A 57,671-nucleotide genomic window follows, 5' to 3' on the forward strand; every position below is an offset into this window, starting at 1 on the left:
GGCCAAGGCCAAACCAATTGGATGACAGCCACCGTGTCCTGATGTCATAAAGATAGTGGTGGCCTGTCGCCAAATATCCAGCTCCAATGATTGTGACATCTTGATATCACTATTCAAACCAGCCATGGCCATCATCAAAGACGAGGGTCCACAAGTAAACTCCGTAGTCTGCTGATACCAGGGATAAGGCGGCAGCAAACGTAAGGACAAGCTCTGACGGATAGGCTTTTGCATGCGCAGGGCATCAATAGTGCCCTGATAATAATTCGCATAGGTACCAAACGTGCGATACCCCAGGGATTCATAGAGATGTACAGCCGCCTGGTTAGTGCTGGCCACTTCCAAACGAATAAATAATTTACCTTGCACCAAAGTCTGCTGTTCAAGAGCAACCAGCAATTTTCGACCTATGCCCAATCCACGTGTTTCATCACTGACGGCGATGGAGTACAGCCTGGCCAAGCGCGTGCCTTTACGCATTATGACCAAACCGTAAGCCAATAGTTTTTCGTCTTGGGTCGCAACTAAAAACACCCTGTGTGACTCACTAGCTTTAAGCCAATGTTTAAATCGCCGCTGACTTAAGCGATCAGATTCAAAACTGGCATTCTCCAATACCACTAGCTGGTCCAAATCGCAGTCTTTTGCTGGCCGCAGTTGCAGGGAATCAATCTGGCTGTAGGGAATGCCCGCTTCTGGCTTGCCGTACATTTTATTTACCTCTTAACTCTAAGCGATTAGCAAACTCTTGCATGATCACCATGTATAATTCTTTGCCTAAATACAGATCTTCAACTTTGGATTCCAGGCTAGGGTTGTCATTAACTTCAATCACGTATACCTGATTGTTGACCTGTTTAATATCCACCCCATATAAACTTTTGCCCACTATGGCGCTGGCTTTAACTGCTGCGTCTAACACAGGTTTGGGAACTTCAAAGGTTGGCAACGTCTCAAAATCACCGGAAAAGTGTTTTTTCGAGCTGTGGTTATAAATCTGCCAGTGGTTACGCGCCATGAAATAACGGCACGCATATATGGCTCTGCCATTAAGTACACCTATGCGCCAGTCATATTCGGTGAAAACAAATTCCTGCACTAACACCAGGGCCGATTGTTGCAACATATCTGCCAGTTTTAGTTTCAGTTCGACCAAATTTTCGACTTTAAATACACCAATTGAAAACGAACTTTCTGGTAATTTGAGTACCATAGGGTAGTCAAATTCGGTTTCTAATCGCTCACAAGTTTGCACGCTGGCATTGGAAACAAACTGGCTTTTCGGCGAGGGTACTTTGTTGTAACTAAAAGCATCGTGCAGAAAGACTTTGTTACAACAGCGTAAAATAGAAGTGGCATCATCAATTACTTCCAAACCTTCTTGTTCTCCTTTGCGAGCAAGTTGGTAAGTGTGATGATTTATGGCTGTTGTCTCACGAATAAACAGCGCATCAAACTGACTGATCATCGGGCCTTGTTTGGCCGTAATCACTTCGGCATTAATGCCTACCTGTTCTGCTGCCTTGACAAAGTTTTGAATTGCCTTGTTATCACTGGGTGCAGTTTTTTCATCCGGGTTGACTAAAATAGCCATGTCCCAACGAAAACGCTTTTTGTTACTACGACTGCGCCAGTATTTCTGGGTAAAGTGTTCGAGACGCTCGGCAAATAGGGGCCATAATGCCGGATCAATCTCGCGCACACCCAATGCCATCGGCTGCACACTCACACCTTTTTCATCTTGGCCAAAGGTCAGTTTTAAGATAGGAGCGGGAAAACGCTCAAAAACATGTTTGGCAATGCGTTTATACTTTTCGTTTTCTGTCCAGCCAAAAAATACCAATATATCTGTCGGCAAATCATCGCCCAAATGGGTGTAGAGTTCGGCGCTCATATATTTAGGCACATGGGTGGTCACATCGTTTTGATCCGTTAACGAAGCGCTCAGATCGTTGATGGTATTTACACTGGGTAACACCTTGTGTTGGCGGGCCTCTGCCAGTAGAGAACAATAATAACCCTGACTCAAATATCTATCTGTGTCACACAGGTTAATGATACGGGTTTTTGGTTCACCGACCTTGGGGTAATCCGCTAAATATTGGTCAAAATCAATGACACTGGCCTGTAATTCAGGAAAACCATCAGTATCATCAACTACCACTATAGTTTTAAACATTTTAAATACGCTCCACTAATAAAAGAACCTGGCAATCCGGACACTTTATAGCACGCTAATATTAGCCCAAGCCAAGCAAAATAAACATGTTAATCAATCAGTTATGCTTGCTACATCGGAAAGGGCGGCCTGGGCATATCAATTAGTGCGCAATATAGGCTTAAGTCAGTTTTTTTCAACACTTTTTAACACTCGTTAGCAATTAATTTATGCCCTGAGAATTGGCAAATCCACAGTTGGTTATTCCCTTGACATGTACAAAAAAGAGGCGTAAAAAATCGCTAATTGCACATGATGTGCGGTGCAAGATAATGTTGTTACTATGTTACAAGGCCAATGTGAAATCCGCGAGGAATACATGAAATTTATACTAGGATTGTTTTTTTCACTAACATTATTTGCTGCTACTGCAGATGAGGGTGACGTTGCCGATGCCGCGTTGATAGCCGAACTTAAACAGTATTGCACAGAAGTAGCAGCTGAAGACGGAACAGGGAACAAAAGCCGCGAGCAATTTATGCTCGATTGCGTGAATGAAGAATTAGCCAGCGAAGGTTATCAGGCATTAGATAAGCTCTAAATTAACCTATCAGGTACACCCCAGCCACGCATCTTGGCGTGGCTGGGTGCCTATATTAAATTTGTCCCGAGGATAACGCCGATAACATCGTTAAAAATCCGGCCACCGAAGTCAAGGGTGCCGATTCCTGCATAGTGTGATACCCGGAAGACGGAATTTGCAAAGTGGTACCGTCCACCAGGCCATTGGAAGCCGCGATGATCCGCCCTAATTCCGTGGCACCTAAAGAATTAGCTTGTTCGCCTTTACTAATCAGAAGTGCGTTTTGTGCTTCCACATAACTATCTTTGAATTGATAGCTCAGTTCGAGTTTTTGACACAATGACACTAAACGGTCAGTTAATGGCGCATTAAATGTAGCGTTGGCATCTTTGTGGCGCAAAACTAGATGTTGTTGCCCAGCAGTGGGGAAATCGGGATAGGGGCTGGTATCCACCACCACCAGTTGGTTGGTAGAGCCGCCAAAACGTCTGAACCATTCAAGTAAATAACGCCAGCTCTTGCCCGCTTCTTCCTGGGCGGTAAAAAAGGCGGTTCCCTGAAACCCTTGTTCAAATAAGTACACCAAGGCAGCGGTGCTTAGAATATTGTCAAGCTGCCCCACCAGAGCCTTTTGCGTGACTTTAAGTTTATCGGTGAAGGCTACCGGGGTACCGGCCACGACATGTTCCAAGCCATCCACGCTAAAGATAAGGTTATTGCGATATTCGCAAACATAAGCACCTTTTATCACTCCGCGTCCTCGGTAGGCCCCAGACCAGGGTTCATAGGCATAAACCGGCTCATCGTCGAAACGGTCGACTATTTTCTGCATTAAGCTTTCACTGACCGAATTACCCAATAAATCAGACCTCGCCCCAGCAACAAAAGCTGCATATTGAAATTCATTAGGGCCGGTACAAATTAAACCGTGACGGTCAATATGCGCCGAAAACATCATACTGTCTGGCTGATTGCCCTGGGCAACAAGTAAACCTTCATACCAAGTCACCTTTGCCCCTCTTTCTTCCAGTTCCCGTTGTAAGACCCTGAAAAATGAATGTTCGGCCCCTACCACACTAGGATTGCGCATCAAGGTACTCAGCAGTTCGATAAAAGATGGGGGTAAAAGCGAGTTCGAAGCTGTGTTGTTATACATAGGGTAATAACCTGAAATAATTGATGTTTAAAAGACGACAAAGATCATAACGCCATATTCGACGTGCTGATAAACTGCTCGATAATGTTATTTATCTGTTACCCAATCCATTTGGAAACCCGCACGCCGTTTTTTATCCAGCAGTTCTTCCAATAAAGGCGTCAGGATCAATTCCATGGCTAAACCCATCTTGCCACCCGGTACCACTATAGTATTGATGCGAGACATAAAGGCACCTTCGATCATCTGCAGTAAATATGGATAATTAACCGTTTTCATTTCACGACGAAAACGCACCACGACAAAACTTTCATCCTGACTGGGAATTTCACGGGCACTAAAGGGATTGGAGGTATCCACAGTTGGTACGCGCTGGAAGTTAACATGGGTACGGGAAAATTGTGGTGTTATATACTGAAAATAATCGTCCAGGCTGCGCACTATGCTACTCATTACCGCTTCCCGGGAATGTCCCCTGTCAGTGGTATCCCGGACAATTTTCTGGATCCATTCTAGGTTGACTATGGGTACCATGCCGACTAACAAGTCTACATGTTTGGCCACGTCTGCCTCTTCGGTCGCCACGCCGCCGTGTAAACCTTCATAAAATAAAACATCGGTATTGCCCGGTAAATCCTGCCAAGGGGTAAAAGTACCTGGCATCTGGTTAAACGGCACGGCCTCGTCGAAGCTGTGCAAATATTGACGATGCTGACCTCTACCGGTTTCTGCGTATTCTCTAAATAGCTGTTCGAGCATCACAAAGTCATTGGCTTTGGGGCCAAAATAACTGATATGACGGCCCTGTTCCTGGGCCTTGCGGATTTCTACTTCCATTTCGGGTCGTGTAAAACGATGAAAACTGTCACCGGCCACCACGGCTGCATCCACCGATAAATTCCTGAAAATATGGCGAATAGCATTAGTTGTTGATGTGGTACCGGCACCGGACGAACCGGTGATAGCAATAATTGGATGTTTTACAGACATGCAGGCTTCTTTGCGGTAAAAACGAAGACTATTTATAAGCAAGCCCTCTGTCCCGGTCAAGCCCAATTCACATTTACTTATAGCTTTGCGGGATAAAACGACAAACTTTGTAACAAACCAGCAGGCATGAGCAGAATTGTAAGCTTTGGAATTACCAGGGTTTCACTTATAGTAAATTAAAAGTGACTTAGGGAGACTCTCATGGGACAAGAAACCACCAAAATCTTGGTTGTAGATGACGATATGCGTTTGCGCAGCTTGCTGGAACGTTATCTGGTTGAACAAGGTTATCAAGTGCGTGCTGCGGCCAATTCGGAACAAATGGACAGATTGCTCGAGCGTGAAAATTTTCACTTGATGGTGCTTGATCTGATGCTGCCGGGAGAAGATGGTCTGTCTATTTGTCGCCGTTTACGCCAAAAAGAAAATCAAATTCCGATCATTATGCTCACGGCTAAAGGGGACGAAGTCGATCGCATTATAGGCCTTGAAATGGGTGCGGATGATTATTTACCTAAACCCTTCAATCCCAGAGAGTTATTAGCCCGCGCCAAGGCCGTATTGCGCCGCAAGACGATTGAGGCCCCAGGCGCTCCTTCGCAGGCTGAACAAATAGTTGAATTTGGTAAATTTAAATTAAATCTGGGCACCAGGGAGATGACGGCAGATAATGTGCCTATGACGCTAACCAGCGGCGAATTCGCGGTATTAAAGTCCCTGGTTACTCATCCCCGTGCGCCCTTGTCCAGAGATAAGTTGATGAACCTGGCTCGCGGTCGAGATTACAGCGCGCTGGAACGCAGTATAGATGTGCAGGTCTCTCGCTTACGCCGCATGTTAGAAGAAGACCCCGCCAATCCGCGTTATATTCAAACGGTCTGGGGTCTGGGGTATGTATTTGTGCCAGATGGTGAAGGTGCAGGCTAGTCGCAAATTGTGAGATTCCTTCCTAAAAGCGCATTTGGCCAGACTGTACTGCTGATTGGTATGTTGTTATTGATCAATCAGGTGGTGTCCTACTTATCCGTTACCTATTATTTTATCCGTCCAAGTTATCAGCAGATCAACAGCTTGTTGGCCACCCAAATCAACCTGATGTTTCTAGATGAAATAGATCACAGAGATCCGGAATTACACCAGCGTTTTTTTCAGGCCACTGGTATAAAGGTACTTAACGCAAAACAGGCAAAACGTGAAGGGGTTGAGCAAGCCACGTTTTATCCCTATTTATCCCGGCAAATGTCCAGCAAATTGCAAGGCGAAGCCGAAGTGCGTATCACTCCAGGCAACCCCTACCTGGTCTGGGTTAAGCCCCCCCAGGACCCCAACCTCTGGATCACTATCCCCATGCTGGGGCGGGGCGAAGCTGATATTTCACCTTTAACTATTTATTTGTTGGTCATCGGCATACTCAGCGTCGCAGGGGGCTGGATATTCGTGCGGCGTTTGAATAAACCCTTGCAGGCCCTGCAACACGCGGCCATTGAAGTGGGCCGGGGTAATGTGCCGGCGCCGTTAAAAGAGCAGGGCTCCAGCGAGTTGATGGCGGTGACCCAGGCCTTTAACCAGATGTCCAAAGGCATCAAACAACTAGAGGATGACAGGGCTTTGCTAACGGCCGGCATTTCCCATGATTTACGCACCCCTTTGACCCGCATTCGTTTGGCCACAGAAATGTTACCGGATGGCCAGGACTGGATAAAAGATGGCATAGTGCATGACATCGAAGATATGAACGAAATAATCGATCAGTTCATCAATTACGTGCGCCAGGATCAGCAGGAGCCTCTGGAAAACACAGATATCAACGACCTGATTAAGGATGCGGTACAAGCCCGCAACATAGAAGAACACCACAACATCCAGCTAACTTTGCAACCCATTCCCGCCATCTGGATCCGCCGAGTCGCGTTAAAACGTGTACTGGAGAATTTGCTAGAAAACGCCTTTCGTTACGGCAGTGATGACATAGTCATTCATTCAGGTTATGACAAAGTTCACAAACAGGTATTTTTCTCAGTCCGAGACTTTGGCCCGGGCATTGATGAACAACAGGTTGAAAGCTTATTTCGCCCTTTCACCCAAGGTGATAAAGCCCGGGGTAGCCTGGGTTCTGGTTTGGGTCTGGCGATCATCAAGCGCATAGTAGACATGCATGCTGGCAAAGTGGTGTTAAAAAATCACCCGGATGGTGGTTTGATCGCCAGCGTCTATATTCCTCATAAAGATCATTGATCGAGTTTACTGGGTTCTCTTGGGCGTGCTCGCGCTGGAGAAGGTTCCTGCATGGATTGTTTCAACGTCTATGCCATCGAAACGGTATTCGCTATGGCAATACTGACAATCCATCTTGACCGCCCCTTCTTGGGCAACAATATCCAATAATTCCTGTTTATCCACGGCAGCTAAGGCATTGGCACTTCGCTCGCGACTGCAGCTACATTTAAATTCAACAGGGGTCGCTGGAAAAACCTCCACATCTTCCTGATGGTACAAACGGTATAAAATATCTTCTACCTCCAGAGTAAACAGCTCCTCATCCTGTATGGTTTCGGTCAATTGCACTAAATGCTCAAAGCTGGTATCTGCGGTGACAGTGGCGGCACTGCTGGTAGGTAGTACTTGCAATAACATGCCGCAGGCTTTGGCACCGGATGCAGGTTGCTGGGAACGTAAAATAACCTTGGTTGCCAACTGCTCCGACTGTTGAAAATAACGTTCGATACACTGGGCGAGTGAGTCCTGATCCAGCGCTACCATACCCTGGTAACGTTTACCTTCTTTGGGCGTAATAGTGATCACCAGTACGCCTTTTTCGAACAAGCTGGGGAAGTCATCGGGTAATTCCAGGCTCTCATCCCAGCGGGCCACGCCTCTGAGTTGCTGTTCATGGGTACCATTAATCACTGCATATTTTAGCGGCCCCTCACTTTGCAGTTGTAGCGCTATTTCACCTTCAAATTTTAAGGTGGCGCTGAGCAGACTGGCCGCCGCCATCAACTCCCCTAACAGACGCTGCAAGACGGGTGGATAATGATAGGAATTCAGAATAGCTTGATAGCTGTGTTCTAGACGTACTAATTCACCACGGACATGGGTTTGATTAAAAATATAACGGTGGAGTTGATCAAATGACATAATAAATTCTCGTTGAAATCACAAATACTTACTGCTGTTTTAATTGAATAATTTGTCGGCGCTGTTTTTTATCAGGGCGATGATCGGGTTTAGGATTATACAGTGCCCCAAGTTTACGGGCCTCAGTATTTTTTAGCCGTTGAGTAATACTTTGTTCACTCTCCTGATAAAGCAATTGTGCTTGTTCCGCGCCGCGCCGCTGCTGAGCTAAGGCTAGCACTATTATTTCTTTTACGTCGTAGCCTTGGGGAACTTTTAACTGTGCGCCAAGCTCTACTAGCTTACCTGGTTTACAGCGCTGTCCACTATACTGAACTTTACCGGACTGCACGGCCTCTCTGGCCAAGGCACGGGTTTTGTAAAAGCGTGCGGCCCATAACCACTTGTCCAGGCGAACACTTTTTTCTACAACAGAATTTTTAGAATTTTGCATAACATTGACCAATTTGTAATATTTTCGTAAAGAAATCTGAATAGAGTTGTGACCCCTTGACCGACTCGCTATCATTGGTGACAATTAAATTGATGCCCGACCCTGAGACCATGACAGTCACGAACTACAACTTCAATCATATATGGCCCCAATTACTTAAATATCAACAGCAAATAAACTGGCTGGTTGTTGCGGTATTGAGCTTGTTTTTATTGGCCTATGCGGCCGAGATAACCTGGCGCATCTGGCCTGATTCAGACATGTCCGTAAAAACGGACACTGTGACAACGACACGCGCCCGGCAAGACCTGGCTGCGAAGCAGCTCGACTTGGCGGCTATCAAACGCCTGAATTTATTTGGCGATTTGCTTGCCCAACCACTGGTGGAGAGCGAGGTAACAGACGCACCACAAACCAGATTGAATCTGACCCTGACCGGGGTGGTATCCAGTTCAGAACTAGCACAGGGCGCGGCGATTATCGAAAATCAAGGTAGTCAGGAAACCTATGGCTTGGGGGAGAAAATCTTGGGTACTAACGCTACCTTAAAAGAAGTTTATGCCGATCGAGTCATCATTCGAAATAATAGCATCAACGAGACCCTGATGCTGGATGGTCTGGATTACCAAAAAACCCAGTCAAAAAACCGCCCCATGCCCTCCCCTACAACAATGCGCTCCATTTCCCCGGCACAACCCATACAACGTCATGTTACTTTGTCAGACGAGGCACTAGATACTACCCGCTCATTGCAGCAGCAGCCGTCGAGTTTTACGGATTTCATCGCCGTGGCACCTCATCGCCCCGATGGCCAACTTAGAGGTTATCGTGTTAGCCCGGGCAATAAACCTGCATTATTTAACGCCGCCGGCTTGCAAACAGGTGATATAATCACTGAAATAAACGGATTGGATTTGACCGATATGCAGCAGTCAGTCGAGGCCATGGGCGAATTGCGCCAGGCTCAGTCCTTACAAATCACTGTAAATCGTGGCAATGAATTACTGACGCTTTATCTAGACTTACCCGACGCTGAACAGGAATTGTGATAATGAATTTGATTAGGCGAACGAGCCAAAACGTAGTGAAGGGCTTGTTAGTAGTCGCTGGTGCCGTTTTGTTTTGTGTATGCAATAGTGTCTTTGCGGCGGAATATTCGCCCAATTTTAAAAATACCGAAATTAGCGAATTTATCACTATAGTCGGTAAAAACCTGAAAAAAACCATCATAGTGGACCCCAACGTGCGCGGTAAAATTTCCGTGCGCAGCTATGATTTGTTGACTGAGGAGCAATATTACCAATTTTTCCTCAACGTCCTCCAGGTATACGGTTATGCAGCCGTGGAAATGCCCAGTGGCATAGTCAAAATTGTGCGTTCCAAAGACGCCAAAACCTCAAATATTCCGGTGGTCGAAGGCACTCCCTTTGACGGTGATGAAATGATCACCCGGGTCATGCCGGTTTATAATGTGCCGGTGCGCGAACTGGCTCCTATCTTACGTCAGCTAAACGACCAGGCAGGCGGCGGCAACGTTGTCAGCCATGATGCATCAAACGTGATGATGCTCACCGGACGGGCAGCAGTGGTCAATCGTTTGGTGGAAATCATCGAACGAGTCGATAAAGCCGGCGATGAAGAAGTCGAGATCATCAAACTAAAGTTTGCCTCCGCCTCTGAAATGGTGCGTATTATCGACAGCATCAACAAGTCTTCAGGCAAAGCCAATAGCGGTGGCAAAGATGCACCAAGAGCGGTGGCAGATGACAGAACCAATAGCATTATTGTCAGTGGTGATGTCAAAGCCAGAAAACGTATCATTAACTTGATCACCCGCATGGATCAGGAGCTGGAAACCAATGGCAATACCCGGGTTATCTTCCTCAATTATTCCAAGGCTGACGAACTGGTCAAAGTATTACAAGGGGTCAGTGCCAGTATTCAAGCCGAAGAACAAGGGTCGGCCAAGGGCACCAGCAAAGGTACCACCCGGGAAGTCAGTATTGATGCCCATGAAGACTCCAATGCTTTGGTGATCACTGCCCAGCCGGACATGATGCGTTCTCTGGAAGAAGTGATCCGCCAATTGGATATACGCCGTGCCCAGGTTCAGGTTGAGGCCATTATTGTTGAAGTATTTGAGGGCGACGGTACCACTTTGGGTGTGCAGTGGGGTAGCGAAAAATTTGGCTTGCAACAATTTAACAATGGCGTCGTTGGCATAGGCCAGCTAGCGGTCGCGGCAGAACAAGCCGCAGATACCACCACCACTACCACAGGTTTTGATGATAACGGCCAACCCTACTCGTTTGATGCAACAACACCCGGGGATTTTACCGCCCTGGCTTCTTTACTTGGGGGAGTGAATGGATTTCTGGTTGGTGCAGTAAAAGACGGCTGGGGCGCGGTATTACAGGCCGTCAGTACCGATACTAACTCCAACGTACTTGCCACTCCCCATTTGACCACCCTGGATAACGAAGAGGCATTTTTTATCGTCGGTCAGGAAGTTCCCATCATTACCGGCTCCACTACAGGTTCAAATAATGCTAATCCTTTCCAATCGGTAGAACGTCAAGAGGTGGGCATAAAACTCAAGGTCACCCCGCAAATCAATGAGGGGGATGCAGTACAATTATTGATTGAACAGGAAGTCTCCAGTATCAGCGGGGCCACTGCCGTGGATATACTCATTAATAAACGTCAAATTAAAACCACTGTTATTGTCGATGATGGCGGTACGATAGTGCTCGGAGGGCTTATTGATGAGGATGTTCAGGAAAGTGTATCCAAGGTGCCTTTTCTGGGGGATATTCCGTTGTTGGGTAACTTGTTCAAATCCACCACGACCAGTAAAACCAAACGTAATCTGATGGTCTTTATCCGCCCAACTATCGTGCGTGATGGGATCACTATGAATGACATCAGTAAACGCAAGTATAACTACATTCGTGCCGAGCAGCTCAAACTCCAATCAGAGGGTATCCCTCTGATGCCATTTTCAGAGACACCCGCCTTGCCCGAATGGGATGAGAGTTTAAGTTTGCCACCGTCATACGACGAATATATGCAGAAAAAAGACAAGGAACAAAAGTAATTATGACGCCCCATAGGCTCAGTACTGTTGACGCCGAAGAGCAAGCTCTGGTAGAAGCGGGCGCAGATCTCGATGCGCCTATTGATGAGCCCGAGCACAAGCAGCTGGCTTTTAGTTTTGCCAAGCGCCACAAGGTGTTACTTGATACAGGCGAAAAACCGGCGGCATTATATCACACCAGTGAAACCAATTTTTTGATCTTCGCCGAAGTCAGACGTTTTCTGGGGGAAGAATTTCAGCTCAAAGAAATCGAAATCGGTCAATTCGAAAAACTGCTGACCAATGCTTTTCAACGTGACTCATCGGCCGCCAAACAATTGATGGAAGATATCGGCAATGAAAGTGATTTGTTTGCCTTGGCGGAAGAGTTGCCCGATACCGAAGATTTACTAGAAAGTGAAGATGACGCCCCAATAATCAAATTAATCAACGCCATGCTAGGTGAAGCGATTAAAGAAGGTGCGTCGGATATTCACATTGAAACCTTCGAAACCCAGCTGATGGTGCGTTTTCGGGTCGATGGGGTATTGCGGGAAATTTTACGGCCCAATCGCAAAATGGCCTCAATGTTGGTTTCCCGGATCAAGGTTATGTCAAAAATGGACATCGCCGAAAAACGCGTTCCCCAGGATGGGCGTATTACCTTGCGCATTGCCGGGCGGGCGGTTGACGTCAGGGTGTCCACCATGCCTTCGAGTCACGGCGAGCGGGTCGTGTTGCGGCTACTGGATAAAAATAATGTACGCTTGAACTTGGAAGACTTGGGGATGACGAAGGCCAACCGCGGGCATATGTCCAGTTTGATCCGCAAACCCCACGGTATTATTTTAGTCACAGGCCCCACAGGCTCAGGTAAATCTACCACCTTATATGCCAGTCTTAGCGAAATTAACTCCAAGGATCGCAATATTTTAACGGTTGAGGATCCCATAGAGTTCGATTTGCAAGGCATAGGTCAAACCCAGGTCAATCCCAAGGTCGACATGACCTTTGCCCGTGGGTTACGGGCCATATTGCGCCAGGATCCAGACGTGGTCATGGTCGGTGAGATCCGCGATCTGGAAACCGCCCAAATTGGCGTGCAAGCCAGTTTAACCGGTCACCTGGTCATGTCTACTTTACATACCAACACCGCAGCCGGGGCGATCACCCGTTTGGAAGACATGGGCATTGAACCTTTTTTATTATCCTCCAGTTTGCTCGCGGTCCTGTCCCAGCGTCTGGTGCGCACCCTGTGCCCAAATTGTAAAATTCCCCATACCCCCAATGATCAGGAACTGGCTATTTTGGGCGCAAAACGATTACCTGACATCCCCCATACCATGTTTAGCCCAAAAGGCTGTGCCGCATGCAATCAAACCGGGTATCGTGGACGAACCGGGATCCATGAGTTGTTGATAGTAAATGAGGGCATACGCGAATTGATCCACAACGGTCATGGTGAACAGGCCATTGAAAAATACATTCGCCAGACCACGCCCAGTATTCGCGATGATGGTTGCGATAAAGTGTTAAGCGGGGTCACCTCACTGGAAGAAGTGCTGCGCGTAACACGGGAAGAATAAATGGCTGCTTTTACTTACAAAGCCATGGACCGCAACGGCAAAAATAAAAGCGGTGTATTGGAGGGCGACAACGCCAGACAAATACGCCAGCAGCTGCGCGAACAAAGCTTGATCCCACTGGAAGTGGAACAAGTGGCAGACAAAGAGCGTAAATCTGCCAACCAGTTCTCCCTGTTCAAACCTAAAATATCCGCCTCTGATTTGGCCCTGTTGACCCGTCAGCTCGCCATCCTGGTTGAATCCTCGATCCCCATTGAAGAGGCGTTACTGGCTGTGGCGGAGCAGTCCGAGAAGCCCCGGCAGAAAAACATGATGATGGCCGTACGCAGCAAGGTAGTAGAAGGTCATAATTTGGCAGATGCCATGGGCGAATTCCCCCATATATTTGATGAGTTATTTCGCGCCATGGTCGCCGCAGGTGAAAAATCTGGACATTTGGATACCGTGCTTAATCGTTTGGCCGATTACACCGAAAAGCGCCAACAAACCCGCAGCCAGATCACCCAGGCCATGGTTTACCCCACCCTGATGATGTTCTTCGCTCTTGGCATAGTTTTGTTGTTGCTCACTGTGGTGGTGCCAAAAATTGTTGGCCAATTCGAGCATATGGGCCAGGATCTGCCTACTATCACTAAGGTTTTGATTAATATTAGCGAATGGATGCAAAGTTATGGTCTGGTTTTTATCTTGGTCCTGATCGCCATCGTCATTTTTGTGCTGCAATTACTGCAACGGCCGGTGATGAAAAAACGTTATCACAAGTTTATTTTAGGTTTGCCTCTACTGGGCAAAGTATCAAAAGGTCTCAATACGGCTCGATTTGCCCGCACCTTGAGCATTTTAACCTCCAGTGCGGTGCCGTTACTGGAAAGCATGAAAATTTCCAGTGATGTATTGGAGAACTTGTATATTCGTGACGCGGTCAAAGGAGCATCCGGCAATGTAAAAGAAGGATCGAGCCTGCGCGTTGCACTGGAGAAAACCAAAATGTTTCCCCCCATGATGATGCACATGATTGCGTCAGGAGAGCGCAGTGGCGAGCTGCAGCAGATGCTTGGGCGGGCGGCAGATAACCAGGATCGGGAATTTGAATCCCTGGTCAGTGTCTCGCTCAAGGTGTTTGAACCTATGTTAATCGTCACTATGGCGGGCATAGTCCTGTTCATCGTGATGGCAATCTTGCAACCTATTTTAGCTTTAAACAATATGGTGAATATGTAATGAAACCCCTAAACCGCAAACAACAAGGCTTCAGTTTAATAGAAGTAATGGTAGTACTGCTGATAATCGGCATCATGGCTTCGATGATTGCGCCGTCCATTTTGGGCAATCAGGAGCAAGCACAATTAAAAAAAGCCGCAGTAGATATTCAACAACTGGAAAGTGCCCTTGAGATGTATAAACTGCGCAACAACGTGTTTCCTACCAGCGAACAGGGCCTGGAAGCTCTGGTCACAGTACCGACTATCGATCCCATTCCACGTAATTACCAAGAGGGTGGATTCATCAGACGTTTACCCGAAGATCCCTGGGGTAACCCCTATCAATTACTCAGTCCTGGCGAAGTGGGGGTCATCGATATCTTCTCCAATGGTCCGGATGGCGAACCGGGTACGGATGACGATATCGGCAATTGGAACCTTAACGACTACCTGGGCTAACAGTCTGATGCTCAAATCGCTCATCAAAACGCGAGCAAAAAACACGGGTTTTACGCTGCTGGAAGTCATGTTAGTGCTGGCGATTATGGGCCTGGTGGTAAGCACGGTGGTATTTAATGTCACCGGCCAAAGTGGCGAAGAGCGTCTCAAAAAACAGGTACAACGCTTTCAAGTGGTCTTTAGCATGGCGGCGGATTTTGCGGTATTAAACCAGCGCCAATTGGGTTTACGGGTGGAACAGGAAAAACAACAATATGCCTTTATGGTGCTCGATGAGGAGCAGCAATGGCAACAGCTGGATACGGACAAGGTGTTTGCCAGCTACACTTTACCGGAAGAATTCAGCTTCGAACTGCTGCTTAATGATTTACCCTGGGACACCGATGACAGTCTGTTTAATGAAGGCTCCTTTGACGCAGAATTGTCGGTCAGTGATGAAGGCGTCAGCATAGATGATGATGAAGAGAAAAAACTACCACCTCCGCAGATCTTGCTGTTATCCAGTGGCGATATCACCCCCTTTTCCATGACATTTGCCTATGAGCCTGAATTTGGCGCTGAACGGGTGTCTTATTTTCGCATCAATGCCCAGGATTCCCTGCCTTTGCTCCGAGAAGGCCCACTGGACACTTTATGAAACCCGTATCTTATCAAGGGGGAATGACCTTACTTGAGGTCATGGTTGCCTTAGTGATCTTCGCCATGACCGCCACTGCGATTATGAAAGCTGCGGGGGATCATCTGGCTAGCATCGGCCAGATAGAAGAGATTACCTTTGCCACTTGGGTTGCCAATAATCAATTGACCCAACTGAATTTAACCTCCAGCTGGCCACCAAAAAATAACCAGAAAGGTTCGCAAAAAATGGCTGATCGCACCTGGTACTGGCAGCAAAAAGTGCTAAAAACCACTGACAAAGACTTGCTCTCCGTTGAGGTCAGCGTGGCCTTAAGCGAGGATCAGTCGGCACCTATCACTTCAGTTACGAGTTTTGTAGCCAAACGGTCTACCGATGCCTAAACCTGCTCAGCCAAACTCTCCCGCCCACGGCTTTACCTTACTGGAAATACTGATTGCCATGGCCATTTTTACCCTTATCGGGTTGGCCAGTACGTCAGTGTTAACCAGCGTCATCGATAGTGACGAATTATCCACGGAGCGTTTCGAAAAATTGGAAAGTCTGCAGCGGGCTATGCTGACCCTGGAAAGAGACATATTACAAGCCACCCCCAGGGCAGTGCGACTTGAGGGCGAGATGAGCCAACAGGTCATGGTCGGCGGCGCCGATCTGTTTGAAAGCGAAGCCGACGGCCTAGGATTTGTGCACGGAGGTTGGCACAATCCGCAATTTATGCTGCCCCGCAGCACCCTGCAAGCCGTAGGTTATCGCCTGCAGGAAGGCAACTTGCAGCGATTTTATGGTAACTATCTGGATAATGTCATCGGCTATGAGCCTAAAATCAAGATATTGCTGGAAGATGTCGAAGATTTTAGGGTTTATTTTTTGGCTGCCGATGATGAAAAGGCTGGGGAAAGCGTATGGCAGGACAGTTATGCCGGATCAGTGTTACCCAAGGCAGTGGCAATTGAGCTGAGCAGCAAAGATTTCGGCTTTATTCGTCGCGAATTTTTGCTCGCCGGAGGGGGGGCATGACTGCCCATAAGCAGGGTGGTGTCGCACTTATCATCGTACTATTAATAGTAGCCATAGTCAGTGTGCTGGCCACAGAGATGGGTTCACGTTTGCAACTACAGGTAAAGCGTGCAGCGAACATCAAAGATAACAATCAGGCTTACTGGTATGCCATGGGTGCAGAGCAATACGCGCAAAAGTCGATCAAGTTTTTATTAGAAAACAGCGATGGCGTGATCCATTTGAATCAACCCTGGGCGGAAAAATTTGTGTATCCATTGGACGGAGGAGGGATTGAGGCGCAATTATCCGATATGCATGCCTGTTTTAATCTAAACGCCCTGCAGCCGCAAACTACAGCAACCGGTAATCAACCGACGACACAAGCCAGTGAGCACGAACAGGCCTTCAAACGCCTGTTGAGCAATGTTGACAGCGACATACCCACCTATGATATCGACACCTTGACCGACTCTCTTGCTGATTGGCTGGATACAGACGATCGTATGCGCAACCAGGGTGCTGAAGACAGCGAATATGAATCCCGACAATTTCCTTACCTAAGCGCCAATGCGTTGATGGTGCATAACTCAGAATTGCGCCTAGTCAATGGGGTGAAAATGTCCTGGTTCGGCGAGCTGCTACCTGTAGTTTGTGTTATTCCTGGCAACAGTGAGTTGATAATTAACGTCAATACTATTGATGAAAATAACGTTGCCGTGCTGGCCGCCGCCATAGGCGATATGTCCGCTGCGCAAAACGTGGTCGCCAATCGGGGCAAAGAAGGTTTTAAAACCAAGGCGGATTTCTTGGCGGATAGCGCCATTAGTGCGTTAAATCTGCCCCAACAACAACAAGACTGGTTCGACGTCACCACCACACATTTCGTATTGCGTACCCGAACCAAGTACAATAATGCAACTTTTGCTATGGTGACGGTATTTGCTATAGATAAAAACCAAAATGTGTCAGTGTTAAGTCGAGAATTTGGCACATTATAATGCATACATTACATCAACATTTGGTGTCAGCCTAACAGGCTAGCACCTAATTACCGAGTCATCAGGGCAGCCAGTATAATGGAACAATTAGTAGTTAGATTAGGATCAAATCCAGATGATGAGATCCACTGGATAGTGTGGTCAAGTCAGCTGGACGACGTCATCGCCAGCGGAGAACTACCTGGAGCCGAACATTTGGCGACCTTGAGTGATCGGGCCGGCCAACGTCCCATTATCGCCCTGGTTCCTACCAGCGACGTATTACTAAAATGGGTCAGTTTACCTAACAAAGCCAGTCGCAAGGCCCTAAGTGCTATTCCCTTTATACTTGAGGATGAAATCAGCGGCGATATCGCCTTGCAATTTTTTGCCCTTGGTCCTAAAAGGGACGGCGAACAAGCGGTTGCTGTTGTCAATAAAGAAAAGTTGCAAAGTTGGTTAGGGATCATGCACCAGGCTGGTCTTAAATGCGACTGCCTACTGCCGGACGTATTGGCTCTACCTCAAGCGCAAGATGGATGGGCGATACTGCAGTTAGGCCCACATTTGCTGATCCGTCAGAATCAATGGAGTGGTTTGCAAGGGGAAAAGAGTTGGCTAATCCAGGCTGTCAATCATTATGCCAAACAGCAAGGAGCTCCACTAAACATAGAAAATCATACTGATTTGTCTCTGGGTGAGCTAAATCATGTCATTATACAACAACAGCCCCTGGACATGCCAATGAAGGTGTTGGCAAAGGGTGCCACTAATGCGAGTTTTAATCTGTTGCAAGGGCAGTTCAAACCCAGCAAGAAAAGCAGCGGCTCCTTGATAAAATGGCGGTTGGCAGCCGCACTGGCAATTGTTGCCCTGTCTACCACCTTAGTCGACAAAGTTATCCAGCAGCAGCAACTTAGCGTCCAGCGCGGGGCATTGAGCGAACAGATCAGCGCCCAATTCAAACGAGCGTTTCCTAATGCTGGTCCTTATAGAGACGTGAAAGCCACCATGCGCAGCAAGTTAATTGCCTTGGAACAAGGGGGGGGGGGATCCTCCATGTTAGGCATGATGACTCAACTGGCCAATGCATTCGAACAAAGTCAGGTCAAACCCGCCACGATCAAGTTTGATGCCATGCGCAAAGAGCTACGTCTGCAAGCCATGGCCGCTGACTTCGAGGCCTTGGAGCAATTTATACGTCTTGCTCAAGCCAGTGGTTTTGTGGTTGAGCAAGGTGCCATCAACAACAGGGATAACCAGGTTATCGGTTCATTGTTGATCAGGAGCTAAGGTGAATAAAATTAAACAAAAATACAGCCAGTTAACAGAGCGTGAGCAACGCCTGGTGCTGCTTTCGCTCATAGTCGTAGTGATAGGCCTATTCTACTGGTTAGTGTGGTCACCACTGAACCAATCGATCGCATCGAACCGCAAAGCCGTTGAACAACAACAGCAATTATTAAGCTGGGTGCAAAAAAATGCGACTAGAGCGGTACAATTACGCAGCGCAAAAGGCGTGGCGGACAACTTTAGCGGCTCCCTGCCGCAAGCCGTCAATCAAACTGCTGCCCGGATAAACATCGCCATTAGCCGCATGCAACCCCAAGGAGAAGAGCTGCAAGTTTGGGTCGATCAGGCCCCGTTTAATGACGTTTTAAGCTGGTTACAGGCATTGGAAAAAATGGGGATCGTCATTTTGGATCTCGATATTGCCGAAGCGAACGTACCTGGTCATATTAAAATACGGCGCTTAAAGTTAGGGAAATCATGAAGTCAGTATTGAAATGGGGCGCATTGTGCCTGCTAGCATATGTTATGTTTCTCGTTATCAAGTTACCTGCGGTACAGGTATTGGCGCGCTTGTCCCTGCCTGAGGATATTCAACTCCATGGTGTATCAGGCACCATTTGGAACGGACAAGCCCAGCAGCTACTCATCCGCGGCTTGCCCATTGAGCAACTATCCTGGCACCTGGCGTTTTTGCCCTTGCTAACTGGTACCGTGCATGCGTCCATCGATGGCGGTAATATTCGCAATAACCAAGAAATATCCATAAAGGGAGATATTTCAGTTGCCAAGGACCACCTGCAGGCTGACGACTTACAACTTTATCTTCCCACGGATTGGGTGATTGCCAGCCTACCGTTACCCATAGCAGTGAATGCCAGCGGTCGTTTTAAACTCGTTGTGCAATCATTGGATTATAGCCAACATTGTCAAATACTAACCGGTAAGGGCCAGTGGTTAAAAGCCCAAGTCCAGGGTAACGACCAGCCGATAATTCTCGGCAATTTTGAGGCCGATTTGAGCTGTGTCAATCAGGAAATAGTACTGACCGTTAACGAGCCCAACCGATTTGGTTTAAGTGCCGTGGCCCGTGTGCCGGCGGATTTAACCTTCAATATCAGCGGCCGTTTTAAACCTGATCCTGATCTTCCGCTGGAAGTGCATCAGGCGGCTCAGTTTTTTGGTAAAAAAGATGCACAAGGCTACTATTCTCTTCAATTTTAGGCACTAAAAAGGCGCCACTGTGTGCGCCTTTTTACGATTTATTTGACCCGATAAACGTTACTGGTAATAACGCAGACAGGTCTCCACTTCTTCTTTTGAGCCTAAGATAACCGGCACCCGCTGATGTATCTCCGTTGGCATCACTTCCATTATCCGGCCCTGTCCGGTAGACGCTAAGCCGCCTGCCTGTTCCATCAAAAATGCCATCGGATTGGCTTCATACAGCAAACGTAATTTCCCGGGTTTTTCAGGATTACGTTTATCAAAGGGGTATAAAAAGATCCCGCCACGACTCAGAACTCGATGAATATCTCCCACCATAGCGGCCACCCAGCGCATATTGAAATCTTTTTCGCGAGGTCCGTCTTCACCAGCAATAAGATCTGCGACATAGTTTTGGATCGGTGTTTCCCAGTGACGTTGATTGGAGGTGTTAATGGCAAATTCAGAGGTTTGTTGAGGAACCTGGACATTTTTCTGGGTTAACAAAAAGCCACCATGGGTTTTATCCAGGGTATACAAATGCGTGCCCCGGCCCGTGGTCATGGCTAACATGGCAGAGGGCCCGTAAAGCACGTAACCCGCCGCCACAATTTGAGTACCCGGTTGCAAAAATGCCGAGGGATCATCTGCATCCATCCACTGGGGGGCGTGCGTAATGGAAAAAATAGTGCCAATCAAGCTATTGATATCGGTATTTGACGAGCCGTCCAGCGGGTCAAAACTCACCAGGTAATTGCCGTTAGGATTACAGGGCACCACTTCGTCTTCTTCTTCGGATGATATGGCTTTGACATAACCAGACTCACTGAGAATGTCTTTGAGGATTTGGTTAGAAATCACGTCCAGTTTTTTTTGCGTTTCCCCTTGCACATTTTCACTCAAAGTCGACCCTAACACACCCGCCAATGCACCTTGACTGACCCTGAATGAGATTTCTTTGCAGCCAGCTAATAATGTTCTTAACAGCAGGATCAGCTCCATAGGGGCGCCATCTTCTTGAAGTTGAGAATTGAGTCTTTTCATTTCTTGTTTGACCTTATGTCTAGATTGTAGGGACAGTGGGTGACCTAAACAGCTGCAAAATGCAGCAAGGTTAGGGTTTCAGGTGACTGGTATTTTTATTGTTGTCACTCTATTGAACGTTAATGATTGTAACCGGATTAAACATAAAACTCAGCTCCAAAATCCATGAATAAAGCATAGATAGCAAATTGTTTATCGGCTAACGACAAAATTATTAGCCTGTCAGTGGGTTAGCGGTTTTGTATCTGGTAACCTAGGGCCAATTGTCACTGCGAATTGAGTTTATGCATCTACACATTTTAGGTATCTGCGGCACCTTTATGGGCGGCATAGCGGCGATTGCCAAAGCCATGGGACATCAGGTTACCGGCTCAGACAACAACGTCTACCCCCCAATGAGTACCCAACTGCAAGAACTGGGTATCGAGCTTACCCAAGGTTACAATATCAGTCAGTTTGACCCCCAACCCGATATAGTGGTCATTGGCAACGCCCTGTCCCGGGGTAATAGCGCAGTAGAATATGTTTTGGATAGCAATATACCTTACACCAGCGGACCCCAGTGGTTATTGGAGAATGTGCTTAAAGAAAAATGGGTCTTAGCGGTGGCCGGTACACACGGCAAAACCAGTACCGCCAGTATGTTAGCCTGGATCTTGGACTATGCAGGCTTGTCTCCGGGTTTCCTGATCGGCGGTATACCGCAAAACTTTGCTATATCGGCCCGCCTGGGTGACACCCCCTTTTTTGTTATTGAGGCGGATGAGTATGACAGTGCATTTTTTGATAAACGCTCCAAGTTTGTTCATTACCGGCCGCGCACGTTAGTCTTAAATAACCTCGAATTTGACCATGCAGACATTTTTAGTAATTTAGGTGATATTCAAAAACAGTTTCATCACCTGATGCGCATGTTACCGAACAACGGTCTGGCTATCGCCCCTAAACAGGATAAAAACCTGACCAAGGTGTTAGACATGGGCTGCTGGTCACCGGTGCAGTTTGTCGGGGGTGACTGGCAAATTGGTACTCCTGTGCCAGACGGCAGTGAGTTTGACGTCGTGTTTAAAGGTGAGAGTTTTGGCCGGGTCAAGTGGCCGTTACTTGGACAACACAATATGCATAATGCCATGATGGCTGTTATCGCAGCCCGCCATGCTGGGGTATTACCCCAGGTAGCAATTGAAGCTTTAGGTCAATTTATCAACGCTAAAAGGCGTATGGAAATAATTGGCAAAGTCAGAGATATCACCATATATGACGATTTTGCTCACCACCCCACGGCTATCGCCAGCACCATTGAGGGATTACGTGCCAAAGTAGGCAATGCACGGATCCTGGCTGTGCTCGAACCCCGCTCGAACACCATGAAAATGGGTGTGCATAAAGAGACGCTCGCTGATTCCTGGTCTCTGGCGGATCAGGTATTTATTTTCCAGCCGACTAACTTGAATTGGTCAATGGAAACTTTACTGGCAAAAAGCCAGGTGACTGCATCTTTACACAAGGACATGCAAGTACTGGAAAAATCCATACTCTCTTATGTGCAACCAGGGGATCACATTCTAATCATGAGCAATGGCAGCTTCGACGGTATCCATCAGCGCTTGTTAGAGCAGCTGTCGCTTTAGTGTAATCATCATGTTTAGCTATGCGCCATACCGGCGCATCTTACCTACAATTATATAAGACAACACTATGCAAAAAATACTACTTGTTTTACTAGCCTCGACCTTCAGTCTAAACGCATTTTCCTGGGGCCAGACCGGGCATAGGGTGACAGGCGCCATCGCCGAGCGTCATTTAACACCCCAGGCCCAGGCAGCTATTGACGCATTATTGCCAGAAGAAGATCTAGCCGAAGCCTCTACTTATGCCGATGAGATGCGCTCCAGTCCAGCTGAATTTTGGCAAAAAACCGCTGAACCTTTTCACTATATAACCGTACCTGCGGGTAGAGATTATTCACAAGTAGGCGCACCTGAGGAAGGGGATGCCGTAACCGCTTTAAAGATGTTTACCGCTACCCTTAAGGATCCCGATGCATCCATTGAACAGAAACAATTGGCGCTGCGTTTTGTGATACACATTATTGGCGATTTACACCAACCGCTGCACAGTGGTAACGGCACCGATAAAGGGGGAAATGATGTCAAAATCAACTTTTTCTGGAAAGAGTCAAACCTGCATCGTGTGTGGGACAGCGAAATGCTTGACCAGCGTCAGTTGTCATATACCGAGTGGACAGCTCAGTTAAGCCGCAAAATCAGTCAACAAGACATCACTGCCTGGAGCGTGTTGGATCCGCTGATTTGGGTAGCTGAAAGCATTAAGATCCGTGAAGAACTCTATCCCCAAGAAGAGAAGATCTCATGGGATTATCTTTATCAACACCTGCCACAAATAAAACGCAGGTTGCAAATGGCCGGCATTCGTATGGCCACATATTTGAACGAGATATATCAATAGGTCTAGAAGCTAGCTTGTAGACACTGGCGTCACCACTACACGCCAGATTAGTTAAAAAGCAACGACATTGGATGCAGCGGATTAAAGAGGCAGCGGGTTAGTATTAAGCTGCCTTTTTAATAGCTACCATGCCTTGCGTTAGCCCTGATGGTAAGGCGCACTGAATTTGTGCACTGCATCGACAAATACTTTGGCATTTTCAGGTGGTACATCCAAATGTATACCATGGCCCAAATTGAAAACGTGTCCAGGACCACTGCCGAATCCGGCCAGGATAGTGCGCACTTCCTGTTCTATTCGTTCGGGCTGTGCGTATAACATGGAGGGATCCATATTGCCCTGCAAGGCGACTTTATCCCCGACACGTTTTTTGGCATCGGCAATGTCAATGGTCCAGTCCAGTCCTATGCCATCACAACCTGTTGCGGCTATAGACTCCAACCACATTCCACCATTTTTAGTGAATAAGGTAACAGGTACCCGGCGACCGTCGTTTTCACGGGTCAAACCATCGACAATTTTATGCATATATTGCAATGAAAAATCCCGGTAATCCCGTGGCGACAAGACACCGCCCCAAGTATCGAATACCATAACGGATTGGACCCCTGCCGCTATTTGTGCATTCAAATATAAAATCACCGAATCGGCTAATTTATCCAACAATAAATGCAGCGCCTGGGGGTCACTAAACGCCATTTTCTTGATTTTGGTAAAGGCCTTGCTTGAACCACCTTCCACCATATAGGTTGCCAGTGTCCAGGGGCTGCCAGAAAAACCTATTAAAGGCACCTGTCCCTGCAAGTTTTTGCTAATGGTGCGCACCGCGTTCATCACATACTGCAGTTCCTGCTCCGGATCGGGGTTAGGCAGATTTTGAATATCGGCCAGACAAGTCAGCGGTTTAGCAAATTTAGGCCCTTCACCCTGTTCGAAATACAGTTCCAGTCCCATTGCATCGGGAATAGTTAGAATATCTGAAAATAAGATGGCGGCATCCAGTTCAAAACGGCGCAGTGGCTGTAAGGTTACTTCACAGGCCAGCTCAGCATTTTTACACAGAGACATAAAATCTCCTGCTTGGGCACGTGTTGCTTTGTATTCAGGTAAGTAACGCCCTGCCTGTCTCATCATCCACACTGGCGTAACATCCACGGGTTGACACATTAGCGCCCGCAAATATCTGTCATTCTTTAGTTCTTGCATTGTTTTCCTCTGTTCGTCAAATATGCCAGCCAGCCCTAGGCCAAAAAGCCGCCATTGTATCTTTTTTGCTGTTTCAAGGAATGACAATTCCACTCAAATATTGTAAAAACTTGCAACATTCACGCAATGTCTGTTATAACAATGTTGCGAAAGCAAACTAATAATAAGAAACTCGAAAAAACGAGACTTAGACGCTAAAATATTCGAACCCCACCTAAACGTGGGGTTTTTTATGTTTAGGGATTAATTTTTACCCCTCGTTCAATTTCTGTCACGGTATGTTGGATAAGTTTACCGGCGATGGAAAATTTAGGCGGGATCTGGGGTAAGTCATCATGTTTGAACCAATAAGCCTCAAGAATTTCGTGGCCATCCACTTCAATTTCACCCCCAGCAAAGTCCGCCAGAAAACCAACCATTAAAGAATGGGGAAACGGCCAGGGCTGGCTGGAGAAATAACGCAAGTTTTTAATGCGCACTCCGACTTCTTCCATGACTTCTCTATGTACCGCTTGCTCTAAGGTTTCTCCGCTTTCGACAAAACCAGCCAGGGTAGAAAACATATTTCGCTCTTTTTGCGGCTTGCCCTGGGCAAGCAGGATTTTATCTTCATGAGCAATGGCGACTATGATGCAGGGGGAGATCCGCGGGTAGCAGCGGTGGTGACAACGGGAACATTGCACGGCCATTTCCCAGTCAATGCTTTGCATTGTGGAGCCGCACTGGCCGCAAAATCTATGAGTACGCAAAAATAGGGCTACCTGCCAGGCTCTTGCAGCCACCTCGAATAAGTTAGCTTCGCACTGCATTAACATAGTCCTGAGATTCACGGCTTGAAAAGCCGGTTCTTCTACCCACTCGTTACCCATATCGATTAGGTAGCAGGGCTTGCCCGCGTAACTGCCGATCTGCACTATTTGCTCCCGATAAGCATGGGCAAACGACAAGTTAGCCCAACTACCTATTATGGGAGTGGGTTGAGCAACATTTGCTAACAGTTTTTCAGCGACAAAGATAAGCCAAACGGCCTCTTGATCGGGTCTGATTTCAACATTCTGGTTTATCATAATGGTTTAATACAACACCTTATTAGTCTCTTGCTGTGTCCCTTAACACAAAAGTGGTAGAGCCTTGATGCCCATTTTTAAATCTTAACATGCGCTGTGGACGCTTTTATCAGTAATATGAGCGGTGTTTGACTAGGATAGTCCGTTGAAAATAACGTAAATGTGCCTGGCGGGCATATAATCAACTAGTCTTGCCACATATGTTGAGCTTCAAAGTGCATTTCGACCAGGAAATTTAATGAGCTATATCAATACACTATTGATGTAAAGCCAGACTCAGGGGTGATATACTGGCCTGTCTCAATCCGGTTATTTTATTGCACTAACTGAGATTAAATGCCAAATTTAGGGCTGATTATATTTGAAGGTAAATTACACACAAAATGAGTATTGGTCCACAAGTAGAAAAAGCACGCAGTTATTGCGAGGGTAAAGGTGCCAGATTTACGCACCTACGAGAAAAGGTGTATGCATTATTATTGGCCAAAGCTGGCGCCGTGGGCGCCTATGATTTACTCGATACCCTCAAAGAAACCGAGACCAATGCAAAACCCGCTACTGTCTATCGCACCCTGGATTTTTTACTTGAATTTGGCCTCATCCATCGGCTGGAATCGAACAATGCGTTTGTCGCCTGCCACCACTTTGGATGCAGTCATCCGGTGCAGTTCCTCATTTGCGACACCTGTGGCCTGGTCAAAGAAATTCAGTCCCAAGGCTTGCAGGAAACCTTGGATAAACAGGCTGAATCCTATGGTTTTCGTGTATCGAAACAGACCATCGAAGCCCATGGCACCTGCTCAGTCTGTCAATAATACAATTAAATTATTAATCAATTTCTCTTAAAAAAATGGAAATCATACACCAATGAATGCCGAATTTATCAATCCCTTTATTGCAGCTCTGCGCAATGTATTAAGCATGATGGCACAAATTGAGTTGACCCCGGGAAAACCGCAAAAAAAGACCACCACCCTGGCTAAAGGTGATGTTTCAGGCCTTATTGGTATGGTTGGGGATGAAGTATGTGGCTCGCTGTCTATTACCTTTGACAAACAATTGGCCCTGCATATCATGCATAACATGCTCGGCGAAACTCATGAGGACATTAATGAAGATGTGAGCGACATGGTGGGTGAAATTACCAATATGATTTGTGGAGGCGCAAAAAAAGATCTGAGCAAGCTTGGTTATGATTTTGGCATGGCTACCCCCGTGGTAGTGTCAGGAAAAGATCATACGCTGAGCCACACTGCCAGCGGTCACAAAATGATCATGCCCTTCGCCAGTGCAAATGGACATGCTTTCTTAGAGATGTGTTTTGATAAATAAAAACCCGATTTGGCACCAATCCCGTTTGTGTATTGTTGCAAAAAGTCGTGGATTTCATATAATTACCCAGGAAATAGTGAATCAATTAGCTATTATAGATAAAATAAATACCGGTGTGTTGCATCTGTTTATTCAGCATACAAGCGCCAGTTTAACAATTAATGAAAATGCCGATCCAACAGTCAGGCTAGACCTAGAGAGTCACATTAATCAGAGCGTACCTGAAAATGCGGCATACTATCTGCATAAATTCGAGGGTTCGGATGATATGCCTGCACATATAAAAGCAAGTATCTTTGGCTGCAATTTGACAATCCCTATATGTAAAGGGAGCTTAGCGCTAGGTACTTGGCAGGGAATTTATTTAGGAGAGCATAGAAATAGCGCGAGTAACCGTTATCTGATTGCAACAGTTACCGGTCAATAAAATATTTACACACTATAACTACATTGGGTATCAGGCCTTGCATACCAGTCGTCGATATCAAATAACTAACACAACATTAAGGACTTTTATCATGAAAAAAACCATGACAGCCATGGGTATCCTACTTGCTTTTACGGGTAGTGCATTTGCACAATCAGCACCTGAAGGCGACAAATGGGTTGCAGGCTTCGCTGAATATTATAAGACGGATAATGCAAAATCAGGTTTTCCAACTTATTATGATGATGGTGCTGGCTTGGGTGCAGAAGTTGGTTTTCGCTTCAAGCCTCAGTGGGCGGCTAGATTAGAGTGGTCACACCTGGACATTGATGCGCTTCCTGGTGGGTCAGATGAGTCCGGCAACCGCATCGGTGTTGATGCCATGTATTTCCTACCTGATGATTTGCTGTACATCTTTGGTGGTGTAAAACACTTGGATCTAGGTGACAGTCAGCGTCTGGCAAATATTGGTTTAGGTAAACATTGGACTATCAATGATAAATGGCGCGTGATCACTGAAGTGGCTGCCACTCATGATTTTGGTGAAGCCTATAATGATATCAGTGCTAAATTAGGTTTGGCTTATAGCTTTGGTGCTACGTCAACGTCAAGCCCCGTTACCCGTGATTCAGATAACGACGGTGTCAGCAATAGCATAGATCAGTGCCCAGGTACTGCACCAGGTGTTACAGTCGATGCTATGGGTTGTGCGATTGAAGAAGCAACTATGACCCAAAGTGACTCAGATAACGATGGTGTGCCAGACGATCGCGACAACTGCGCCAATACACCATCTAGTGACCAAGTAGATTCAACCGGCTGTAGCTTGTTTACTGAAGTAGAAGTATCTGAAACTCTGGAAGTATTGTTTGGTAACAACAGTGCAAAAGTGAATGGCCATGACACAGACAAATTCAAAGAATTTGCCGCTTTCATGAAACGTTATCCGTCAACTGACACAGTGGTTGAAGGTTATGCATCAGCGCCAGGTGAAGCTGACTACAACATGTGGTTGTCTGAAGAACGCGCTAAAGCAGTGCGCACTTTGTTAATCGAAGAGTACGGTATTAAGGCTGAGCGTATTACGGCTGTTGGTTTCGGTGAGGCTAAATTATTAGACGCACCTACAGCTAAAGAAGCTAACAAGATCAACCGTCGCATCGTAGCAAGAGTAGCGGCTTCCAAACGTGAAACAGTAACGAAATAATCTTTACTTACAACACGATATAAACAAAAAAAGGAGATGCCATGCATCTCCTTTTTTTTAACATCACAGTGTCCCGTCCTCAATGTGTTTACACATCGAGGACGGGACACTGCTTAATAATCATCGCTTATCGCTGGCCCCACGTAATTATCAAAACGTGAAAATTGCCCCTGAAAGGTTAAACGTGTAGTACCTATAGGCCCATTACGTTGCTTGCCGATAATGATTTCCGCAATGCCTTTTTCTGTACTGGCTTCGTTGTATACTTCGTCTCGATAGATAAACATGATCAAATCGGCATCTTGCTCGATAGAGCCTGATTCACGCAAGTCTGAGTTGATTGGCCGTTTGTCGGCACGTTGCTCCAAGCCCCGGTTTAACTGAGACAAAGCCACGACGGGCACTTCCAGTTCTTTCGCCAGAGATTTGAGTGAGCGAGAGATTTCAGCTATTTCCAAGGTCCGGTTTTCACTCAGACTAGGCACCCGCATCAGTTGCAGATAATCAATCATAATAAGGCTAATACCGCCCTTATCCCTGGCCAATTTACGAGCACGGCTTCGCACATCCATGGGTGTCAAACCCGAAGAATCATCGACGTACAGGTTATCTTTATCCTTGAGCATGGCCATAGTGTTTGACATACGTGCCCAATCTTCATCATCGAGTTGCGCCGTACGGATCTTGGTTTGATCCACTCTGCTAAGCGAGGCAAGCATCCGCATCATGATCTGTTCCGAGGGCATTTCTAAACTAAACACCAGAACAGGCTTTTCTTCTAACAACATGGCATTTTCGCACAGATTCATGGCAAAGGTGGTTTTGCCCATGGATGGCCGAGCCGCCACTATGATCAGATCAGATTGCTGCAAACCACTGGTTTTTTTGTCCAGATCCGTATACCCGGTAGAGACCCCAGTGACTTCTTTGTTACTTTTTACTAAAGCTTCCAAACGGTCGATGGTTTTGCTCAGTACCATCTCCACACTGCGTGGACCTTCATTTTTACCTGTGCGTTTTTCGGCAATCTCGAAGACCTTGCTCTCAGCCATGTCAAGAATTTCGCCGCTATCCCTGCCTTCTGGGTTATAACCAACATCGGCGATCTCGTGGGCCACACCGATCAGTTCACGGGTCACAGCCCGTTCTTTGATGATATGGGCATAAGCCGTCACGTTAGCGGCGCTGGGGGTGTTTTTGGCTAATTCCCCCAGATAAGCAAACCCACCAGCTTCTTCCAGCTCATCCAGGTTTTCCAGATTTTCTGAAACCGTGATCAGGTCCACCGGTTGATTGGCTTTCAACAAACGCAGGATCGCACGATAAATGGTTTGATGAGAGCGGTTGTAGAAATCCTCTTCGACCACTACTTCCGCCACCTTGTCCCAAGAATCCGGCGAGATCAACATACTCCCAAGTACAGACTGCTCTGCCTCGATGGAATGCGGCGGGATCTTTAATTTTTCGACCTTACGGTCTGAATTTTTTTGCGGGACGACTTTCACAGATAGGGCACATTTATCCTCAAATACAGGTTAGTAGTATGCGGCAAAAGTGGTTAATTAGTAAAGGTCTCTGTTGGGCAATACACTTGCTTCACGGGGCAGAATAGACCGTAATAGCGGCGATAAATTGGCTGCCATAACGTTCCAACTTGGTTTGCCCTACTCCATTGACCTGTAAAAACTCCGCTGCAGATTGCGGTAGTTTATTGGCCATTTCCGCCAGTGTGGCATCACTGAAGACTACAAAGGGTGGCACATCCTCTTGCTGGGCGAGGGTCTTGCGTAAATGTTTGAGCTTGGCAAACAATACTCTGTCGTACGTCAGCTCTTGCAGTTTGGATTTTTTGGCGGAATCGATACTCAGCCGTGGTACTGCCAGCGTTAAACCCTGTCCGCCACTTAACAGAGGCCTGGCCGCTTCGGTCAGCTTTAACACTGCGTTTTGGGTGATATCGATGCGCAATAGACCCTGATGAATAAGCTGATTGATAATATTATGCCAATAAGCGTCCGACTGTTCTTTGCCGATACCAAAGGTACTCAAGGTATCCTGGCCTTGTTCGATGATGCGCTTTAACTTTTTTCCGCGTAACACGTCTATGACATATTGGCTGGCCACAGTTTGTTGCAAACGATAGACACAGGACAATACTTTTTGTCCGTCTATGGTGCCGTCGAAGCGTTTAGGCGGGTCCAGGCAAATATCACAGTTGCCACAGTGCTGGGCCGAGTATTCCGAGAAGTAGTTAAGTAACACCTGGCGCCTACAGGTTTGTGCGTCGGCGAAAGCTTCCATGGCAGCGAATTTTTGCAATTCGATATCGAGCCGCCCCGGGTTATCTCCCATGCCTATCCATTGGCGGATCCTGGCCGCATCTTTTTCATCGAACAATAACAATGCCTCAGCTGGCATGCCATCGCGGCCAGCACGGCCCGTTTCCTGATAATAGCCCTCAATACTCCGGGGTAAATCAAAGTGCACCACAAAACGTACATTGGATTTATTAATACCCATGCCAAATGCCACGGTGGCCACTATGACGTCTATATTATCCTGAATAAAGTCACGTTGAATTTTGTCCCTTATTGGCCCTTCCAGGCCTGCATGGTAACCGGCGCAACTCACACCTTGTCTTGCCAAGGCCAGGCTGAGTTCATCTACCTTTTTGCGACTGTTGCAATAAATGATGCCACTGCCGTCTTGCTGGCGTACATACTGGATCACCTGGTCTGTAGCTTTATATTTGATCAACTGGTTATAACGGATATTGGGCCGATCGAAACTGCCCTTAAAGATAAAAGGATCCTGCAAGTCAAGCTGTTGCAAAATATCACTGCGGGTGGCCAAATCTGCAGTCGCTGTGAGGCCTACCATAGGCACATGACTAAAATGCTCTTTGAGCCGACCAAGCTGTCGATACTCCTTACGAAAATCATGGCCCCAATGGGACACACAGTGGGCCTCATCGACGGCAAACAAGCTGATGGCTAATGTTTGTAGACGCTGGATAAAATCGAATTGCATCAAACGCTCTGGGGCCACATAAATCAGTTTGTATTTTGCGTCTTGCATACCACGATATACGTTATGCATTTCCTGTGGGCTGAGGTTCGAATTGATGTAAGCCGCACTCACGCCAGAGGCCACCAGTGCGTCAACCTGATCTTTCATCAAGGCAATGAGCGGAGAAACCACTATGGCCACCCCTTCCAGAACCAAAGCTGGAATTTGATAACACAAAGATTTCCCCCCCCCTGTGGGAAGCAAGATCAGGCAATCCCGGCCATTGAGTATATGGCTGATGGCTTCTTCCTGTCCGTCGCGGAATGTTTTGTAACCAAAGGTGGTATCTAACACCTGATAGGCTTGCTGGACTAGATTTGCATTAGCAAGGACAGGTGTCGCAATGGGATTGGGATGGGGATGGGACAAAAAATTGCAGCTCCGGGCAGTTAACAGTGGCCGAGAGTTTACGTGTTTTTACTTGTGTATTCACTTGCCAAGCTCGAATAAATTCGCCACATTGGGTGCACATGAATAAAAAAGGACATTTATGTCTACCAGCCTTCCCTTGGACTCCCAACAGCTCGCCCAGCACGTGACCCAACTTTTCAGCCAATACATGCCCTTTAATCAATTACTCGGTCTTCAGATCCAGCAACTGGGTAAAGACAAGGCGGTGATCCGCTTACCCTGGAATGACAAACTCATGGGCAATCCCATCCATAAAATTTTGCACGGTGGGGTAACCGCGGCCATTTTAGATACGGTAGGCGGCCTGATGGCGGTCCTGTATGCCGTTAAAGATATTGAGGGACTGAGTATTGAGGATTTTCAACGAAAACTGCCCAATGTGAGTACCATAGATATGCGTGTGGATTATTTACGCCCGGGCAAGGGCACAGAATTTATAGCTACCGCAGAGGTAATACGCAAAGGTAAAAAGGTTGCCGTGTGCCGCATGGAATTACACAACGAAGAAGGGGTGCACATCGCCTTTGGCACCGGCACCTATATGGTTGGGTGAAGCTGGATTCAGCGGCCGACGCTCGGCGCCCAGTGCGCGGCACCCGACAGAACGACGCGCCGCGTGCGACGAACCGTCGGATGGTTCGGCGGGACCCAGACGCCATGGATGGCGTCGAAGAGCCTGCACTATTTATGTTGAATCACCCGCTAACTCCATTTCTTCGAGCGCAGCTTCGCCGTGCGGCGTACAAAGCTCGGCGCGCCTAACATCACCGGCGTCTATAAATACAACATTTCTTTGCGTGTCTTGGCCAATATTGCCAATACTTTATTTTGCTGGCGATGAGGGATATCCGCTTTAGTCATGGCATTGATAAATAAATCCACACCGCGATTAAAATCAGCCTCTGAAATATTCATGCCCCCATGTACTTGCGCCATAGTGTCTCCAGTATAGTCACAAGGTCCACCGGTTAACTGACACAGATGTTCAACCAGTTTTTCACGGAATCGGTCGACGTCTGAGTTCTTAAAGTATGCAAATATGACCGCATCAAATTCAATCTCGTGAATAAAATTGTCAACCACTTGTTCGATTGTTGTCTGCCCCCCTAACTGGGCATACAGGCTATCATTCGAGGTAGTGCTGCAGGCAACTAAACTCATAAAAATAAGCGGCAAGATAACACGTAATAGCGTTTTCATGTTCATTACCAAAGTTGTCCATTGAGCGAAAGGTACATACCATCCTGGCCATCTGCGCCGGCAATTTTTCCTAAATTTGCCCAGGCCAAAGTGACACTGAACGCTTTGCTTGGCATATAGCTGACGAATATATCGCTCCAGTCGTCTTCGCCTAACCCTAAATTATCGGGTTTTTGGCGATATTCTATGCCAACCGCCATATGCCGGGAAAACAAAATACCGGCGGATGCTTCCAGCATTAGCTGATAAGAATCGTTTTCCAGGCCACCGTATCCCAACAACCCCATTTCGTTGGCTTTGGTGGCCCGGGCGGTTAAATTCCATACCGCGTTGTAACCGGCCACGGCCCCTAAATGCACTTTAGTTGCCGCCAGATAAAAATCCGTTCCGCTACCGCTTTTATCTGCGCCCACAGCTCTGGATATTGTTTGGTCAGCAAGTTGTTTGTGTTGTAAACCCAGGCTGATTTGTGGCCAATCTGAATAGACCACATCGCCATAAAGTCGATACTTGGCGCCATAAATATTCTGTTTTATCGCCACACCTGCATCTTTTAAATCAAATCGCTGCTGAGCAAAACTTAATTCAAGGCGATCATAAAAAGAAGCGCTTATCCCCAGTACATTAAGTCGATAGTCATCGACATCCACGTCTGTGGCCACAGCACTTACCGACACTTGGTCACGACTGTCATAACCTGATAGCGTTGCCCAGGGTACGATACCACCGCCACCACTTCCTTCGAGCTGGATCAAACCCACTGTGCCTATCAATTTACCGTCTTGAGCAAAGATCCCGGGGGCACTGAACACCAGGATCAGGGCTGCCCACCAGCACCGCCATCTAAAGTTAGACTTCATTTTTACCACCAGTTTGTATTTTGATGATGTGACTGCCACAACAGGAGCTTGTCAAAAGGCAATGGTTTACTCATGTAATACCCCTGGGCCAGGTTGCAACCCCAATCGCGCAGCAATAGCAGAGTTGCATGATTTTCAATGCCTTCAGCGACCACATCCAAGCCAAAACTATGGGCCAGGTCGATAACCGTTTTGACGATTTTTTGATCCCCTTGTTGTGTGTCCAGTTGCATAATAAAACTCTTGTCTACCTTGAGTGTGGTAACCGGCAGATTTTTTAGATAAGACATGGATGAATAACCAGTGCCAAAGTCGTCAATTGCCAAGGTAAAACCCTGCGCTCGAAATGCTTGCAGTTGGCTAATGGCCTTATCAGGCTCCATCACCAAATCGCTTTCCGTCATTTCAAAAGACAAGGCCGTACAATTCAGCTGCTGTGCGGCCATAAGGGATAAAATATGCGGTAGTAACGCTTGGTCCAATACATCTTTGGCCGACAAGTTAATCGCAATACTGATTTTTATGCCAAGGTCGCGTAGCTTTACTGCGTCCTCAATCGCCTGTTTAATAACCCAATCGGTGATCTTGCCAATAAAACCAGCCTGTTCCGCTATGGAGATAAAATCTTCCGGTGAGACAAAACCTAACAAGGCACTGTTCCACCGCAGCAGGGCCTCGACTTGGGTCACCTTACCGGTGAGTAAATCCAGTTTAGGCTGATAATGCAGGCTCAGTTCGTGTTGCTGATCCGTAAGCGCAGTTTTTAATTCGGCAATAATAGATAACCGTCGCAAGTAGTGTTGCTCAAACTCGGGATCATAATTGAGTATAAGTTGATCACTGATCTGAGCTTCATCCAACACTATATTCATGCGCCGAAATAGCTCCTCGGTGTTTGTCGCATCACTGGGACAGCGCAACACACCAATGGCCACTTTGACATTGATAGTTGCCTCACCTGTGTCTATGGGTTGTTCTAAAAACTCTTTAAACTGAGCAAGCTGGTGTGAGGAAATCGGCTTATCCGGCACCCAAAGTAACTCACCGCCAGCCAAGCGAGCTGCTAGGCCATGCATATCCGCGACTCGTTTAGCCATGATCTGCAAACAAAGATCACCATTGTGATAACCAAATACATCATTAATGCCGCGAAAACCGGAAATATTGACGCCTACGGCTAAAAACGGGCAATTTTGGCCGAATTTTTCATTCAGTAACACTTCGATGTTGTATCTGTTATTTAAGCCGGTAAGAATGTCGTGTTGGGCCTGGTAACGGATTTTTTCTTCACGTTGACGGATATTGGTCTGCATGGATTGTAATGATTGGGCAAGGTTGATGACTTCTATTGAACTAGAATCGGTACTTATTTCCTTTGCGTAGTCTCCCTTTGATATCCGCTGAGCGATGGCCGCCAAAGCAACCAGAGGTTTGGCCACTTTGCGAGAAAAAAGTGCGGCAAACAACAAGGCCAACACTATCGCCAGCAGGGCAATAAGCGTGATCCGCAATTGTAAGCCCCTAAATTCGGCAAACAAAGTATTTACATCATTGGACAAGGTGATCCTAATCTTGAAATTGGCCTCATCAGCCAACACAAACTGCCGTGAAACATAGGGCACATCATTCATCACAATTAGGGATAACCAGGACAATTGTTGATCTTCCTGGCTCAAAGCTGCTTCCATATCTTTTTCAGCCAAAGTACTGATCCTGAAGGTATCCACTCCTTGTGCCTGCACACTTATAGTGGTCTCCAGTTGGGTAACATTTCGCAATTGGTGCACCCATTCGTTATTGATCTCAAAACCCACCAAAGCAATTGCAATTGGCCTCGGCGCATCTATGCTCAAAAGTATGATTTGGTAGAGTCGCTTATTGATTAGCAGCAAGGTTGAGACGCCGCCGGTTGCCACAACTTTTTCACCGAACTCGGCGAAAGGGAATGGCTCACCGACCTCAAGTGCCGCCGGAATACTGCTAATAGTTGTACCATCAAGAGAGATAAGCGCCATCAAATCCGCATTGATCCGTTCACCATGATTATATAAGGCGCTGTCTATGGTAGGTTTATCAGCTGTGGCGACCGCCTGTTTAAACCCAAAATCGGCGGTTAGCACGCTGACCGAATTAAATAATAGATTTTCTCGGCTAGACAACACCTGCTCAAACACATTTTGAGCGACCTCAAGACCACTATCTAACTGGTTTTTTGCGTGTTTAGTGGTGGCGGTCCAAACATTCAGCAGTATCGTCAGGGCGGTCAGCATTACAATGCCCACTACCAATCTAAATATGCTTTGGTTTAACGTTCTGGTGGCCAACTACTGGCCCCCTGAACCAAATTTTCGAGCATTGAACTTGCGTTTCATACTCTTTTCCTTGGCTGGCAGTAATGTGAGTATTACTGTTTGCAAAGTGAGAGGATCCCCCTGGTGGACATATCTTATGCGTTCAGCATTACTGGCTGATAATCGGGGGTGCCAAATATTATATTCCTGGGCCGAGACGGCTAGCGTCGCCTGACCATTTTCATCTGTCACTGCGGTTATCTCATCGTCAGCGATATAAATATAACCCACCATCTGGTCGTGAATATTGCAGCCCAACACCACCACCCCAGCTTTATCAAATTGCATCGGGGGCGAGTCCTGACCGTGATACAAGCGAATTTCAAAGGGTTTAGGGGCAGAAAAACTGTAAATATGATGACGAATAGCGTCGCTGTTGGGAAACGCCACAAACTGATCTTTTTGAATGAGCAAGACTTGTGGTGAAAACTGCTGATTGATCTGGTCCATAATCGCTATCGAATCCGCTTTTGTGCTTAGCCCTGCGCCACCTAAAACGGCGTTGGCCACTGGGTTGCCCTGTTCATCAAGGATCTTAAATGACACCTGGGCCAATGCGTGTGACATGCCAAAAACCAGCTGGGCAATAAAACAAATCGGTAATAAAAAGGATTTTACGCTGCATCCACTGACTGAATCAGTATTATCTTTCATACTACTAGGAGGTCCAGTTGAGGTAACCTTGAGCCGAGACTAAAGAAAACGATAAATTTTTTACACTAATTTTATCTTACACGAGCAATAGTAAATTTCACAGCCTCGTAAAAAATCTGATAGTAAATCCGACTATCACTTGGAGTTCAGGCAAAGGTTGCCTGTATCAGTTACCCCTGGAACATCACTTATTAGGCTGGAGGACTTTACTTGTCAATATTCCTTGGTCTAGGATCACCGTCCAGCATATTTAACTCAGCAAGGAGTGATGTCTTTGCCCAAAAATGGTTTAACAAATAATGTTTGATTCAACTTGGTTTAATGGTCTCATTTCCTGGTCGGGACAATATGTAGCGAGTCTCATATGGACAGCGATCATGTTGCTGGTATATGTGGCCATCACCAAATATACCCTGCCAAAGATCGAAAAGAAGATCGATCAAAGTAATTTTAAGTCAGAAGAAGCATTACGCGCCTATCATATGATACGTATCGTGGTTGGAATACTGACCTTTGCGGTTATCCTTATCGCCTGGGGCATAGATTTTAGTGGTCTGCTGGTTATATCGACGTCTATTATCACCTTGACCGGGGTTGCGCTTTTTGCCAGTTGGTCATTGCTAAGTAACGTCACAGCCTACTTTCTCATCCTCTCCCAAACCTCCTTTCGTCGGGGGAATTTTATTCGCGTATTGGATGCGGACAATTATGTGGAAGGTTTTATTTCTGAAATAAACTTATTCAGCACCAAACTGATTACTGACGATAGAGAAATAATTGTTTACCCCAACAACCTGATCCTCACGCGCCCCACTATCATCAATCCCAGAGCCAAGTGGAGAACGGTTGGCAAGTTTACCGATCGCCCGGAACCTAAAATTCAGCACTCGCGCAAAAAATAATGGCAAAAACAGTCATCTGATCTGCCAGTTAGCAAATGTGAGGCTCGTCTAGGCGTGATAAACTCCTGCGATTAAACCGTATGTTTGTCACTTGGGTAAATGTGTTCACCGGGCCAATGGGCGTTTTTACACGCTAATAGCCCTGGCCACAGGTTAAAATTGTGGTGTAAGCCGCCACTCACCCTCAGCCAATATGAAGCTTTCAATGACCATAGATATTCCACAAGTTCTCGGTAACGCCAATACCCTCCTCTTCGCACTACTTAGCAATAAAGTGGTGATCACACTGCTGGTCACCTTTTTTGCCCTGGCCAGTAAATATGTACTGGTAAAAATCGTGCGCAAACAAGCGAGAAGCAGAGGTAAGGACAAACGCGATCTGGTCAATAATATTAAGAATTTTCTTAATTTCCTGTTAATAGTGTTATTGCTTAGCTTATGGGCTGGAGAATTACAACAATTTGCATTCTCCATTGCTGCTTTTGCGGTGGCCATAGTATTGGCTACCCGGGAATTCATCCAATGTGTTATCGGCTTTTTCTACTTGGCGTCCAGCAGGCCGTTTCGCATAGGTGACTGGGTGCAAGTGGGTAATGTGGTTGGTGAGGTGTCGGAAACGGATTGGATAAAAAGTACCTTGTTGGAAGTGGATATTGAGACTTATGAATACACGGGCAAGACTCTGTTTATTCCTAACAACGCCATGATCACCAGCACCATTAAAAATCTTAACTTCCTAAAACGCTATGCCACTCATCATTTTACGATCACCCGGGATCAAAGTGTCAATCCCTACCTATTTATCGACGAGCTGATGAAAAATGCCCAGACATACTGCGCTGACTTTCACGATGTGGCGACTCGCTATAATCAAACTATTGAACGACGCTTGGATGTAAAAATCGCCGGCCCGGATCCGCATATCAGTATTTCGACATCGGAAGTGGGTGATTCGCAAGTGAACATTGCCATATTTTGTCCCACAGAACGGGCTATTGAAATAGAGCAAAAGCTGTTTAAAGATTTCATGACCTTGTGGTTCGCCGCCAAAAAACAGCAGCAAAACATTGAACTACCACATTTAGTTGGCGCACTAAGTGACACTGACAAACCGGTAAATGTCGGTTGAACAGGTTGTTATGGGTCCCGTGGCTATCAAATCTGCCCATAGGAAAATTTTTTCTATATAAACTGTCACGTTTCTTGCATGGGAAGTAGCTTAATTGTTGTTGCACGGTAGACATTATCGTTGAGTTGCCCGACTCGCCATTATTAGCACAAGGATCCATCTTGTTTTATCTTCGTAATTTTCCGTTAGTTGTGATGTTGTTACTCATTCCTGATTCTGCTCTGGCGCTAAGCGTTTCAATTGAAGGGATCGATGACAGCCGGTTACAAGACAACATTCAAGCTCATATTGGAATTATTGGCGCGCCGGTGAGCTGTGATATGTCCGACAGTTATCGTCAGACCATAGAAGAGGCCGTAACATCCGGCGCCCAGGCCCTGGGTTATTATAAAACCACAGTACGTAAACTCAGGCTAGCCAGAACCAAAACCTGTGACGAGTTGAGCCTGGTTGTGCAGCAAGGCCCGCGCATCAAAATTCATCAAAAAAGCGTAACCCTAAGCGCACAAGGGCAACACGATAAAGTATTACAAAAGTTGGTAGACACATTTGAGCTTAAGGTTGGCTCTGCCCTGGAACATCAAGAATACGACAGTCTCAAAAGTAAATTACAACGCAGCGCCCAGATACGTGGCTATTTCGATGCCAAGTTTAGCAAGGCCCAAATTCTGGTCGACCTTGAAGCTTATACAGCTAGTATAAATCTAGACTTCGATACCGGAATTCGTTACAAGTTCGGTGAATTGCTCATTCCTCAAGACGAGAAAGCCCAAGGCTTGATCAAGGAAACCGTGCCCTTTACCCTGGGCGAATTTTATCACGCCGACAAGCTTGCCGAGTTCAACCAAAACTTAAAGTTAACCGGTTATTTTCAGCAGGTCGTGGCCAGGCCCCTGGTTAGCGAAGCCAAAGAGCAACGGGTACCCATAGAAATTATTACTACCAATAACCCCCAGGATACCTTCAATTTAGGTGGCGGATTTTCAACTGATACGGGACCACGAGTGCTCTTGAAGTGGCAACGTCCCTGGGTTAATAGCCGCGGTCACAGCATCAGTGCGGAGTTGTTCGCTTCGGCACCGGAGCAAAACCTAAGTATAAAATACAAGGTGCCGCTGGAAGATCCTTTAAACAATTATATGAGTTTTCAAGCCGGGGCCAAAGCCGAAAACGATAACGATACGCTGAGTGACGCCTTTACCGTGGCGGTTCAGCGCCATTGGGGGGATGTTGACAGTGATTGGAAGCGTATCGCCTTCTTGCGATTTGAGCAGGAAAGTTTCCGTCAAGGTATAGAGCCCCGACAAACGACTACCTTGCTGATCCCAGGTGGCACCCTCAGTCGGCGGCGCACCAGGGGGGTGCTGGATCTGTCCTGGGGTGATAGTCAACAAATCACCCTGGAAACTGCATCCCAACAATTAGTTTCCGACATAGATTTAACCAGATTAACCGTGCAATCAAAATGGTTACGCAGTTATGAGCAACACAGGATTTCTGTACGAGCCGAACTTGGCGCTATCTTCACCAACGATTTCTCCCAGGTGCCATCCAGTTTGCGCTATTTCGCCGGTGGCGACCAAAGTGTTCGCGGATTTGGCTACGAAACCCTGTCCCCCATAGAAGGCGACAAGTTAACAGGCGGCCAGTATTTAAATGTCGCGAGCATCGAATATTCTTATCCGGTGGCACAAAAATGGCGAGCTGCATTGTTTACCGATATCGGTAATGCCGGCGACAACCCCTTTAAAGATTTAGCCACTGGTGTTGGTTTTGGTGCCAGTTGGTTATCCCCAGTCGGTCCGATTAGAATTTATTTGGCTCGGGGACATAGCAAGTTTGAAAACACCACACGTTTGCACTTTTCCATGGGGCCGGTTTTATGAAGTGGTTGAAATATTTTGTTATGGTGTTTTTGACTCTGGTGGTGCTTATCGGCGTCCTGGCTTCCCCATGGGGGACGCGGGCTTTATTGTCTGTCGCAGATAGCAGCCTGGATGAATTAAACATTGATTATGATTCAGGCAGTTTAGTCAGTGCCCTAAGTTTAAAACGGGTTCGTTGGCAGTCGAGTGATATCGAGCTGTCATTAGATAATGTACTGATCGATGTAAACTGGTCATGCTCGGCGACGATGCGGGCCTGCCTGTCTCATTTTGATGCTAACCGGATTAGCGTTAAGTTGCTCAACGCTCCGGCCCCGCAAAACCCTGAATCCACTGGACCTTTGGAAAGGATCGTACTGCCTTTTCCAGTGAAAATTGACTCCCTGGACGTGCACAATATTAGCGTCGAAATCCCGCAAACCATGCAGCTAAAAGTAGCCACTTTAGCCACTAGTATCAGCATGTTTCGCACGTTAAACATCGCCTACCTCAAAGTCTCTGACGTGCATCTTAAACTGCCCAAAGCCGATCCCCTTGCATCCCCAAGTGAGCCGTTAAATATAGCGGATATTGCTAACTGGACCTATCAACCACCGACTTTTTCCCCGCTACTCTTCCCCATAGTCATGAAGGCAAAAGGCATTGATTTTACAGCGCTGTCGGTCACTGAAGGCAAAGCTGAGCTGGCACAAATAGAGCGCCTACAAGCAGCATTGGATATGACCACTAAAACGCTGACGATCACTAAGTTGGAGATAGTCCATCCTCTAGCGGAGTTAAGTTTAACCGCCACTGTGCACAAAAGCTGGCAGCATAAATTACAGGCCAGTATCCACAGTCGCCAGACCGACGAATATCCGTTGAATGTTACTATTGCGGCTCAAGGCTCCCCCCGCAATATCAATATTGAACTTGCAAGCCAAGGCATCGTTGATCTGAGCGCCCAGGTCAATACCGACCTGACGACTAAGCAACTGCCACTGACCGTGATGGCCAAATGGCAAGATATCAGCTGGCCGGTGAGCAACCCTGAGTTCACCTCCGCCAAAGGTAAGTTGGAATTAAAAGGAGACTTGAACTTATATCAAGTCACCTTGCAGTCCCGTGTGCAAGGGCCGACATTTCCGGCGGCTGAAATTACCATGTTTGCCAGTGGCAACAACAAACAAGGTCAAATCAAACAGTTGCAGATCCAAACTCTGGGCGGGGAAATCAATCTGGATGCTGAAGTTAATCTAACCCAGCGTATTGAATGGCAAGGGGCGTTGGGCTTCAAGCAGATTAAACCGCAAGTTTTCTGGCCCCAGTTAACTGCCCAAATTGCCGGCAAGGTTATCCACAGTGGTCAATTTGATGGCCAGACGCTACAGGCCAAAATCAGCCAACTGCAGGCCACAGGTACCTGGCAGGGCTATACATTGGCCGCCAACGGTAGCGCCAGCTTTGATGAGCAACAGGGCCTGCAAATACCGGATTTGACCCTCAGCACCGGGCAAAACCAGTTACACCTAAAGGCATCTGTTAAAGCGTTAGCAAACCTGGATGCCCAACTGACACTGGACGCGCAAAACTTAAGTCAGCTGTACCCTGAGCTGGAAGGTCAAAGCCAGCTGAACGCCACCCTTAGTGGCACCTTAGCCGAGCCCAGGGTGATATTTAACGGCAGTGCTGAAAATCTGTTTATTGAACAGATGACTATCGCCAATATCAGTACCCAAGGTGATATCACCTGGGATGCAAGCAAAACGGTTAACCTCGATATAAACCTAGAAGATGCCCTCGTCAATAATCAGCCCATTGAAAGCCTGGAGCTGAAAGTCGACGGTAATGCTGCGGCACATTCTGTGACACTGAATTTACGCAGTGATAACTTGAACTTACTGAGCAAATTCAGTGGTGAGTTAACCCCCCAACAGTGGTCTGGATATTGGGATACAGCCGATTTCAGTTTTGAGGCGGGGCAATTTACCCTGGATGATGCCAGTCCTGAAATAATGGCTAATTGGCAGCAAGAAAACTTTAACATTACGCCATTTTGCTGGTCAGATGCCGGGGCGAAATTGTGTATCAAAGATGCGCAATACCAAAAAAACAATGCCACCTTTAATCTTACGGCAACCGAGTTACCTGTGTTACAACTCATCACGGCTTATATACCCGGATTGCACAAAGTGCAAACCGATGCCGCCCTTAACTTCGAGATAGCTGGTTCCTGGTCTGGAAAAGGCTTGCCCCAAGCCCAGGCCCATGCTGAGCTGACACCTTCCACCTGGACCGTTGAGGGACAAAAGAACCCGTTAACTTTACATAGCCTATACATAGATCTTAATACCGTGGAACAGCCAGGCAACGGCCAGCAGGACCTGGTAGCCAAATTGCATCTACTGAGCGAACAACTGGGATTAATCAGTGCCGATATGAAGATCCAGGCTAATCCGGGGGAGCGCCCGATAGAAGGCATACTTAAATTAGACGATTTGCAACTTCAGGCCCTGCAAAAATTTGTGCCCCAATTAACCGAACTGACAGGCCAGATAAACGGACAACTCAATCTGGCTGGCACTCTGGCAGATCCCATGATCAAGGGAACGATAAAATTGCGGGAAGGAACATTTGCGGGGTCCATGTTACCAGCAAGAATTAATCATGTAGATCAAACATTTAGTTTTGAAGGGAAGGCCGCAAACATAAATGGACCATTTCAATTAGGTAATGGTAAAGGGCAGATTGACGGCACGTTTAATTGGCAAGACCAACCCACCGCGAGCCTGCACGTCACCGGTACTGACATGGAAATTGATTACCAGAACCTGGTTCGGGCCAGACTATCACCGGACATCCAGATTGATTTTACCCCCCAAAGACTGACAGTGAATGGCGAGCTATCCCTACCCTATGCACGGGCGAGAGTGCGAGAGCTGCCACCGGATGCCTTGTCTCCTTCAAACGACGTCGTGCTGGTGAATGAAACTGACGTTCAACAGGAAAGTGCCCTACCTTTGCAATTGAAGTTGCAGGTTAACATCGACCCTAACCGCAATAACGATGTTAAGTTAGATGCCTTTGGCCTCACATCGGATTTGCAAGGAGCTTTGTTACTCACCCAATCCGGAAAAGTGCTTAATGCCAATGGTGAATTAAATCTGATTAACGGCCGTTACAAGGCTTATGGCCAAGATCTCGTCATCCGCCAGGGCGAAGTGCAATTTAGTGGCCCCATAGACAGTCCTTATTTAAATATTGAAGCCGTACGGGACCCCCTTAAAACTGCAGACGATGTGGTTGCCGGCTTGCGCATCGAAGGCAGTGCCGAGCAGCCCAGCGTCAGCGTATTTTCGGATCCGGCAATGGAACAACCTGAAGCCCTGTCATATTTGTTGCGGGGAGAAAGCATTTCCGGGCAAGGAGACACCTCCAATGACGCCATGCTCGCCAACGCACTAATAGGTTTCGGGTTGGGCAAAAGCGAAAATAACGTCAGCACTATTGGTCGTAAACTGGGAGTGGAAGATTTAGCCCTTAATACCAGTGGTCAAGGCGACGAAACCAAACTCTCGGTCTCGGGGTACATCGCCCCGGGTATACAATTACGTTATGGAGTGGGAGTTTTTGACTCGGCCTCGGAAGTCGCCTTACGCTATCAACTGATGCCAAAATTATATCTTGAGGCTGTCAGTGGCACGGCAAACGCACTGGATATTTACTATCAGTTCAGTATCTATGAGGAAGATAAAAAATCAGATAAGCCTCCCCAAGTAAAGTGATAGCAGTTGTGTCTGGAGTTGTTTTCTTAGGTAGCTTAACCCCAGTTAGACTATGCTTTACAATACTTGCAGCATACCTGCCAATGCGGTATTGAATCGCTATTTAGTCCTTTTTCAGCGGACCCGAAGTATTAACAGGAGTCAATTATGGCAGAACTTTTACCTGAACTTATCGACGAGATAGTTTCCGCACCAGAGGGCCGCGATCAAGACGCCATAACCGCCCTAATCGCCGCACAAGATACCGATGACTTGGCGTTGCTACTCGAATCTTTGCCCCTAGAGCAACGTTTGAATGTTTGGTCAACTATCCAAAAACGTAAACGCCTCGATGTACTTGTTGCCATGCGTGGCGATCCTCGCGAAACCCTGATCCAGGCAACCGACCCCCATGAGTGGGAAGCAATTTTTCATGAGGTGGATGCCGAACAACTGCTCGAATTATCCGATTCTTTACCCAACGCCCTGGTCGACAAAGCTTTAGAAGCAATGGACAAGCAGCAGCGGCAGTATTTTACTGATGCGAGCCAGTACTCAGAACAACAAATTGGTCACTGGTTAAGCCAGGATCCCCTAGTGCTGCCGCTCAATGCCAAAGTGCGTGATGCCCTGCGATTGATCCGCCGGGACGTACCTACCCACATAGATACAGTTTTTTTAATCAACCGCGCCGGGCAATTCTCCGAGGCCGTCAAACTAACCAAGGTTATGGGTCTGCCGGAGCACGTGCCCCTGGTAGATTTATCCGAGGAAGAAATCGATACCATAGATGCTAATGACGATTTCACCTTGGCGTCTTTGATGCTGCAGCGTTCAGGGTTTGCTTCACTACCCGTAGTGGATGAAAACAATAAATTGCTTGGACGTTTGGATATCACCACTGCCAGCGAATTGCTCAACGAGTCCTATGAGCGCCAATTGATGGCCACCGCTGGTATGGATGAAGACGAAGATTTGTTTTCGTCTGTGAAAAAAAGTGCACAGAACAGGGCCGTGTGGTTAGGGATCAACTTGCTCACTGCCTTTTTGGCCTCAGGTTTTATTGGTCTATTTGAAGCCACTTTACAACAAGTCGTGGCCTTGGCGGTACTGATGCCAGTGGTGGCCAGCATGGGCGGAATTGCGGGTAGCCAGACGCTGACTTTAATGATCCGTGGTTTGGCTCTGGGTCAAGTTACCGTTTCCAACTTTAGAGCGCTACTTAAAAAAGAATTGAGTGTTGGGGGCTTAAACGGCGTCGTCTGGGCGTTGGTAATAGGTATTATTTCTTATTTCTGGTTTGCCGACCCTATGCTGGGTTTGGTGATTTGTCTGGCCATTTTTCTCAATATCTTGGCCGCCGCAGCCGCTGGCGTGGCAGTGCCTGTGATATTAGACAAATTCAATATTGACCCTGCTCTGTCCGGTTCAGTGATCTTAACCACGGTCACCGATATTGTCGGTTTTGTGGCATTCTTAGGATTAGGAACCTTATTGCTGGTGTGACTGAAGTGGGTGGTTCTGTTAGGCATGTAAAAATTACAGGGCCTAAGTAGAAGATGCATGGTTCTCAGGAAAAATTCGCCTGTTGCACAAATACAGCTGGCATACAGACACACACCCTTGGCTGTCTACTGAATTCCCCTCAAAAAGTGCATAGTTGGCATATATGTAGCTTCACAGATAGGCCAACCCCAGGCTCGACCGGTTTATTTAGGAGTACATATGTTAACGTGGGCCCTAACATTCTTTGTTATCGCCGTAATCTCTGCAATATTTGCTTTTTTGGGTTTAGTGGGTACCGCCGCTGGTATCGCCAAAATTATATTTTTTGCTTGTTTGCTGTTTCTGTTCATCTTCATTATTGGCACTGTAGTACAGAATAAAAAGAGCAAAAAGTAACAGCTTATCTAATTATTGCCCCGCGCTGTGGGTGGTTACCCCGGACACTAAGCAAAACATTACCTTTCCTCGCTCACCCCGGCCCAAGATGCGCATTCTCCTCTACCACAGCGGGCGTAATTTTTATTACGCTGAAAAAAAACGCAGTCTCAACTCAGGCGATGAAGAAGCTTGGGGAGAAGGTAATTAAAATCAACAAGTTATATTTGGCATAAATTTCGCATAAACCATTATTAATGTAATAAAGGAGATGCCGATGAAAACTTCAACCTCAGTTTTATTCGGTGCCGTGCTGCTAGGTAGCCTGTCAGCAGGCGCTCAGACCAACAACCATTGGCAGGGTACCGAAAAAGATGCCTGGCTAGATGGAAGAGTTGAAACGACACTGTTACTAAATGGCAACTTAAACGCTTATGGTATTAATAGTGATGTGGAAAACGGCAAGGTCACCCTAACCGGTAAAGTTGAAAACGACACCGAACAAGCCCTTGCGGTAGAACTGGTCAGATCACTGGAAGGAGTGACCGAAGTAGATGATATGCTCACTGCATTCAGTCGAAATGGTGACCAAAGTGACCCGCTAGTGAGTCATTTATATGATACCAAAGTAGCGACCGTGGTTAAGACCCGTCTGTTGTTTGAGCCACATATTAAAGGTACCAAGATTGATGTAGCGGCAAAGAAAGGGGTGGTGACGTTAACGGGAAAAGTCCAGGATCCCGCAGAAAAACAACTTGCCATGAAAATTGCAAAAAATACCAATGACGTGAAAAATGTGATTGACCGCCTAATCATTGCACAGTAACCCACTAAGATTGGGTGAGTCGAAAGGAACCGACTCTAAGATTAAGCAGAGGCTAATACTTGCTGGCCAAAGGCAGTACCAAACAACCATTAGAAGTGAGAAGTATATGTATAACAGTAGACAAAGTAACAATGCAAATTTTAATTGGTTCGACAAAGTGAACCAACCTCAAGAAGATACATCAACTATCATAGATAGATTGACCAGAGAAAATATGCTTTTAAAACAAATGTTAAAGAGTGAGCTTGAGAAAGCACGTAGCATCGCAGTATAACTCTCACCCAATTTGTTCTACTATTGAGCGCAAAAGGAATTGCGTTATGCGCCTGACGTGAAATACTACCTACGTAGGCGTTATTAAATATTAGTAGGGCAGAATATGGAAAGCCATGCATCGGGCCATTTGCCAAGTAATACCCTCAAACAAACATTGCTGTTGGTTGATAAAGACCCGCTTACCCAAAGCGCATTCAAGCATCGTTTTGCCCTTAGCTACAGATTGCTGATAACCAGTAGTGGTGAGGAAGCCTATGATCTGGCTATTAACGATCAAATAGATATGGCAATTATCAACATTCAAACCAGCGATATCAGCGGATTTGATACCTGCGCCAAATTAAAACTGCACCCGATCTGCGCCGATATGCCTATTATTTTTATCGGTTCAACCCTGTCGACTGAACAAATCATCTTTGGCCTAAAGTTAGGTGCAATCGACTTTATCAGCACTCCGGTAGACATTTCGATCCTAGGGGTCAAAATAAAGAATCATATGACATTGGCTGCCAAGCTTCGCGCGCTGGCGTTAATTTCCTGTACCGATGGTTTGACAGGTGTTCCCAATCGCATGCAGTTGGACACCACCTTAAATCGCGTCTGGTATGCGGCTGTGCGGGGGCACCATCCATTATCCTTACTGATGATAGATATTGACTTCTTTAAGCGTTTTAACGATACCCTTGGACACGTTGCCGGAGATGAATGTTTAAAACGCGTGGCACAAACCATTCAAAAAGCACTGCATCGAGACAGTGATGCCATGGGGCGTTATGGCGGTGAAGAGTTCGCCGTCGTGTTGCCTTTCACTGAATTAGAGGGTGCTATGCTCATTGCCGAGCAAATTCTGGCGGAAATCAAACTCCTTGATATTGACAACCCTGGGGCCAAAACCACCAAAAAGGTCACCGTAAGTATTGGCGTGGCAACCTTGGATCCGGCCCAGGAAATAGACTATGCCAGCGCCCAGCCGGAAGATTTAATCAAACGCGCCGACAAGACGCTGTATCGCGCCAAAAAACAAGGCCGCAACCAGATAGTGGCAGAGAATACTGCCAAACTTGCCAACCACAAATCTAAGGCCAAGTAACCCACACGACGTCACAGGAGTTAAGCAATAGCTTATGAGCGCTCTCTGGCAATCGCCCGATAACCAATATCATCCCGAAAGAACATTCCCTCCCAGCTGACTTGTTTAGCCAATTCATAGGCTCGCTGCTGAGCCGCCGTCACAGTTTCCCCCAAGGCAGTGGCACATAATACCCGTCCACCATTCGTGGTAATCTGGCCAGCGACGTTTGCAGTCCCTCCGTGGAATATTTTAGCATCTGGATCCGCGACTGTTGGTAGCCCAGAAATCACTTCACCCTTGTCATAGTCTAGTGGATAACCTCCAGCGGCTAGGACTACGCCTACTGCTGCCCTGGGGTCAAATTCCACCTTGGCCTGATCCAATTTACCCTCTATGGCCAGTTCCACCAGCGCCACTAAATCAGATTGCAGACGCAACATAATGGGCTGGGTTTCAGGATCCCCAAAGCGACAGTTGTATTCGATGACTTTTGGAGTGCCATCTTCGGCTATCATCAAACCCGCGTACAGGAAACCCACGTATTTGGTGCCTTCGCCGGCCATGCCTTCAACGGTTGGATAAATCACTTCGTTCATCACCCGTTGATGGATTTCGTCAGTCACCACAGGAGCCGGAGAATAAGCCCCCATGCCGCCTGTATTGGGACCAGTATCACCATTTCCCACTCGTTTATGATCCTGACTGGTGGCGAAAGGCAGCACGTTTTTACCGTCAACCATGACAATAAAACTAGCTTCTTCTCCCTGCAAAAATTCTTCAATCACGACCCGGCTACCGGCTTCGCCAAAGACATTACCGGCTAACATATCACGCACCGCATCTTCAGCCTCGCCCAGGGTCATCGCCACGATTACCCCTTTGCCTGCAGCTAATCCGTCAGCTTTGATAACAATGGGCGCACCTTTAAGCTTGAGGTAGGCTAAAGCAGGTTCGATTTTTGTGAAGCTTTCGTATTCCCCACTAGGAATATGGTGTCTGGCTAAAAAATCCTTAGTGAACGCCTTCGATCCTTCCAGCTGAGCGGCGGCTTTACTGGGACCAAAAATACGTAAACCACGAGCCTCAAAGGCATCAACCACTCCCAGCACCAGGGGAATTTCAGGACCAACTATAGTCAAACCGATGTTTTCTTTGCACGCAAAATCAACTAAACCAGCAATATCATCGCTGTTAATCGCCACGTTTTGCAATTTCGGCTCAAGGGCGGTTCCAGCATTGCCTGGTGCCACATACACTTGGCTAACAGTGGCTGACTGAGCGGCTTTATAGCCTAAGGCATGTTCACGACCACCGCCGCCAATAATCAATACTTTCATTAGATTCGCTTTTATTCAGAGTTATTAATAGGGTATTAGGTCAACGGTAAGGCCGTCATATGAGCAGACGACATCAGGCTGTCAGACTTATTTAACAAATTTCAAAGTCATGCGATTGCTTTCACCTATAGCCAGGTACTTTTCCAGCTCTTTATCACCTAAACGCAGGCTGGGAGGTAAAGTCCATACACCTTTTTCATGTTCGGCGCCGTCTAATTTATTGTTATTCACATCGCTTTGCGCCACTAAATTAAAGCCTGCTTTTTCCGCCATGGCAATCACATAGGATGGTTTCATATAACCTGAGTTTTTTTGTAGCTCACCACTTTGTGACTCACGTAAACTATGCTCTACCACGCCCAATACGCCGCCGTCCTTCAACGCCCGATAAAAGGCCGCGAACGCACTTTGCACACCGGCATCCCCGTCTTGCATATACCAATTATGTATATTGCGAAAAGTCAGCACTCTATCCAAGGAACCTTCAGGGGCGAAATCCGGCGCCTTTATCGGGTCGAAAGCGCTTAGCTTAACTTTTTTATAACTATCTATTTCCGCGATCTTTTGTTCAAATTCCTGACGGGATTTTCTGAAGTAGTCCCGGGTATTTTCATCCACATAGAAATGGGCAGCATAGTAGCTGCCTTTCTCATTTAACAATGGAGCCAAAATATTACTATACCAGCCGCCACCTGGGGATATTTCTGCCACAGCCATGTCCGGCTGCACCTCGAAAAAGCGTAGGGTTTGTTGTGGGTGGCGGTACTCGTCACGCAGACGCTGCTCCATAGGCCGCCCTTCATGGGCGATGGCATCAATTAACGCATCAGCGTGGGCCAATGGGCTAGACAATAACGTCAGAGAGAAAACTATTCGGGTGGCTCGTTTGAACATGATCAGATCCTGTGATTAGTAACAAAAGCGATAGATAGTGTAGCGTTTTTTTTGGCAACACTAAATCCTTGCAACGCTAAATCCTGGTGAAGAGGGTGGAATAACCTGTACAACCAGTCAATGGGGAGGGTTTAGTAACCGGGATACACCCGATGAGGCGACATAGGGCTCATCGGGTGTATCACTCTGGGGACATCGCTTAGTGTCTAAAGTGACGCATACCGGTAAAGACCATCGCCAGGCCGTGTTCGTCAGCTGCGGCTATCACTTCCTGATCCCGCATTGAACCACCCGGCTGGATCACCGCACTGATACCCGCGGCCGCAGCGGCATCGATACCGTCGCGAAAGGGGAAGAAGGCGTCCGACGCCATAACAGACCCCTTGACCTCCAGCCCCTCGTCGGCGGCTTTAATTCCGGCTATTTTGGCTGAATAGACTCGGCTCATCTGCCCAGCGCCCACACCTATGGTCATACTGTCTTTGCAATACACAATGGCGTTAGATTTAACGTATTTGGCAACTTTCCAGGTGAACATCAAATCTTTAAGTTGCTGCGCCGTGGGCTGCACCTTAGTCACCACCTTTAAGTCTTCTATTTCAACCATGCCAAAGTCTCGTTCTTGTACCAGCAAACCACCATTGACCCGTTTAAAGTCATAACCGTCGGTTAACTGGCCTTGCCAATCACCACAGGCCAGCAAACGCACATTTTTCTTGGCGGCGATAATGGCTACTGCTTCATCGCTGACCGTCGGGGCAATAATGACTTCAACAAATTGGCGCTCAACGATGGCCTGGGCCGTGGGGCCGTCCAACTCGCGATTAAACGCGATAATGCCACCAAAGGCAGATGTTGGGTCGGTCTGATAGGCGCGGTTATAAGCGTCGAGGATAGTGTCCCCCAAAGCTACGCCACAAGGGTTGGCATGTTTGACTATGACACAGGCTGGCTCGACAAATTCTTTAACACACTCCAGGGCCGAGTCAGTATCCGCAATATTGTTAAATGACAATTCTTTGCCTTGTAACTGCACAGCAGTAGCAACCGAAGCCTCTTGAATGTTGTTCTCAACATAAAAAGCAGCGTCCTGGTGGCTGTTTTCGCCGTAACGCAAGTCTTGTTTTTTAGTCACTTGCAGATTAAAAGTCCGGGGGAATTCACTGTGCACATGACCACAATCGTCAGCACATTCACTGCCGTGTTCGTCTGATCCCACCATCGCACCGAAGTAATTGGCGATCATGCCGTCATATTCTGCCGTGTGTTCAAAAGCCGCTATGGCTAAATCAAAACGGGTGCTGACGCTGACCGAGCCCTGATTGGCGCTCATTTGGGTCATGACTCGGGCATAATCTTTAGCATTGACCACTATAGTCACATCATTATGATTTTTTGCTGCCGCGCGCACCATAGTGGGCCCACCTATATCAATGTTTTCAATCGCATCTTCAAGACTGCAGTCTTCCTTAGCTACCGTCGCGGCAAACGGATAGAGGTTCACCACCACCAAATCTATAGGCAGAATATTATTCTGTGCCATCACCTGTTCGTCCTTCCCACGACGGGCCAAAATGCCGCCATGAATTTTCGGATGCAGGGTTTTTACCCGCCCGTCCATGATTTCCGGATGACCTGTATAGTCAGAGGCTTCAATAACGCTCAGACCATGTTCAGCCAATAACTTTGCCGTTCCTCCCGTGGATAATAGTTCAACACCTTGGGCTGAAAGAAAAGTGGCAAATTCAACGATGCCGGATTTATCTGAAACGCTCAGTAGCGCTCGGCGAATAGGTTTTGGGGTAGTCATAGTGTGTTTATCTTCTACAAATGATTAACTGTGCTAATGAAAAATGTATTATACCGCATCAAAATCCCGCTCAACCACGTATATTGCAGTTATTCGGGATAAAAAAAGAGCACCTAAAGGTGCTCTTTTTCGGGTATTAATTCATACCGTATTGTTTTAGCTTCTTGCGCAATGTTCCGCGGTTGATGCCTAACATGATAGAAGCGCGGGTTTGATTACCCCGGGTGAAGGTCATGATTTCCTCCAACATTGGCGCTTCAACTTCGGCCATTACTAATTCATACAGATTTTCGATGTCCGTATTGTCCAATTGCTTAAGATACTTGTTTACTGCCTGTTTAACAGAATCGCGAAGGGGCTTTTGTGCCTGAGTTTGCGAAGGAGTCGTTACCGTAGTGGTAAAAGGAGAAGTTACATTTTGATCGAACATATACAATCTTGCTCTTTAGTTAGTCGTCGTTAGGCTGCAGGTGAAACGAGAAAACTCGTTGATTCGCCTGCCATTTGGTCGAAATATATCGCCAATGTATCGAGTTGCTGTTGAGCATCCTCAATAACATTGAACTTGGCCCGGAAATGTCGTTGCCGATCATGATCCGCTAAATACCACCCCACGTGTTTGCGGGCAATCCGCGCCCCCATAAATTCACCGTAAAATTGGTGAACATTGCCAACATGTGTCAATAAAATTTGACGCACTTCAGCTAAAGAGGGCGCAGCTAGCATTTCGCCGGTTTGCAAATAATGCTGGATCTCGCGGAATATCCAGGGTTTACCCTGGGCACCGCGACCTATCATCAAAGCGTCTGCTTGGGTGTACTCCAATACATGTTTAGCACTGTGTACACACCTGACATCACCGTTGGCGACTACCGGTATCGACACGGCCTGTTTAATGGCCTTAATTGTGTCGTATTCGGCTTCACCTTTGTACATACAGGCTCGGGTGCGGCCATGCACTGCCAAAGACTGGATCCCGTTTTGTTCGGCAATCCTGGCAATCTCTAATCCGTTGCGATTATCCGTGTTCCAACCTGTGCGTATCTTCAAAGTAACAGGCACGTCTACTGCATTCACCACTGCCTGAACAATCTGTTCAACCAATTTAGGGTCTTGCAACAATGCCGAACCTGCCAACTTTTTATTTACCTTTTTTGCCGGACAACCCATGTTGATATCAACAATCTGTGCGCCGTTACTCACGTTGAACTGTGCAGCCTGCGCCATCAATTGAGGGCATGCGCCAGCTATTTGCACTGCGCGAATACCGTCTTCACCAACATGATCCATACGTTGCCTGGATTTATTTGATCGCCAAAGATCAGGGTTAGAAGACAGCATCTCCGAAACAACCAATCCGGCCCCCATGCGTTTGCATAGTTGCCTAAAGGGTCTGTCCGTCACACCAGCCATCGGCGCCAGAATCAAATTGTTATCAAGCTTGTAAGGACCAATCTGCATATCAAAATCGCTGGATCGCGCAAAAACCGTCGGGTTAGCAAAAAAGGGCGGCAAGTTTACGGTTTTTTTGCAGCCATGAAAAGGCTATAAATTGAACAAATTCGTTGTTTTTTTACTGATTTGGTATTGACAGGCAGGGAACATGGCTAATTCAGCCTGATTTAGCCATGCCGCTTAATTTCTATTTGTGTTGGGTGTAAATGAGTTGTAACTATTAGACTGGGTTTGTAAACACCTCCCTTGGTGGATGGTTTTAAAACTTTATTTTGCCAACTAAAATATCTTTGTACATTACCCAGTCTGCCCACAGGCTATAAAATGGATATTGGAAAGTGGCGGGTTTGTTGTGTTCAAAAAAGAAGTGACCAACCCAGGCAAAGCCGTAACCGAACAAGGGTAACAGCCACAGCAAAGCCCATTGCCCGCTAAACACGGCAAAAATGAGCATAAATATAATCAGCGTCGACCCAATAAAATGCAGGCGTCGACACGTGATATTTTGATGTTCACTGAGATAATAGGGGTAAAAAGCGGTAAAACGGCTAAATTTCCGAGTCATCATTAGGCCTTAAAAATAGAAAAAAAAAGCAGCTTGTCTGCAAATTAGCATAGTTTTATCCCGCTAATTGTCCACTGTTTGACATGTTCCATCGACAGTGACTGCCCAGTCATTCAAGGTTGACACAAAATACGCCGCAGTTACTCGAGGGGAGGAATTAAGAAGTACTTGAATTTCAGGCCAAAAGTCCCCACCTTTGACTCATCGAAATGCCTAGGACCATTCCATGCAAAATAGCCTAAACATCACATTAGAGAATTTTCAGCAAGTTATCTTGCAAGACTCCCAAAAGAAACTTGTCATGCTTGAGTTCTGGGCCCAGGGCTATGAGCCTAGCCAGCAACTGGAACCTGTACTGCAAACACTCGCCAGCGTATATGGTGAAAACCTGATCCATGCCCGAGTCGATTGCCAGACTCAGCAGGAAATAGCTGGCCAGTTTGGGGTACGCGATTTACCTACGGTAATGTTGATCAAAGACGGCCAGCCCGTTGATGGTTTTGCCGGAGTTGAAAGCGAGGCCAATATTCGCCAAATGCTCGAGAAGCATTTGCCCAAACCCGAAGACGAGTTATACAACCAGGCCGCAAAACTAGTGGCTGATAAACTCTATCCAGAAGCTTTCACCCTGATTAAACAAGCCTACGATCTGGATCCTAACCGCGCTGACATCAAATTGCTTTTGGCAGATTGCCAGGTGGAATTGGGCCAGGTAAAACAGGCTAAAGAAGTACTGGCTACTATAGGTTTGGTGGATCAGGATTCACATTACCAAAGTATTTTGGGTAAAGTTGGGTTGGCGGAACAGGCGGCAGATTCACCAGAAATCAAGGCGCTGCAACAAGCTGCGGCCAAAGACCCCGACAACCTCGAACTGAAAGTAAAACTGGCGGTACAATTGCGCCAGGCCAATCAAATTGAAGAAGCATTGGAATTGATGCACGCCATACTGCTCAAGGATTTGAACTTTGGTGAAGCCAAAAAACTGATGTTGGATATGATCAATGCGCTACCCGATGGAGAACCGCTTAAGTCCAAATATAGGCGCAAAGTCTATAGTCTGTTGTACTAATAACCCGGGCATGCCTATGCACCTGACCAATAGCTAACATACAAGCCATACACCCTATTGGTCCCAAGGAAGGCTTATCAAATCCGGCCCCAGGGAAATTTAACCGGTGCATTTTGCCGAGGATAAAAGAATATTTTAAAAAGGCAAAAAATGTATACTACGGATCAATTGTTCTTCGCCTCCATTGTCAATGCTTAAAAAAAGATACTTCGCCCTTATTGGGCTTGTTGTGCTGGTCGCCGTGCTTATATTCCTCTCTGTCCTCGGCCAGCGAATATGGCTATTGCATAGTAGCAAATTTATGAGTTTCGAAGAAAAACTTAAAGAGATCTCGGGCATAGAATATGACAAACAGCAACGTTTGTGGGCAATCAATGATGGCGGTAATGCGCCGCGGCTTTATCAAGTCAACCAAGATGGAAAAATCGTTCGCAGCATTAAAATAGAAAACGCTAAAAATTTGGATTGGGAAGATATGACCCAGGACTATTTTGGTCATTTTTTTATTGGCGATTTTGGTAACAATGACAGCGACAGAGAATGGTTGACCATTTATAAAATCGAAAATCCCATCGACATCAAGGGCGATAGTACCAAAGCGGAAATTATAAAGTTTACCTACCCGGGGTTTTCCGCAGTCGACCCGGCGAATAATATGAAAAACGACATAGAAGCCTTTATCTATTATAAACAGGCCTTGTACCTGTTTACTAAAAATCGTGAAGAACCCTTCGATGGCATAACCAAGTTGTATCGAATAGGGGATCACGCCGCCAATTTCAAAGCTCAGCATGTCAGTGATTTCTCAACTTGTACCTTCCTCAAACAGCTGTGCTGGGTCACGTCAGCGGCCCTTAGCCCAAACAGAAACAAATTGGTGCTGCTGGATTCCGAGCGCTTGTGGTTATTCGAGAATTGGCAGGGAGACGACTTTTTTTCCGGAGACGCCTATCGAATTGACTTGGGCATAGTCACCCAAAAGGAAGCGGTGACTTTTTTTGATGAAAATACCATTATCTTCACCGACGAAAAATTCAACGGCATGGGCGGCAACGCTTATATGATCAAGCTTGATCAGGTCAAAAAGAACAAAATATTTAATCACAGTCGGGCTCTACCAGTAGAGTAATCCCTGGTCAACTTAAACGTTGTCTTGCTGCCCAGCCCACTCAGTGTCACTCCAACCATTGCGCTGAACGTCAATCGAGATGACATTTAAAACTTGCCGGCCTCCCCGTTTGTATAACACCGATTAGGTTAGCCAACGGAGCCAACTCACCTGCAGCGCCCGCAAATTTTTCCCAATAGCCTTAAAATGGTTTGCCAGCCACCCGATTCATCCTCGTTTTGACGGATGAGCTCGCCTGAGGAATTTGCTAACTATGGATTTATAAGGGCAGAATTCATCTTTAAGGGCTTAGATTTCGACGTTCATAACGCTGTTCCTGTTTACATTTGTTCCTTGGGCCTGGATAGAAACGTTTTACTATCGTGACACTTTTGGGAGATTTGATCGCCAGACTTAGTGCTACATCGACAAATAAATCCAGCACGAGGAACGAAGATGAAGCGCATCACTACTCTTTCTACTGCCGCATTGTTGGCCCTAACAACACAGCAAATTATGGCGGCAGAT

Annotated in this window: 54 protein-coding genes (2 of these 54 running past the window's edge); 33 read left to right on the plus strand and 21 right to left on the minus strand. The window is 46.8% G+C overall.

Annotated elements, in window-relative coordinates; translation table 11 throughout:
- A protein-coding gene (locus tag AC3RV5_RS22215) for a peptidase C39 family protein (protein ID WP_489729737.1) crosses the window boundary here: on the minus strand, positions 1-711 show its 5' portion. 471 nt of this gene lie to the left of the window's left edge; only the first 711 of its 1,182 coding nucleotides appear in the window; it begins with the start codon at positions 709-711; its stop codon lies beyond the left edge, outside the window.
- 1 nt (position 712) lies between these two features.
- Entirely contained in the window at positions 713-2,179 is a 1,467-nt protein-coding gene (locus AC3RV5_RS22220; protein WP_489729738.1) for a RimK family ATP-grasp domain-containing protein, read from the minus strand.
- Between the two features lie 358 nt (positions 2,180-2,537).
- Here AC3RV5_RS22220 and AC3RV5_RS22225 point away from each other — a divergent pair, with 358 nt between their 5' ends.
- Positions 2,538-2,759 carry a hypothetical protein gene (locus AC3RV5_RS22225; RefSeq protein WP_489729739.1) on the plus strand — a complete coding sequence of 74 codons (222 nt, stop codon included), beginning with the start codon at positions 2,538-2,540 and terminating at the stop codon, positions 2,757-2,759.
- A gap of 55 nt (positions 2,760-2,814) precedes the next feature.
- On the opposite strand, the gene AC3RV5_RS22230 is transcribed toward AC3RV5_RS22225, so the two are convergent.
- Complete coding sequence (locus AC3RV5_RS22230; protein ID WP_489729740.1) at positions 2,815-3,897, minus strand: peptidase M42; 1,083 nt, start codon at positions 3,895-3,897, stop codon at positions 2,815-2,817.
- Positions 3,898-3,984: 87 nt separating this feature from the next.
- Complete coding sequence (locus AC3RV5_RS22235; protein WP_489729741.1) at positions 3,985-4,887, minus strand: phosphoribulokinase; 903 nt, start codon at positions 4,885-4,887, stop codon at positions 3,985-3,987.
- Positions 4,888-5,088: 201 nt separating this feature from the next.
- Between AC3RV5_RS22235 and ompR the strand changes: the two genes are divergently transcribed.
- Together ompR and envZ are read left to right on the plus strand one after the other, a co-directional pair.
- Positions 5,089-5,814, plus strand: coding sequence for an osmolarity response regulator transcription factor OmpR (ompR, locus tag AC3RV5_RS22240; RefSeq protein WP_489729742.1), 726 nt, complete (start codon positions 5,089-5,091; stop codon positions 5,812-5,814).
- Positions 5,815-5,823: 9 nt separating this feature from the next.
- Positions 5,824-7,122: a two-component system sensor histidine kinase EnvZ gene (envZ, locus tag AC3RV5_RS22245; protein WP_489729743.1), complete on the plus strand. Its 1,299-nt coding sequence runs from the start codon at positions 5,824-5,826 to the stop codon at positions 7,120-7,122.
- A gap of 6 nt (positions 7,123-7,128) precedes the next feature.
- Here the strand turns inward: envZ and hslO are convergent, their stop codons facing one another.
- Positions 7,129-8,025, minus strand: a complete 897-nt coding sequence (hslO, locus tag AC3RV5_RS22250; RefSeq protein WP_489729744.1) for an Hsp33 family molecular chaperone HslO — start codon at positions 8,023-8,025, stop codon at positions 7,129-7,131.
- A 28-nt stretch (positions 8,026-8,053) separates the two neighbouring features.
- Positions 8,054-8,458 carry a ribosome-associated heat shock protein Hsp15 gene (gene hslR, locus AC3RV5_RS22255; protein WP_489729745.1) on the minus strand — a complete coding sequence of 135 codons (405 nt, stop codon included), beginning with the start codon at positions 8,456-8,458 and terminating at the stop codon, positions 8,054-8,056.
- A gap of 110 nt (positions 8,459-8,568) precedes the next feature.
- Between hslR and gspC the strand changes: the two genes are divergently transcribed.
- From gspC to AC3RV5_RS22315, 12 genes are all read left to right on the plus strand, one after another.
- Positions 8,569-9,507 (plus strand): type II secretion system protein GspC, encoded by a 939-nt coding sequence (gene gspC / locus AC3RV5_RS22260; protein WP_489732234.1) that lies wholly within the window; start codon positions 8,569-8,571, stop codon positions 9,505-9,507.
- Between the two features lie 2 nt (positions 9,508-9,509).
- Entirely contained in the window at positions 9,510-11,555 is a 2,046-nt protein-coding gene (gene gspD / locus AC3RV5_RS22265) for a type II secretion system secretin GspD (RefSeq protein WP_489729746.1), read from the plus strand.
- Between the two features lie 2 nt (positions 11,556-11,557).
- Positions 11,558-13,120, plus strand: coding sequence for a type II secretion system ATPase GspE (gspE, locus tag AC3RV5_RS22270; RefSeq protein ID WP_489729747.1), 1,563 nt, complete (start codon positions 11,558-11,560; stop codon positions 13,118-13,120).
- Positions 13,121-14,341: a type II secretion system inner membrane protein GspF gene (gspF, locus tag AC3RV5_RS22275; protein WP_489729748.1), complete on the plus strand. Its 1,221-nt coding sequence runs from the start codon at positions 13,121-13,123 to the stop codon at positions 14,339-14,341.
- Positions 14,341-14,781, plus strand: coding sequence for a type II secretion system major pseudopilin GspG (gene gspG, locus AC3RV5_RS22280; protein WP_489729749.1), 441 nt, complete (start codon positions 14,341-14,343; stop codon positions 14,779-14,781). The genes gspF and gspG overlap by 1 nt, the downstream gene beginning before the upstream one ends.
- A 67-nt stretch (positions 14,782-14,848) precedes the next feature.
- Positions 14,849-15,418 carry a type II secretion system minor pseudopilin GspH gene (gspH, locus tag AC3RV5_RS22285; protein ID WP_489732235.1) on the plus strand — a complete coding sequence of 190 codons (570 nt, stop codon included), beginning with the start codon at positions 14,849-14,851 and terminating at the stop codon, positions 15,416-15,418.
- Positions 15,415-15,801: a type II secretion system minor pseudopilin GspI gene (gene gspI / locus AC3RV5_RS22290; RefSeq protein ID WP_489729750.1), complete on the plus strand. Its 387-nt coding sequence runs from the start codon at positions 15,415-15,417 to the stop codon at positions 15,799-15,801. The genes gspH and gspI overlap by 4 nt, the downstream gene beginning before the upstream one ends.
- Complete coding sequence (gspJ, locus tag AC3RV5_RS22295; protein WP_489729751.1) at positions 15,794-16,435, plus strand: type II secretion system minor pseudopilin GspJ; 642 nt, start codon at positions 15,794-15,796, stop codon at positions 16,433-16,435. Before gspI ends, gspJ begins: the two co-directional genes overlap by 8 nt.
- Positions 16,432-17,415 carry a type II secretion system minor pseudopilin GspK gene (gene gspK, locus AC3RV5_RS22300; protein WP_489729752.1) on the plus strand — a complete coding sequence of 328 codons (984 nt, stop codon included), beginning with the start codon at positions 16,432-16,434 and terminating at the stop codon, positions 17,413-17,415. Before gspJ ends, gspK begins: the two co-directional genes overlap by 4 nt.
- Before the next feature lie 78 nt (positions 17,416-17,493).
- Positions 17,494-18,687, plus strand: coding sequence for a type II secretion system protein GspL (gene gspL / locus AC3RV5_RS22305; RefSeq protein ID WP_489729753.1), 1,194 nt, complete (start codon positions 17,494-17,496; stop codon positions 18,685-18,687).
- Position 18,688: 1 nt separating this feature from the next.
- A complete protein-coding gene (locus tag AC3RV5_RS22310; RefSeq protein ID WP_489729754.1) occupies positions 18,689-19,168 on the plus strand; it encodes a type II secretion system protein M in 480 nt (159 codons plus the stop codon).
- Positions 19,165-19,908: a type II secretion system protein N gene (locus tag AC3RV5_RS22315; protein WP_489729755.1), complete on the plus strand. Its 744-nt coding sequence runs from the start codon at positions 19,165-19,167 to the stop codon at positions 19,906-19,908. Before AC3RV5_RS22310 ends, AC3RV5_RS22315 begins: the two co-directional genes overlap by 4 nt.
- 57 nt (positions 19,909-19,965) lie before the next feature.
- Here the strand turns inward: AC3RV5_RS22315 and AC3RV5_RS22320 are convergent, their stop codons facing one another.
- Positions 19,966-20,934, minus strand: a complete 969-nt coding sequence (locus tag AC3RV5_RS22320; RefSeq protein WP_489729756.1) for a class 1 fructose-bisphosphatase — start codon at positions 20,932-20,934, stop codon at positions 19,966-19,968.
- A gap of 284 nt (positions 20,935-21,218) precedes the next feature.
- Between AC3RV5_RS22320 and mpl the strand changes: the two genes are divergently transcribed.
- Both mpl and AC3RV5_RS22330 read left to right on the plus strand, forming a co-directional pair.
- Positions 21,219-22,565, plus strand: a complete 1,347-nt coding sequence (gene mpl / locus AC3RV5_RS22325; protein ID WP_489729757.1) for a UDP-N-acetylmuramate:L-alanyl-gamma-D-glutamyl-meso-diaminopimelate ligase — start codon at positions 21,219-21,221, stop codon at positions 22,563-22,565.
- Between the two features lie 67 nt (positions 22,566-22,632).
- On the plus strand, positions 22,633-23,403 hold the full coding sequence (locus AC3RV5_RS22330; protein WP_489729758.1) for a S1/P1 nuclease: 771 nt from the start codon (positions 22,633-22,635) through the stop codon (positions 23,401-23,403).
- Positions 23,404-23,541: 138 nt separating this feature from the next.
- On the opposite strand, the gene hemE is transcribed toward AC3RV5_RS22330, so the two are convergent.
- Positions 23,542-24,609 carry a uroporphyrinogen decarboxylase gene (gene hemE, locus AC3RV5_RS22335; RefSeq protein WP_489729759.1) on the minus strand — a complete coding sequence of 356 codons (1,068 nt, stop codon included), beginning with the start codon at positions 24,607-24,609 and terminating at the stop codon, positions 23,542-23,544.
- A 236-nt stretch (positions 24,610-24,845) separates the two neighbouring features.
- Positions 24,846-25,676 (minus strand): NAD(+) diphosphatase, encoded by an 831-nt coding sequence (nudC, locus tag AC3RV5_RS22340; RefSeq protein ID WP_489729760.1) that lies wholly within the window; start codon positions 25,674-25,676, stop codon positions 24,846-24,848.
- Between the two features lie 383 nt (positions 25,677-26,059).
- Here nudC and AC3RV5_RS22345 point away from each other — a divergent pair, with 383 nt between their 5' ends.
- The 4 genes from AC3RV5_RS22345 (at position 26,060) to AC3RV5_RS22360 (ending at position 28,642) form a co-directional block, all read left to right on the plus strand.
- Positions 26,060-26,491: a transcriptional repressor gene (locus tag AC3RV5_RS22345; protein WP_489729761.1), complete on the plus strand. Its 432-nt coding sequence runs from the start codon at positions 26,060-26,062 to the stop codon at positions 26,489-26,491.
- A gap of 52 nt (positions 26,492-26,543) precedes the next feature.
- Positions 26,544-27,008 carry a chemotaxis protein CheX gene (locus AC3RV5_RS22350; protein WP_489729762.1) on the plus strand — a complete coding sequence of 155 codons (465 nt, stop codon included), beginning with the start codon at positions 26,544-26,546 and terminating at the stop codon, positions 27,006-27,008.
- Entirely contained in the window at positions 26,998-27,435 is a 438-nt protein-coding gene (locus AC3RV5_RS22355; protein WP_489729763.1) for a secondary thiamine-phosphate synthase enzyme YjbQ, read from the plus strand. The genes AC3RV5_RS22350 and AC3RV5_RS22355 overlap by 11 nt, the downstream gene beginning before the upstream one ends.
- Before the next feature lie 91 nt (positions 27,436-27,526).
- Positions 27,527-28,642 carry an OmpA family protein gene (locus AC3RV5_RS22360; protein WP_489729764.1) on the plus strand — a complete coding sequence of 372 codons (1,116 nt, stop codon included), beginning with the start codon at positions 27,527-27,529 and terminating at the stop codon, positions 28,640-28,642.
- Between the two features lie 113 nt (positions 28,643-28,755).
- Here the strand turns inward: AC3RV5_RS22360 and dnaB are convergent, their stop codons facing one another.
- Both dnaB and recQ read right to left on the minus strand, forming a co-directional pair.
- Complete coding sequence (gene dnaB, locus AC3RV5_RS22365) at positions 28,756-30,147, minus strand: replicative DNA helicase (RefSeq protein ID WP_489729765.1); 1,392 nt, start codon at positions 30,145-30,147, stop codon at positions 28,756-28,758.
- A 91-nt stretch (positions 30,148-30,238) separates the two neighbouring features.
- The gene (gene recQ / locus AC3RV5_RS22370; protein WP_489732236.1) at positions 30,239-32,056 is read right to left on the minus strand and encodes a DNA helicase RecQ; all 1,818 of its coding nucleotides are present in this window, start codon (positions 32,054-32,056) and stop codon (positions 30,239-30,241) included.
- A gap of 145 nt (positions 32,057-32,201) precedes the next feature.
- Here recQ and AC3RV5_RS22375 point away from each other — a divergent pair, with 145 nt between their 5' ends.
- Complete coding sequence (locus tag AC3RV5_RS22375; protein ID WP_489729766.1) at positions 32,202-32,675, plus strand: thioesterase family protein; 474 nt, start codon at positions 32,202-32,204, stop codon at positions 32,673-32,675.
- A gap of 221 nt (positions 32,676-32,896) precedes the next feature.
- On the opposite strand, the gene AC3RV5_RS22380 is transcribed toward AC3RV5_RS22375, so the two are convergent.
- Genes AC3RV5_RS22380 through AC3RV5_RS22395 form a run of 4 tightly spaced genes read right to left on the minus strand, consistent with a single transcriptional unit; the run spans position 32,897 to position 37,187 of the window.
- The gene (locus AC3RV5_RS22380; protein ID WP_489729767.1) at positions 32,897-33,322 is read right to left on the minus strand and encodes a group I truncated hemoglobin; all 426 of its coding nucleotides are present in this window, start codon (positions 33,320-33,322) and stop codon (positions 32,897-32,899) included.
- A gap of 5 nt (positions 33,323-33,327) precedes the next feature.
- The gene (locus tag AC3RV5_RS22385) at positions 33,328-34,182 is read right to left on the minus strand and encodes a DUF3034 family protein (protein WP_489729768.1); all 855 of its coding nucleotides are present in this window, start codon (positions 34,180-34,182) and stop codon (positions 33,328-33,330) included.
- Between the two features lie 2 nt (positions 34,183-34,184).
- On the minus strand, positions 34,185-36,506 hold the full coding sequence (locus tag AC3RV5_RS22390) for a putative bifunctional diguanylate cyclase/phosphodiesterase (protein ID WP_489729769.1): 2,322 nt from the start codon (positions 36,504-36,506) through the stop codon (positions 34,185-34,187).
- Entirely contained in the window at positions 36,507-37,187 is a 681-nt protein-coding gene (locus AC3RV5_RS22395) for a cupredoxin domain-containing protein (protein ID WP_489729770.1), read from the minus strand.
- 299 nt (positions 37,188-37,486) lie between these two features.
- On the opposite strand from AC3RV5_RS22395, the gene AC3RV5_RS22400 reads away from it, so the two are divergent.
- The 8 genes from AC3RV5_RS22400 (at position 37,487) to AC3RV5_RS22435 (ending at position 48,920) form a co-directional block, all read left to right on the plus strand.
- Positions 37,487-38,089, plus strand: a complete 603-nt coding sequence (locus AC3RV5_RS22400) for a mechanosensitive ion channel domain-containing protein (protein WP_489729771.1) — start codon at positions 37,487-37,489, stop codon at positions 38,087-38,089.
- Positions 38,090-38,294: 205 nt separating this feature from the next.
- Positions 38,295-39,218, plus strand: a complete 924-nt coding sequence (locus tag AC3RV5_RS22405; protein ID WP_489729772.1) for a mechanosensitive ion channel family protein — start codon at positions 38,295-38,297, stop codon at positions 39,216-39,218.
- A gap of 161 nt (positions 39,219-39,379) precedes the next feature.
- A complete protein-coding gene (locus AC3RV5_RS22410) occupies positions 39,380-41,104 on the plus strand; it encodes an autotransporter assembly complex protein TamA (protein ID WP_489729773.1) in 1,725 nt (574 codons plus the stop codon).
- Positions 41,101-44,868, plus strand: a complete 3,768-nt coding sequence (gene tamB, locus AC3RV5_RS22415) for an autotransporter assembly complex protein TamB (RefSeq protein WP_489729774.1) — start codon at positions 41,101-41,103, stop codon at positions 44,866-44,868. Before AC3RV5_RS22410 ends, tamB begins: the two co-directional genes overlap by 4 nt.
- Before the next feature lie 147 nt (positions 44,869-45,015).
- A complete protein-coding gene (locus tag AC3RV5_RS22420) occupies positions 45,016-46,353 on the plus strand; it encodes a magnesium transporter (RefSeq protein ID WP_489729775.1) in 1,338 nt (445 codons plus the stop codon).
- A 219-nt stretch (positions 46,354-46,572) separates the two neighbouring features.
- The gene (locus AC3RV5_RS22425) at positions 46,573-46,749 is read left to right on the plus strand and encodes a DUF1328 domain-containing protein (protein ID WP_489729776.1); all 177 of its coding nucleotides are present in this window, start codon (positions 46,573-46,575) and stop codon (positions 46,747-46,749) included.
- 256 nt (positions 46,750-47,005) lie between these two features.
- Complete coding sequence (locus tag AC3RV5_RS22430; RefSeq protein WP_489729777.1) at positions 47,006-47,554, plus strand: BON domain-containing protein; 549 nt, start codon at positions 47,006-47,008, stop codon at positions 47,552-47,554.
- Positions 47,555-47,933: 379 nt separating this feature from the next.
- Positions 47,934-48,920: a GGDEF domain-containing response regulator gene (locus tag AC3RV5_RS22435; protein WP_489729778.1), complete on the plus strand. Its 987-nt coding sequence runs from the start codon at positions 47,934-47,936 to the stop codon at positions 48,918-48,920.
- Positions 48,921-48,952: 32 nt separating this feature from the next.
- Here AC3RV5_RS22435 and purD read toward each other — a convergent pair whose 3' ends face one another.
- The 6 genes from purD to AC3RV5_RS22465 all read right to left on the minus strand — a co-directional run bounded on the left by purD (position 48,953) and on the right by AC3RV5_RS22465 (position 54,963).
- Positions 48,953-50,239: a phosphoribosylamine--glycine ligase gene (purD, locus tag AC3RV5_RS22440; protein WP_489729779.1), complete on the minus strand. Its 1,287-nt coding sequence runs from the start codon at positions 50,237-50,239 to the stop codon at positions 48,953-48,955.
- Between the two features lie 87 nt (positions 50,240-50,326).
- Entirely contained in the window at positions 50,327-51,133 is an 807-nt protein-coding gene (locus AC3RV5_RS22445) for a class I SAM-dependent methyltransferase (protein ID WP_489729780.1), read from the minus strand.
- Between the two features lie 199 nt (positions 51,134-51,332).
- Entirely contained in the window at positions 51,333-52,943 is a 1,611-nt protein-coding gene (purH, locus tag AC3RV5_RS22450; protein WP_489729781.1) for a bifunctional phosphoribosylaminoimidazolecarboxamide formyltransferase/IMP cyclohydrolase, read from the minus strand.
- 136 nt (positions 52,944-53,079) lie between these two features.
- Positions 53,080-53,373 (minus strand): DNA-binding transcriptional regulator Fis, encoded by a 294-nt coding sequence (gene fis / locus AC3RV5_RS22455; protein WP_489729782.1) that lies wholly within the window; start codon positions 53,371-53,373, stop codon positions 53,080-53,082.
- 29 nt (positions 53,374-53,402) lie between these two features.
- On the minus strand, positions 53,403-54,404 hold the full coding sequence (gene dusB / locus AC3RV5_RS22460) for a tRNA dihydrouridine synthase DusB (protein ID WP_489729783.1): 1,002 nt from the start codon (positions 54,402-54,404) through the stop codon (positions 53,403-53,405).
- 253 nt (positions 54,405-54,657) lie between these two features.
- Positions 54,658-54,963: an Mpo1-like protein gene (locus AC3RV5_RS22465; protein ID WP_489729784.1), complete on the minus strand. Its 306-nt coding sequence runs from the start codon at positions 54,961-54,963 to the stop codon at positions 54,658-54,660.
- Between the two features lie 226 nt (positions 54,964-55,189).
- Between AC3RV5_RS22465 and AC3RV5_RS22470 the strand changes: the two genes are divergently transcribed.
- The 3 genes from AC3RV5_RS22470 to AC3RV5_RS22480 all read left to right on the plus strand — a co-directional run.
- Positions 55,190-56,035 (plus strand): tetratricopeptide repeat protein, encoded by an 846-nt coding sequence (locus tag AC3RV5_RS22470; protein ID WP_489729785.1) that lies wholly within the window; start codon positions 55,190-55,192, stop codon positions 56,033-56,035.
- 190 nt (positions 56,036-56,225) lie between these two features.
- Complete coding sequence (locus AC3RV5_RS22475) at positions 56,226-57,164, plus strand: hypothetical protein (RefSeq protein WP_489729786.1); 939 nt, start codon at positions 56,226-56,228, stop codon at positions 57,162-57,164.
- 435 nt (positions 57,165-57,599) lie between these two features.
- Positions 57,600-57,671, plus strand: partial view of a spondin domain-containing protein gene (locus AC3RV5_RS22480; protein ID WP_489729787.1) — the beginning only. Its footprint extends 633 nt past the window's final position; 72 of the gene's 705 nt are visible here — the first part of the coding sequence; the start codon lies at positions 57,600-57,602; the stop codon falls past the right edge of the window.

The organism is Paraglaciecola sp. IT1134 (assembly GCF_058068185.1).

Bases quoted from the DNA above. Each gene is read 5' to 3' on its own strand.
- AC3RV5_RS22220 (WP_489729738.1), bottom strand. From the start codon at position 2,179: ATGTTTAAAACTATAGTGGTAGTTGATGATACTGATGGTTTTCCTGAA.
- AC3RV5_RS22225 (WP_489729739.1), top strand. From the start codon at position 2,538: ATGAAATTTATACTAGGATTGTTTTTTTCACTAACATTATTTGCTGCT.
- AC3RV5_RS22230 (WP_489729740.1), bottom strand. From the start codon at position 3,897: ATGTATAACAACACAGCTTCGAACTCGCTTTTACCCCCATCTTTTATC.
- AC3RV5_RS22235 (WP_489729741.1), bottom strand. From the start codon at position 4,887: ATGTCTGTAAAACATCCAATTATTGCTATCACCGGTTCGTCCGGTGCC.
- ompR (WP_489729742.1), top strand. From the start codon at position 5,089: ATGGGACAAGAAACCACCAAAATCTTGGTTGTAGATGACGATATGCGT.
- hslO (WP_489729744.1), bottom strand. From the start codon at position 8,025: ATGTCATTTGATCAACTCCACCGTTATATTTTTAATCAAACCCATGTC.
- hslR (WP_489729745.1), bottom strand. From the start codon at position 8,458: ATGCAAAATTCTAAAAATTCTGTTGTAGAAAAAAGTGTTCGCCTGGAC.
- gspC (WP_489732234.1), top strand. From the start codon at position 8,569: ATGACAGTCACGAACTACAACTTCAATCATATATGGCCCCAATTACTT.
- gspD (WP_489729746.1), top strand. From the start codon at position 9,510: ATGAATTTGATTAGGCGAACGAGCCAAAACGTAGTGAAGGGCTTGTTA.
- gspE (WP_489729747.1), top strand. From the start codon at position 11,558: ATGACGCCCCATAGGCTCAGTACTGTTGACGCCGAAGAGCAAGCTCTG.
- gspF (WP_489729748.1), top strand. From the start codon at position 13,121: ATGGCTGCTTTTACTTACAAAGCCATGGACCGCAACGGCAAAAATAAA.
- gspG (WP_489729749.1), top strand. From the start codon at position 14,341: ATGAAACCCCTAAACCGCAAACAACAAGGCTTCAGTTTAATAGAAGTA.
- gspH (WP_489732235.1), top strand. From the start codon at position 14,849: ATGTTAGTGCTGGCGATTATGGGCCTGGTGGTAAGCACGGTGGTATTT.
- gspI (WP_489729750.1), top strand. From the start codon at position 15,415: ATGAAACCCGTATCTTATCAAGGGGGAATGACCTTACTTGAGGTCATG.
- gspJ (WP_489729751.1), top strand. From the start codon at position 15,794: ATGCCTAAACCTGCTCAGCCAAACTCTCCCGCCCACGGCTTTACCTTA.
- gspK (WP_489729752.1), top strand. From the start codon at position 16,432: ATGACTGCCCATAAGCAGGGTGGTGTCGCACTTATCATCGTACTATTA.
- gspL (WP_489729753.1), top strand. From the start codon at position 17,494: ATGGAACAATTAGTAGTTAGATTAGGATCAAATCCAGATGATGAGATC.
- AC3RV5_RS22315 (WP_489729755.1), top strand. From the start codon at position 19,165: ATGAAGTCAGTATTGAAATGGGGCGCATTGTGCCTGCTAGCATATGTT.
- AC3RV5_RS22320 (WP_489729756.1), bottom strand. From the start codon at position 20,934: ATGAAAAGACTCAATTCTCAACTTCAAGAAGATGGCGCCCCTATGGAG.
- mpl (WP_489729757.1), top strand. From the start codon at position 21,219: ATGCATCTACACATTTTAGGTATCTGCGGCACCTTTATGGGCGGCATA.
- AC3RV5_RS22330 (WP_489729758.1), top strand. From the start codon at position 22,633: ATGCAAAAAATACTACTTGTTTTACTAGCCTCGACCTTCAGTCTAAAC.
- hemE (WP_489729759.1), bottom strand. From the start codon at position 24,609: ATGCAAGAACTAAAGAATGACAGATATTTGCGGGCGCTAATGTGTCAA.
- nudC (WP_489729760.1), bottom strand. From the start codon at position 25,676: ATGATAAACCAGAATGTTGAAATCAGACCCGATCAAGAGGCCGTTTGG.
- AC3RV5_RS22345 (WP_489729761.1), top strand. From the start codon at position 26,060: ATGAGTATTGGTCCACAAGTAGAAAAAGCACGCAGTTATTGCGAGGGT.
- AC3RV5_RS22350 (WP_489729762.1), top strand. From the start codon at position 26,544: ATGAATGCCGAATTTATCAATCCCTTTATTGCAGCTCTGCGCAATGTA.
- AC3RV5_RS22360 (WP_489729764.1), top strand. From the start codon at position 27,527: ATGAAAAAAACCATGACAGCCATGGGTATCCTACTTGCTTTTACGGGT.
- AC3RV5_RS22375 (WP_489729766.1), top strand. From the start codon at position 32,202: ATGTCTACCAGCCTTCCCTTGGACTCCCAACAGCTCGCCCAGCACGTG.
- AC3RV5_RS22380 (WP_489729767.1), bottom strand. From the start codon at position 33,322: ATGAAAACGCTATTACGTGTTATCTTGCCGCTTATTTTTATGAGTTTA.
- AC3RV5_RS22385 (WP_489729768.1), bottom strand. From the start codon at position 34,182: ATGAAGTCTAACTTTAGATGGCGGTGCTGGTGGGCAGCCCTGATCCTG.
- AC3RV5_RS22395 (WP_489729770.1), bottom strand. From the start codon at position 37,187: ATGAAAGATAATACTGATTCAGTCAGTGGATGCAGCGTAAAATCCTTT.
- AC3RV5_RS22400 (WP_489729771.1), top strand. From the start codon at position 37,487: ATGTTTGATTCAACTTGGTTTAATGGTCTCATTTCCTGGTCGGGACAA.
- AC3RV5_RS22405 (WP_489729772.1), top strand. From the start codon at position 38,295: ATGACCATAGATATTCCACAAGTTCTCGGTAACGCCAATACCCTCCTC.
- tamB (WP_489729774.1), top strand. From the start codon at position 41,101: ATGAAGTGGTTGAAATATTTTGTTATGGTGTTTTTGACTCTGGTGGTG.
- AC3RV5_RS22420 (WP_489729775.1), top strand. From the start codon at position 45,016: ATGGCAGAACTTTTACCTGAACTTATCGACGAGATAGTTTCCGCACCA.
- AC3RV5_RS22425 (WP_489729776.1), top strand. From the start codon at position 46,573: ATGTTAACGTGGGCCCTAACATTCTTTGTTATCGCCGTAATCTCTGCA.
- AC3RV5_RS22430 (WP_489729777.1), top strand. From the start codon at position 47,006: ATGAAAACTTCAACCTCAGTTTTATTCGGTGCCGTGCTGCTAGGTAGC.
- AC3RV5_RS22435 (WP_489729778.1), top strand. From the start codon at position 47,934: ATGGAAAGCCATGCATCGGGCCATTTGCCAAGTAATACCCTCAAACAA.
- purD (WP_489729779.1), bottom strand. From the start codon at position 50,239: ATGAAAGTATTGATTATTGGCGGCGGTGGTCGTGAACATGCCTTAGGC.
- AC3RV5_RS22445 (WP_489729780.1), bottom strand. From the start codon at position 51,133: ATGTTCAAACGAGCCACCCGAATAGTTTTCTCTCTGACGTTATTGTCT.
- purH (WP_489729781.1), bottom strand. From the start codon at position 52,943: ATGACTACCCCAAAACCTATTCGCCGAGCGCTACTGAGCGTTTCAGAT.
- fis (WP_489729782.1), bottom strand. From the start codon at position 53,373: ATGTTCGATCAAAATGTAACTTCTCCTTTTACCACTACGGTAACGACT.
- dusB (WP_489729783.1), bottom strand. From the start codon at position 54,404: ATGCAGATTGGTCCTTACAAGCTTGATAACAATTTGATTCTGGCGCCG.
- AC3RV5_RS22465 (WP_489729784.1), bottom strand. From the start codon at position 54,963: ATGACTCGGAAATTTAGCCGTTTTACCGCTTTTTACCCCTATTATCTC.
- AC3RV5_RS22470 (WP_489729785.1), top strand. From the start codon at position 55,190: ATGCAAAATAGCCTAAACATCACATTAGAGAATTTTCAGCAAGTTATC.
- AC3RV5_RS22475 (WP_489729786.1), top strand. From the start codon at position 56,226: ATGCTTAAAAAAAGATACTTCGCCCTTATTGGGCTTGTTGTGCTGGTC.